The organism is Nonomuraea sp. C10 (genome assembly GCF_008017515.1).
Taxonomy (GTDB): Bacteria; Actinomycetota; Actinomycetes; order Streptosporangiales; family Streptosporangiaceae; genus Nonomuraea; species Nonomuraea ferruginea.
In genome coordinates this window covers 6,009,626-6,066,503 of the sequence record NZ_VPFF01000001.1, presented here as the reverse complement: position 1 = coordinate 6,066,503, position 56,878 = coordinate 6,009,626, and the positions used below count along the sequence as shown (strand labels likewise).

The following is a 56,878-nucleotide window of genomic DNA, read 5'->3' as shown; positions in this document are numbered from 1 at the left end:
ACTCCTCGATCGACATGGGGTTCCTTCCTTCAGAGGTGAGACCATCCAAGCGTGAAAGTCACCATGCCCGGCATCACGGTCGCCGACCACGTGTTCACCGTCCCCCTCGACCACGCCGACCCCGGCGGCCGGACCATCCAGGTGTTCGCCCGGGAGATCCGCGACCCGGCCGTCACCGGCGACCTGCCGTGGGCGCTGTTCCTCCAGGGCGGCCCCGGCGGCAGCTCGCCCAGGCCCACCGGCCCCGGTCACTGGCGGCCGCTGCTGCGCACCCACCGCGTGCTCCTGCTCGACCAGCGCGGCACCGGCCGCAGCACCCCGGTCTCGCCCGTCGGCACGGACGAGGAACTGGCGGCTTACCTGCGGCACTTCCGCGCCGACGCGATCGTGGACGACTGCGAGCACATCAGGAAGGCGCTCGGCGTCGAGAAGTGGGAGACGTGGGGGCAGAGCTACGGCGGCTTCATCACCCTCACCTACCTGTCCAGGGCGCCGGAAGGGCTCAGGGCGTGCCACGTCACCGGCGGGCTGCCCGGCCTCGACGCCACCGCCGACGACGTCTACGCCCGCACCTACGAGCGGGTCCGCGCCAAGGTCCGCCGCCACCACCTCCGCTATCCCGGGGACGAGGCCGCGGCCCGGCGCGTCGCCGAGCACCTGGCCGGGGAGGAGGTGCTGCTGCCCGACGGCGACCGGCTGACCGTGGAGCGCTTCCGTACCCTCGGCATGAAGCTCGGCATGGGCGACGGCTCGGAGCGCCTCCACTGGCAGCTCGCGGAGGCCTGGGACGGCGACCGGCTCGCCGACCCGTTCCTGTACGAGGTCATGACGGAGACCGGGTTCGTCGGCAACCCGCTCTACGCCGTGCTGCAGGAGATCATCTACGCCCAGGGCGCCGCCACCCGCTGGGCGGCCGAGCGGTTGTTCCCCGCCGACTTCGGCACGTTCGGCATGTTCACCGGTGAGATGGTCTATCCCTGGATGTTCGACGCGATCCGGTCCCTGCGGCCGTTCAAGGGCGCCGCCGAGCTGCTCGCCGCCGCCGGCGACTGGCCGCCGCTCTACGACCTGGACCGGCTGGCCGCCAACGAGGTGCCGGTCGCCGCCGTCGTCTACCACGACGACATGTTCGTGGACGCCGGGCTGTCGCTGGAGACCGCCGGGAGGGTCGGCAACCTGCGCGTGTGGGTGACCAACGAGTTCGAGCACGACGGGTTCCGCGTCGCCGCGGATCAGATCGTGCCCCGGCTCATGCGGATGGTGATCGACCCCCGTTAGCCTCACGCAGCGGCAGCCGCACCTCGAACCAGGTCTCGCCCGGCACCGAACGCACCTTGATCTCGCCGCCGTGCCGCCCCGCCACGATCCGGTACGAGATGTCGAGCCCCAGCCCGGTGCCCTGGCCGACGGACTTGGTGGTGAAGAACGGCTCGAAGATCCGATCCTTGATCTCCTCCGGCACGCCGTGGCCGGTGTCGCCGATCTCCACGATCGCCTCGTCCTCGTCGTACGCGGTGCGGATGGTCAGCGTGCCCTCGTCGTCCATGGCGTCGAGGGCGTTGTGGATCAGGTTGGTCCACACCTGGTTGAGCTCGCCGCCGTAGCAGGGCACCGGCGGCAGCGTCCGGTCGTAGTCGGTGACCACGGTGATGCCCGGCGGCAGCTTGCCGCGGAAGATCGCGATCGTGCTGTCGAGCAGGTCGTGCAGGTCGAGCACCTGGAACGGGGCCCGGTCCATCTGGGAGTACTCCTTGGCCGAGCGGATCAGCGTGGTGATCCGCTCGGTGGCCTCGGTGACCTCGTTGAGCATCTGCGAGATCTCCACCGCCTCCGACAGCCAGCGCAGCGCCGCCGGCGCGTGCTCCGCGCCGGCCTCGCGCCGCACCTTGTCGAGGTGTTCGGTGCCGAACCCGGCGCTGACCAGGGCGGGAGCCAGGTCCCACGCGTCCTCGACGCCGAGCTCGTCCAGCGCGTCGCCCAGCTCGTCCTCGGCGTCGGAGATCTCCAGCGGGCTGCGGGAGGGCAGCTTGCCGACCGCCTCCATGCACGCCTCCTGCATCTCGATGAGCGCGCGCAGCCGCTCGGGCGGGATGCCGTTCTCGGCGAGCTGGGCCAGCTCCACCCGCGACGACCTGACCAGTGACCGCAGCTCGCTCACCGCGCGGACCGCGGCCGCCGCAGGGTTGTTCAGCTCGTGGGTGAGCCCGGCCGTGATGGTGCCGAGCGCGGTGAGCCGCTGCCGCCTGTCGATCATCTCGCGCTGCATGCGCCCGCCGGACTGCAGCCCGTCGAGCAGGTGCATCGCCATCGGGAACCACTCGGTCACGATGTAGGCGAACTTCTTGGCCGGGAGCACGAACAGCCGCGACGGCGCGGTGGCCCGCAGGGTGTGCTGGTAGGTCTGCGGCGCCCGGTCGCCCAGGTAGGCGGAGGTGGCGCCGCCGTAGACGCCGGGCTGCGAGGTGCGGGGCATGGCGACGGTGCCGGCGCTGACGGTCTCGGAGATCATCTGCACCTCGCCCTCCATCAGCACCACGAAGCAGTCGGCCGGCTCGCCCTGGCACACGACGTCCTCGTCCTGCTCGGCGGTCGTCATCCGGCCGCTGGTGGCGAGCTTGGTGAGCTGCTCGTCGGTCAGCCGCTCGAACAGGAAGAGCTTGCGCAGTTCGTCGATGTCGACTGTGTCTGTCACTGCTTCTCCAAATAGCGGTGTACGAGCGCGACGGCCATCGCGCCCTCCCCGACGGCGGAGGCCACCCTCTTGATCGACTCGGCGCGCACGTCACCGGCCGCGAGCACCCCCGGCACGTTCGTCTCCAGGAAGTAGGGCTGGCGGCGCAGCGTCCAGTTGCGCGGCCGCTGCCCGCCCTGCACCAGGTCGGGCCCGGTGAGCACGAACCCCTTCTCGTCACGCTCGACCGTGTCGTCCAGCCACGAGGTGTACGGCTGCGCGCCGATGAACACGAACAGCCACTGCGCGTCGACGACGCGCTCCTGGCCCCCGCTCGACAGGGTCAGGTGCTGCAGGTGCCCGTCGCCCTTGCCGCCGGTCACCCGCGTCTCCAGGTGGACCTCGATGTTGGGGACCGCCTGGATCTGCTCGATGAGGTAGTGGGACATGGACTTCTCCAGACCGTCACCTCTCACCAACAGATGCACGGTCCTGGCGAATCCCGACAGGTAGACGGCCGCCTGGCCGGCCGAGTTGGCGGCGCCCACGATGTAGACGTCCTGACCGCGGCACGACGGCGCCTCCGTCAGCGCCGCCCCGTAGAAGACGCCCCGGCCGACGAAGTCGTCCAGGCCGGGCGCGTCGAGGCGGCGGTAGGCGACGCCGGTGGCCAGGATGACCGCGTGCGCGGCGATCTCGCCGCCGTCCTCGAAGCCGACCACCCGCGCCTGCCCGCGCGGCTCCAGGCGGGTCACCCTGCGCGTGGTCAGCAGTTCGGCGCCGAACCGCAGCGCCTGCCTGCGGGCCCGGTCGGCGAGTTGCTGCCCGGACACCCCGTCGGGGAAGCCCAGGTAGTTCTCGATGCGCGAGCTCTGGCCCGCCTGCCCGCCCGAGGCGTGCGCCTCCACCAGCACCGTGCGCAGCCCTTCGGAGGCGCCGTAGACGGCCGCGCCCAGCCCGGCCGGGCCGCCGCCTACCACGATCAGGTCGTAGAAGTCGGTGGCCGGCGTGGTCGACAGGCCGACCGTCGAGGCCAGTGTGGACTGGTCGGGCGCCTGCAGCATCGACCCGTCGGCGGTGACCACCAGCGGCAGGTGGCAGTCGTCGCCGGCCGCCGCGACGAGCTGCGCGCCCTCCGGGTCCTCGGCCAGCATCCACTGGTAGGGCACGTGGTTGCGGGCCAGGAACTCACGCACCTTGTAGGACGGCCGGGACCAGCGGTCGCCCACCACCCGCAGCTCCGCCACCTCCACCCGGTCGGTGCGCTGCCAGGCGTCGAGCTGGCCGTCGATCACCGGGTAGAACTTCTCCTCGGGCGGGTCCCACGGCTTGAGCAGGTAGTGATCCAGGTCGACCACGTTGATGGCCTGGATCGCCGCGTCGGTGTCGGCGTAGGCCGTCAGCAGCACCCGCCGGGCGTACGGGTACATGTCCATCGCCGCTTCGAGGAACTCCACCCCGTTCATCTGTGGCATGCGGTAGTCGGCGAGGATGGCGCAGACCTCGTCACCCCGCAGCCGCATCTCACGGACCGCTTCCAGCCCCTGCACGGCCGTCTCGGCGCGGACGATCCTGTAGTGCTGCCCGTAACGGCGCCGGAGGTCGCGAGCGACGGCCCTCGACACCCCCGGGTCGTCGTCGACCGTCACGATGACCGGCTTGTCCATGCCCCTGCCTTCCATTTGTCCCCTATGTGCAGGATGCCTTCTTTCCCGCCCGTCGGGTCAAGCGATGACGCGGCTTTCGCCGCCGTCCACCAGCAGCGAGATCCCGTTGACGAACGAGGCGCGCTCGCTGGCGAGGAACGCCACCACGTCGCCGACCTCCTCGGCCCGGCCGACGCGCCCCAGCGGCACGTTCGCCCCCCGCTCCGCCAGCCCTTCCACGCCGCCGGACAGGTCACGCAGCCGGTCGGTGTCGATGGGCCCCGGCATCACGTTGTTGACCAGCACGCCGTCGCCGCCCACCTCGCGGGCGAGGGTGCGCACCATGCCGGCCACGGCCGAGCGGGTGGCGTTCGACAGGGCCAGCCCGTCGATGGCCTCCCTGGCCGACCTGCTGGTCACGGTGACGATCCGGCCCCAGCCGCGGGCGCGCATCTCCGGCAGCGCGGCCCGCATCAGCCGTACGGTGCCGAGCAGGTTGCGCTGCACCGCCACGTCCCATTCGGCCGCGGTCACGTCCACGAACCGGCCCGGGGGCGGCCCGCCCGCGTTGGCGACCAGGATGTCGATCGGCCCGAGGACGTCGCGCGTCTCGCGTACCAGCCGCTCGGCCGACTGCGGGTCCTCCACGTCGGCGAGCACGGCGTGCACCACCTTGCCGTACTCCTGCAGCTCCACCACCGCGTCGGCGAGGCGTTCCGGGTTGCGCGCGGCGACGCACACGTCACAGCCCTCCCGCGCGAGGCTCTTGGCGGCGGCGAGCCCGATGCCCGCGCTGCCGCCCGTGACGAGTGCGACCTTGCCTGAGATACCGAGATCCATGACTGGACTATAGAGCCGGACGGACTCTCACATCGGCGGGCGCACGCGGGTGAGTTTGTCCGGATTGAGCACTCCGTACATCGTGCGGACCCGGCCGTCGCGCACGTCCACCGCGAGCAGCTGCATGTGGTCGCCCAGCAGGCTCCAGAGCACGGGCTGGCCGTTGGCCGAGCCGATCGCGGCCCTGCCGTACGGGTAGCGCGTCCACAGCCCGGCCAGGAAGCGCACCACCTTGTCGCGGCCGACCACCGGGCGCAGCGCGGAGCGGACCTTGCCGCCGCCGTCGCCGTAGAACACCACGTCGTCGTGGAGCAGCTCCGCGAGCGCTTCCAGCTCGCCTTCCGCGGCCGCCGCGATGAACCGGTTGAACAGCTCGGCGTGCTCCTCCGGCGACGGCCGGAACCGGTCGCGCCCCTCGGCCAGCCGGCGGGTGGCGCGGTGGTGCAGCTGGCGCGCGTTCGCGACGGACACGCCGATGATCTCGCGGATCTGGTCGTACGGCAGCTCGAACGCCTCCCGCAGCACGAACACCGCGCGCTCGGGCGGCGACAGGCGCTCCATCATGTGCAGGGTCGCGAATGACACCGTGTCGCGCAGCTCGGCCGTGTCCATCGGCCCGGCGTCGCCGTCCGCGACCGGCTCGGGGAGCCACGGGCCGGTGTAGGCCTCCCGCTTCACCCGGGCCGAGCGCAACTGGTCGAGCGCCAGCCGCGACACCACGGTGATCAGGAACGCCCGCGGCTCACGCACGTCCTCCCGGTCCGTCGCCGACCAGCGCAACCACGCGTCCTGGACCACGTCCTCGGCGTCCCACATGCTGCCCAGCAGGCGGTAGGCCAGCCCGATCAGCATGGGACGGTAGGCCTCGAAGTCGTCCACCGTCATGCCGCGCAGCGTACCCGTCATGGACCGCCGCTCCTCCGCCGGGCGCATCCGCTTCGCCGGCGAGCGGAGCCGGATGTGGCGGGGCACCGGGTGGAAAACCCGGGGCGGGCGTGATGAGCTTGGCGGGTGGCACGCAATCTGATCCTGTCAGGAGGCCCGTTCCACGACTTCGACGCGACCTCGGCGGCGCTCGCCGAGGTGCTCGCGGAGGTGGGGGTCGAGTCGGAGGTCACCGAAGACATCGCCGGCGCGCTGAGCGAGCCGCCGGAGGTCCAGCTCATCACCGTCAACGCGCTGCGCTGGCAGATGGACCTCGACCGGTTCGCCGATCTGCGCGACCGGTGGCGCTTCACGCTCCCCGCCCAGGCCCGCACCACCCTGCTCGACCACCTGGAGCAGGGCGGCGGCCTGCTGTGCATGCACGCCGCGGCCATCTGCTTCGACGACTGGCAGGGCTGGCCGCGCGTCCTGGGAGGCTGCTGGGCCTGGCCCAAGTCCCACCACCCGCCGCTCGGCTGGACCGGCGTGCGCGTCCACGGCGGCCACCCGGTCGTGGAGGGCCTGCGCGACTTCGACGTCGTGGACGAGGTCTACAGCGACCTCGACCTGCTGCCCGACGTGCGGCCGCTGGCCTCGTCCAACGGCCAGCCGCTCATGTGGGCCCGCCCGGTCCGGCGCGGCCGGGTCTTCTACGACGCGCTGGGCCACGACACCCGCGCCTACGACAACGAGGTCCATCGGACACTGCTGCAACGTGCCGCGCTCTGGCTGCTGAAACGGCCGGTCACGGTCCGAGAGTCATGAACCCCATGGCTGAGCCAGGGGCTTGCAGCTCCTCGCCTCCGCTGGGTGCGGAAGATCAGGCCGCGTCCGGCTGCATGACGGCAGCCCAGCCAACGACGCCGCGCGAGGCGATGTTGCGGGCCGCGTTGACGTCGGCGTGCTCAGCGAAGCCGCACGACGTACAGGCGAAGGTTTCCTGGCTGGGCCGGTTGCGCCTGTCCACGCGCCCGCACGCCGAGCACCCTTGAGAGGTGTAGGCAGGGTTCACGTGAAGCAGGGCGACCCCGGCACGGGCCGCCTTGTAGGCGATGAAGCTCCCGAGTTGGTGGAAGCTCCACGAGTGCAGCGTGACCCGCTGGGGCTTGCGGAGCCGTACCCGGCCGCGGATCCCACTCAGGTCTTCGAGTGCGATTCCTCGCCCGGTGCGTGCAGCCTCGGTCACGATGCTTTTGGAGATGACGTGGTTGATGTCCCGCGCGAAGCGGGCTTCCGTGCGGAGGCGGCGCTTGAGCAGCCGCTTGGCGGATTTCGTTTGTTTGGCTTGGAGGCGACGGCGCAGGTCCCGGTTGCGGCGTCGGACTGCGTTCAGTGCCTTGCCGGAGTGGCGGACCGCGTCGGATGTGGTGGCGATGTTGGCGATCCCGAGGTCCACGCCGATGAACCCGTCCGGTTCGGTCAGGTCGGTGTCGGGGATGTCGCAGGTGGCGACGAGCAGCCATATGCCGTCCCGGCGGACCAGGTCGGACTCGCCCTTCCGGTAGGCGGCGAGCAGTCGCGCCTGTTCGTCGGAGCAGCCGAACCGGATGCCCTTCATCCGGCCATGGCTGGTCCAGATGGACACCGTCCGGCCCGCGATCTGCCACGACAGGCAGCGGTCGTCGAACGGCTGTGCCGCGTCCGGCCGAAATCCGATCGGCTTGGTGAGTGACTTACGCAGCTTCGCCTTCACCTGGGCGCACATCGTGGTGTAGGCGTCGGCGACCTTCTTGATGACGTGCTGGGCTGGTTGTGCCGACAGGCCCATGTCCTTCAGGTCGCCGTAGGTGTGCTTACGCAAATCGTAGTTCCGGAACATCTTGGTGTCCCACGCGAGGCGGGACACCTGGTTCGCGGCCTGGTTGCACAGGGCGAGCGTGCCCGCCAGCGCCGCCTCCTGGGCGGGTGTGGGGAATAGGCGCACCTGCACAACGAACTTCACGTCGTGAACTTTACCTTCGGAGATCGATGATCACTGCCCGAACGCCATTCCTCCCCAGGGCTGAAGCCCGGGGCTCCTGGCGAGAGTCTGCTGAAAACGTCACACCCGCCTGCGATCGTGGGCGGGTGAACCAACTCGTGGAACGCGTCGACGAACAGGACGATGTGCTCGGCGTGGCCGACCGCGCGGAGGCCGCCAGGCGGGGCTGGCTGCACCGCGTCGCCACCTCGATCTGCCGTGACGAGGAGGGCCGGATCCTCGTCTTCCGGCGCTCCGACCGTGCCGACCGCTTCCCCGGCTACTACGACGTGACGGTGGGCGGGGCCGTCACCCCAGGGGAGTCCTACGAGCAGGCGGCGGCCCGCGGGCTGGCCGAGCAGCTGGGCGCGCGGGTGCCGGTGCGGCCCGTGGTCAGGTTCCTGTGCCGGGGCGTGTCCGGCTCCTACTGGCTGGGGGTGCACGAGGCCGTCCTGGCGGGGGAGCCGCGGCCCGACCCCGAGCGGGTGCCGTGGCACGGGTGGATGAGCGAGGGCGAGCTGCGGCTGGCCGTCTGGCGCTGGCCGTTCACCCCCGACGGCCAGGACGCCTTCACCCGCTATCTCGCCCTAGCCCGCCGCTGACTCCTTCAGGAAGCCCGCGAGGGCCGCCGCCAGCTCGGCGGGCGCGTCCTCGGCCAGGTGGTGCCCGCCCTCCACGGCGTGGCCCCGCACGTCGTCCGCCCACGAGCGCCACACCCCGACCGGGTCGCCGTACAACTCCTCCATGTCGTCGCGGGTCGCCCAGAGCACCAGCACCGGGCAGCCGATCCTGCGGCCCGCCGCCCGGTCGGCGTCGTCGGCGGCGCGGTCCGGGCCGAGCCCGGCCCGGTAGTCCTCACACATCGCGTGCACGGTCGCGGGGTCGTGGATGGCGCGGCGATAGTCCTCGTACGCCTCCTCGCCCATCTGCTCGGGACCGGAGCCGTACCACGCGTCCGGGTCGGCGTTGATCACCCGCTCGGCGGGCTTGGCCGTCTGACCGAGGAAGAACCAGTGCCACCAGCGCGCCGCGAACTCCGCGTCGTAGCGGGCCAGCGCCTCGCCGATGGGGACCGCGTCCATGATCACCAGGTGCGTCACCGCGTCCGGGTGGTCGGCGGCCAGCCGGTGCGCCACGTAGGCGCCCCGGTCGTGGCCGGCCACGGCGAACCGGTCGTGGCCCAGCGCGCGCATGAGGGCGACCAGGTCCCGTGCCATGGCGCGCTTGGAGTAGGGCTCGTGGCCGGGGGTGGTCTGCGGCTTGGACGAGCGCCCGTACCCCCGCAGATCAGGACAGACCACCGTGTGGCGGGCGGCGAGCAGGGGAGCCGTCCGGTGCCAGGTGGCGTGCGTCCTGGGGTGGCCGTGCAGGAGCAGCAGCGGCGGCCCGTCGCCGCCGTGCCTGACGTACAGCTCCGCCTCGCCGGTGTCCACGCGGCTCTCCGCGAATCCGTCGAACATCCGGCCCGCTCTACCCGGCGGCGGGCCCGGGATGCGTCAGGGACAGCCCTGCCCACCCGGCACGTGGCCGGACGCGTCCTCCAGCCGGGTCAGCACGATGCGCTGGAGCGCGTCGACGAACCGCTCGCGCTCGCCGGGTTCGAGGTCGGAGAGCAGGTCGTCCTCGACCGCCCTGATCTCGGCGGAGGCGGCCTCGCAGGCCTCGCGGCCGGCGTCGGTCGGGTCGACCAGCCGCGCCCGCCGGTCGCGCGGGTCGGGGCGGCGGCGCACCAGGCCCGACGACTCCAGCTCGTCCAGGATGGCCACCAGCTTCGTCTTGTCCACCGGCACGGCGGCGGCCAGCGCGAGCTGGGTGCGCGCCGGGCCGCTCACGACCTCGACCAGGACCGTGTAGCCCCACAGGCTCATGCCGTGGCGGGCGGCGATCCGCTCCTCGATGCCGTGCAGGCCGATCTTGAGCCGGGCGGCCAGCCAGTGCAGGTCTCGCCGGAGCGGGCTGCCCATCTGACCACACATACCGCAAAGCGTATCAGCGGCAAATAATTTGCCTTTGAGACGATTTATGATTGCATCTATCTCGTACGCCAACGAATCGGTCCGAACGAGAGGAGCAGGCATGGACACCGGCCTGCGAGAGCGCGTCGTCCTGGTGACCGGAGGGTCGTCCGGCATCGGCGCCGCCACCGCCGTGGCCTTCGCCCGTGAAGGCGCGAAGGTCGCGATCACGTACCGGAAGGGGGAAGAGGCGGCCCGCGCGGTCGCGGCGGCGATCACGGAGGCGGGCGGCGAGCCGTTCGTCACCCCGATGGACCTGGAGGACCTGCCGTCGGCGCGGCGCGCCGTGGACGCCGTGCTGGCGCGCTGGGGGCGGGTGGACGTGCTCGTGGCCAACGCCGTCCGCTGGGGCGGCGACGCGCCCGACCCGACGGTCCGGTTCGAGGACGTGCCGGTCGAGGAGTGGCTGGCCATGGTCGGCGCCAACCTGGTGGGCGCCGCGGCCGCCGTGCGGGGCGTGCTGCCCGGCATGCGCGCCCGCGGCTGGGGGCGGATCGTGCTGATCTCCTCGGGTGTCGCGGAGGAGGGCCTGCCCGGTCCCGGTCCGTACGGGACCGCCAAGGCGGGGCTGCACGGGATGGCCCGCGCGCTGGCGTGGGAGGGCGGGCGCGACGGCATCCTGGTCAACGTGGTCGCGCCCGGCTTCACGCTGACCGAGAAGGCTTCCGGATTCCCCCGGAAGATCATCGACGAGCTGGCGGCCGGCGTGCCGACGCGGCGGCTGTCGGATCCGGAGGACGTGGCCAGGCTCGTGGTCTTCCTCGGCTCGGCGGCCAACGGCAACCTGACGGGCGAGCTGGTCCGCGAGGGGTCGTCGGCCGCCCGCGCGCCTCACGTGGGCTGATCGGGCCCCTCGGGCGTGAAGCGGCGGGCCGACTCCGACTCCTGTGCGAGGCGGCGCAGCGCCTCCAGTGCCCGCCCGTACAGGACCGTGCCGAGCACCAGCGCCTCGACGGCGGTGTCACGGTCGTCGCTCGCCGGGATGGCGTCGAGCTCCACCTCCCGCACCAGCCGCTCCGCCATCTCGGCGTACCTGCGGATGTCGTCGCCCATGCCGAGCCGGCGCATCCTGGCCATGGTCTGGGTCAGTTCGTTCCTGCCCGGGGCCTCGGCGTTCACCTGCCAGCCGAGGTCGGCGATGAGCGCGTCCACCTCGGCCTTCGCGGCCTCCCACTCGGGCGTCGGCTCCGGCTCGACCTGAGGGCTCAGCGCGTAGTGGGCGGTGCCCAGCATGTGGTGGAAGGGCAGCGACTCGTCCTCGATCGCGGCCACCACCTTCTTGACGGCCGCGATCGGCAGCCTGCCGACCTCCACCATGGCCCTGATCAGGCGGAGCCTGCGCAGGTGGGACTCGTCGTATTCGGCGCGGGTGGCGGCCACCTGCTCGCCCTGGTGGAGCAGCCCCTCGCGCAGGTAGTACTTGATCGTGGGTATGGCGACGCCGGACCTGGCGCTCAGCTCGGACATCCGCATCTGTTGGATAGTAGCACTATCCATGCCGTGCCAGATGCCGGGCCGCTCCCAGTAGATCGTGCACCTCGGCCTGCCGGTTCCACAACAGCACGATCTCGATCGGCGGTACATCCTCCGCGATCGGCACGAACGCCAGCGACTCCGGCACCGGCGTCCCTTCCCGCACACACAACGTGTATCCGGCGCCGTCGGCCACCATGGCGATCACCAGCTCGTGCGTCGAACCCGAAGCTCCCAGCCGGGGATGCAGCCGGTGCCGCACGAACGCCTCCAGGAACCGCCGCGCCCCCGCCACCGCCTCCGACTCCGGCATCACCAGCGGCTCCGCCGCCAGCGCGGCCAGCGGCAGCCGCCCACGCGACGCGAGCCGATGGTCGCGGGGAAGCAGGGCGCGCACGGGGGAGCGATGCACGAGCATGCGCGCCACCCCACGCGGCAGCGAGCCCGGCGCGTACCCGAGCCCCGCCTGAAGCGTTCCATCCATCAGCGAGACGAGCTGCTCCGCCGTGCCCATCGGCGCGACCCGCAGCGGCGCGTCCGGCAGCGGCGACAGCAGCCGCGCCACCACGTCGCCCAGCCCGTCCGCCACCCCCAGCCGGGTGCACTGATCCGTGCGCCGCGCGGCCGCCACCGCCCGCTCGAACGCCGCCACCGCCACCGTCGCCTGCGCCAGGAACGCCTCCCCGGCCGCGGTGAGCCGGACCCCGCTGGAGGACCGGGTGAACAGCTCCACCCCGATCTCCTTCTCCAGCGCCCTGAGCTGCTCCGACAGCGTGGGCTGGGCGATGTGCAGGACGGCCGCGGCCCGGCGCAGACTCCCGGCGCGGGCGATCGTGATCGCGTACCTGATGTGCCGCAGATCCATCGGACACCTCGCCAGTCAGATGATCGCACCTCTGTCTTACAGAACCCGGCAGCGGGTGTGAAGACCCGGAGTCGATTGCGGAAGGGTGAAATGGTGCCTCGCTCGCCGACATGTAGGGGATGTCCTGACAATTCCTGGAGATGAGGGGGCCGACCATGGGGACCGCCCGTGGATGACGACCGGAGGCGCCGGTTCGAGGCCGTGTACCAGCAGACCTACGAGCAGATACTCGGCTACGCCGTACGGCGCTGCGCCACTCCCGAGGACGCCGCCGACGTGGTGGCCGAGACGTTCGCCACCGCCTGGCGGCGCGTCGACTCCCTGCCGCGCGGCGACGAGGCCAGGTTGTGGCTGTACGGGGTCGCCAGGAACGTGCTCGCCAACCACCGCCGGGGCCAGGCGCACCGGCAGTCGCGACTGGCGACGCTGACCGCCGACATCGCCGACGTCTACACCCGCTCACCGGAGGGCGCCGCCGAACGGGACGTGATCGCGCGGGCGTTCGCCGGCCTGCCCGACGCCGACCGTGAACTGCTGGCGCTGGTCGCCTGGGAAGGGCTGGACCACGGCCAGATCGCCACCGTCCTGGACATCTCCCGCAACGCCGTCCGGATCCGCCTGCACCGGGCACGCAAGCGCCTTTCCCAAGCGCTGGAAGACGACGGAATCACCGCCAACCGATTCGCCGTGGAGCCGACATGAACGAACTGCAAGGGCTCGCCCGCGTCCGTGACGAGGACCTGGCGGGCCGATCCACCGGGCCGGCGGCCCGAGCCCTCTTCGACGCGATCCTCACCGCCGAGTCTCCGTCCCCGGCGAGGACGCGCCGGCCGAGGCGCCGCCTGGTCCTCGGGCTCGCGGTCGCCGCCGCGTTCACGTCGGCCCTCGTGGTCGGCCCCACCCTGGTGGCCGGCCCGCACGGCGCGACCTCGTACGCCAACGCGGCGATGCACATCGAGCTGCGGGACGGCCTCTGGGTGGCCAGGGTGAAGGACCCGCACGCCGATTGGGCCCTGTACGAGGAGGCGTTCCGCGCGGTGGGGGTCGACGTGACGCTGGAGATCGTGCCGGCCGCACCCGACCACGTGGGCCATCACCTCGGTGGGGGAAGGTCCGGAATGACGTCGGGAGGTCCCAACACCCTGGTCACCGGCATCGAGCCGGACGGCTGCCTGATCGGCGAGGAAGGCTGCCATCTGGTCATCAAGGTGGACGAGAACCTGAGCGGCCGCGCCTACATCAGGCTCGGCCGGGCGGCCAAGCCCGGTGAGGTGTACAAGTCGCACGGCACCGCCACCAAGGCGGGCGGGATGCTGAGCGGCTTCCGGGTGGACGAGCGGCCTGTGAGCGTGGTGCGGAAGGAGGCGGAGCGGCGCGGTCTCCAGGTGGTCTACCAGATCATCGAGCCGAACCTGGACGGCCAGGGATTCGGCCTCGATCCTGACGACCAGTCGCTTCCCGTCGGCGACGACTGGATCGTCTGGGACGCCGAACCGCACGCCGACGGCGTGGTCCGGCTCATCGTGTCCGAGGAACGCGTGCCCCTCAACCCCCTCTACGGCGGCCCCAAGCCCCGCGAACTGACGAGCGGCTAGCGCCGCGGTTGTCCAAGATCGGTTGCCCGGGCTATTGTCTCCGATCGCGTACTGCGTCTTCCTCATGGGAGGTGGGCGGGCATCACAAGGAAAGAGATCCTCGCCCCTCTCGGATGGTTCCTGTCGCTCATCGCTCTGCTGCTCTGGCTGCACGTCAAACCGTCGTTCGGAATCGTGTCGAATCTCGGATACACGTGGGGGACCGCGCTTCAGGTGGCGTATCCGGAGCATCAGATCTACCACCGCGGCGACGCCGACATGGCGGTGGGCTATTTCTCGGCGACCACGACCGTGGAAGTGGAGTCGCACGCCGACGCGGCGGTAGGGGTTTCCCGGCGTCGCATACTGAAGCTCTCGCAGAACATCTTCGGCGACGTCACCTTTCCTGACATCGGGCCGACGACCATGACTCCCTACGTGGAGAACTTCCAGGGTGGGACCCATTCTCGTCCCGGGGAGAAACAGAGAGCGATAGAACAGGCCAAGACCGTCCACCCGGATCGGCTGGTCATCGTCCTGGTCGAGCTCACTTACCCGATGCGTGAGGGGGTCGTGCCGGGCGGCTTCGACAATGGTCAGGAGAAAAGGTTCTTCCTCTCCGGAGGGCCGGATCCCGTTTACTGGTGGCCCGGGTGGGGTGGGTGCAGCACCATGGTGATCCCGGGCAACAACTGTGGTCTCCGGTCCGTGGTGAACGACTATCGGACGTGGGTGAGCCAGTTCACCGAAGGGGACGCGGACGATCTGCTCGAGATCGGGCTGGACCTGCGACGGCTCAGGGAGGTGGCCGCGGAGGGGAAGGTGTACGGGTACATCGACACCTTGCGCGGCCGGGACGAGTTGCTCGACCTGCTGGAACTGCCTGTCATCCGTATCGCACACGTTCTTGAGCGGGTGCCGGAGATTGGTGATTAGGCCGTTTTGCTTTAGGGCCGTGAAACTTTCATCATCGCATCGCAAGTTTCGACCAGAAGCTTCGCCTCTCTTCCCAGGTGACCATGAAGAGAGCGCCCCTGACGTGACATTTAGCGGCTGACCGGATCGGCCGCATCGACGCGCCGTGCTGGACCGGCCTGCGACGCCCTCCTAATCTCCGGGCACCTGGCACTTCCGAAACGGAGAGGTGTGAATTGACCGTACGCTCGAAAGGACGTCGCCTGGCGGCGTCGATCGCCGCCGCCCTCGCGGCCCTGGCCGTCGCACTCCTGCCGATCAGCCCCGCACACGCGGCATACGGCCCGGACCAGCCCGTCTACGTGCAGCTCAACGCGACCGGCGGCTACGGGGCGCTGGCCCTGCTGGACGGCACGGTGGCGTTCGACGACGGGAACACGAAGTACCGCTACGCGCTGCGCCTGTGCTGGCAGAGCGCCTACCCCGCGCCCTACTTCCAGATCATCGTCAACGGCGCGAACTCGACATGGCCCGTGGAGTCCGGCACCACGACCGCTCCCGGGTGCCAGCGGGTCTTCCTGTACAACGCCGAGGTGCAGTTCGGCGGCACCGTGAGCAACGTCCGCTTCGACGTGACCGGAGGCTGGTTCAGCAGCAGCGGATACATGATGCGCACCAGGAGCAGCATCACGTACGACAACCCCTTCAACTGACCACCGCGTCCCCGGGACTGGGGCGTCCCTGCTCATCGCGGGGACGCCCTCGATCTTGACGAACGCCGTTTCGAGGGTCTATCGGGCCAGACGGCCATCGGCGGGGCGGTCAGCGCACGCGAAGCCCTCATCGAACCAGGGATCGGCGCATGATCTCCCCACTCAGCGCAAGGAGAGATGACACTATGTGACTATGCGCCCACCCCGAACAAGATCCTTCAATACCGCGGGCCCATGTGACCCCCAGCTCCACTACATGCTGCCGCCCACTCCGCGGCTTCCCGAGGCGCGAGCGCTGATCGAGATGGACCGGTACTTCGTGGTCCACGCGCCCCGGCAGACCGGTAAGACGACCGCGCTGGAAGCTCTGGCGTCCGAACTGACCGCCGAGGGCGACATCGCCGCCCTGATGTTCTCCTGCGAGCGTGCCAAGTCGGCCGGTGACGACTACGCGGCTGCGGAGGAGATCCTGCTGAAGTCCCTTCGCCAGGCCGCCGAGTGGTCGGGATGGCCGGAGGAGCTGCTGCCGCCGGATTCTTGCCCGCAGGCTCCGGCGGGCACCAGGTTCGATTCGGCGCTGACCGAGTGGTGCCGCCGCAGCCCGCGCCGGGTGGTGCTGCTCATGGACGAGATCGACGGCCTGCAGGGCAACAGCATGGTCAGCATTCTCAGTCAGCTCCGTGACGGCCACAACTCGCGGCCGAAAGGGCGTCCGTTCCCCGCGTCCGTGGTGCTGTGCGGGCTGCGCGACGTGCGTGACTACAAGGTCGCCTGCGGCGGCGACGCCGACCGGTCGAACCCGATCAGCCCGTTCAACATCGTCACCAAGTCCCTGCGCCTGGGCGACTTCACCGCCGGCCAGATCGGCGAGCTGTACGGTCAGCACACGGAGGCGACCGGGCAGGAGTTCACCGAGGACGCCGTGGGCAGGGTCTTCGAGCTGACGCAAGGACAGCCATGGCTGGTCAACGCCCTCGCCCACGAGATCATCATCGAGATGGGGGTGACCGGCGCCGTCACCGCCGGGCAGGTGGACGAGGCCAAGGAGCGGTTGATAAGGGCGCGCGCCACCCATCTCGACGCGCTGGTGGCCCGGCTGCACGAGCCCCGGGTCAAGCGGGTGATGGAGCCCGTGGTGGCCGGATCGTTCCCCGAGGTCGACCCCACCTTCTCCGACGCGCTGTCGTACGTCCGCGACCTGGGCCTGGTCAAGCAGAAGCCCCCGCTGGAGGTGGCGAACCCGATCTACCGGGAGGTCGTCCTGCGGGTGCTGGGCGACCCGGCGGAACAGTACGTGATGGCCGATCCGCGCAGTTTCGTCATGCGAGACGGCCGTTTCGACCTGGAGCGCCTCCTGCGAGAGTTCGTCGTGTTCTGGCGCGAGCACGGCGAGGTGCTCATCCAGCAGGAGAACTACCACGAAGCCGCCTGTCAGATCATCCTCATGGCGTATCTGCACCGGCTGGTCAACGGCGGCGGCCAGCTCGACCGGGAGTACGCCGCGGGCACCAAACGTCTGGACGTGCTGGTCCGCTGGCCTTACGCCGGGCCGGATGGGGAGCGGCTGGTTCAGCGGGAGGCCCTGGAGCTGAAGGTCTGGAGGGCCGGCAAGGAAGACCCGCTGGCCGAAGGGCTCGCCCAGCTCGACGGCTACCTGGACCGCCTCAGCCTCACCACCGGCGTACTGGTGATCTTCGACCGGCGGCCCGAGGCCCCGCCGTGGAACCGACGAGGCGCGTTCGACCTCGCGACCACGCCATCCGGCCGCCAGGTCACGGTTCTCCGCGCATAGCGAAGTACGTGGCTCAGGCGGGCCCGGCTCTCTCCACAGACAACCGATGCGGTGTCTGGGTGGATTTATTCACCACTGATCGCGGCTGTATGACTACACGCTGAGGGCAATCTGGATAAGGAAATCCGAATTACCGATTACTCAGAAAATCTTGCCCGTTGGGTTTCGTTCGAGACCCCAAGAGGGTTACAGGTTTTATATCAATATTATTTGTGATCCATGTCATATTGATCATGGTATTGTTCCGTCTGATGATCACGGTCGACAAGCCAAACTCACTCCCGATTGAGGTTGTTTGTGAACGAGTTAGGCAACAGACCCCGCATCATCAGCAAACCCAAACGAAGGCTCGCGGCCGCAACGGTGCTCACGGTGGCAGCATCGTTGCTGGTCGCAGGCCCGATCAGACAGGCCGTGGCCGACCCCGAGCCACAGAGCGCGAAGGCAACAGGCCCCGCGGTCACCACGTTCCCGCGTCCCGAGGACCCGGACGCGGCCCTGCGCGCCGCGGTGGAGCAGGCGCGCAAGGACAACAAGTCCGTCGCCGTCGAGGATGCCTTCACCGAGACCTCCCGGACGTGGGCGTACCCAGACGGTCACCTGACCACCGAGTCCTACTCCGGCCCCACCCAACTCAGGCAGGGCGACGGCTCGTGGGCCTGGATCGACCCGTCCCTGGTCGAGCAGAACGGCGTGCTCAGGCCCAAGCTGGCCAAGGCCAGAGTGCGCCTGTCCACGGGCGGGTCCGGCCCGTTCGCGACCATGATCCTCAGCAGGGACCGCTCGTTCGGTCTGTCCTGGCCCACGTCACTGCCCAAGCCGACCATCAAGGGCAACGTCGCGACCTATCCGGGCGTCGCAGGCCCGTCGGGGGACCTGGTCGTGACGGCGCTCCCGACCGGATTCCGGCACGACATCGTGCTCCGTGAGCGCCCCGCCGACGCGGTGGAGTTCCGCATCCCGGTGCAGGCCAAGGGACTCGAGCTCTCGCTGACCAAGGCCGGCGGGCTCAAGCTGAAGGGCGACAACGGAAAGAAGGCGGCCTCGGCCCCGGCGCCGTTGATGTGGGACGCCGCCGCTGACGAGCCCACTGCGGCCAAGCCGGGCCGGCAGAAGAAGATCGAGACCAGCGTGGAGTCCAAGGACGGCACCACCACGCTGGTGCTGAAGCCGGACGCGGCCTGGCTGGCCGACCCCGCGACGCAGTATCCGGTCACCGTCGATCCCACCACCACACTGGGGATCACCCAAGAGACCGGCATCGTGTCCCCGAACGGGCAGCGGTCGCCGGGCTCGGTGGGCCGGTCCAATTACGCCACTGGCTGCTCCGGCGGTACGTGCACCTACACCGAGGAGGCCACCCGCACCCTGATGGCGTTCGACACCGCCCCGATCGCCGGGAAGCAGGTGACCAACGCCACCATGCAGCTGCAGCTGCGTGAGGACGTGTACAACTGCAGCGAGTTCCAGGGCATCGCGGCCCAGCGGATCACCAGGTCCTGGGTGGCCGACGACACTTACTGGAGTAACCAGCCCACCAGTACAGAAGAAGGCCGCGCCTCGATCGACCCCTGCGCGCTGCCCGGCACCAGCGGCGCGATCTGGAGCTGGAACGTGACCGCGATGACGCGGTTGTGGGCCACCGGCACGCCCAACCACGGTCTGCTGCTCAAACTGACCCAGGAGGGCTCGACCCCGCCCAACTACAGCGAGGACTTCCTGTTCTGGCCGCAGTTCTTCAATCAGGGCGTGCTGCCGAAGCTGAGCGTGGACTGGGTGCTGCCGCCGGCGATCCCCACCGTGACCGCCGAGTCGATCGACTCGATGGACGGCAACGACGCGATCGCCCGCAGCACCAACGTCAAGGTGACCTACAAGTCCAGCGTGCCCGAGGCGACGCCGCTGAACTACACGGTGACGGTCAACGACTCCACCATGGCCCCGCCGGCCGCCGAACTGCCCGCGGGTGAGGCCGCGTACTGGAAACTCGACGAGGCTTCCGGCACGGCCTTGACCGACTCCTCCGGCAACAACCGCAACGCCACCCTCAGCGGCGCGCACACGCGCACGCCGGGGCAGCTCGGACAGGCGGTGACGTTCACCGGAGGCCACGCCGCGACCAGCGGCCCGGTCATCAACACCAACCAGAGCTTCACGGCGAGCGCCTGGGTGCGCCTGGACAACAGCACGCAAGAGCAGAACGTGCTGTCCCAGATGGGCACCCATTTGCCCGGGTTCACGCTTTCCTACCAGACGTCCACGGCTCCGGAGTACGATCAGCGCTGGGTGCTGTCCATGATCAACCAGGACATCCCGGACAGCATCCACGAGACCGTCATCCAGTCGGAGCACCTTGCCAAGATCGGCGAGTGGACGCACGTGGCCGCCCAGTACGACAAGGACGCAGGCAAGATCCGCCTGTACGTGGACGGCGTGCTGGCCGGCGAGCGGGACCACACCGTCAGCTGGAACGCCCGGGGCGCCTTCGAGATCGGCCGCTCACGTCTTCTCGGCGGAAGCCTCAAGGGGTCGCTGGACGACATCCACGTCTACCAGCGGGCGCTCAGCGCGAACGAGCTCCGCGCCCTGGTCGGCGTGCCCGGCACCACCTCGCACAACAACATCCCGTCCGGGCAGGCGCTGGACAAGGTCTTCACGCTGGACAACCCGGCCAGCTTCAAGTTCGTGGTCAAGGCCTGCCGGGCCGGCATCAACCCGCCCTCGTGCAACGAGAGCCCCGCGTACCGGATCACCAGTGACGCTCCTGTGCTCCCGTCGGACACTGAGACCGGCATGGCAGACCCGACCCAGCCGATCCTCTCGGGCATGGTCAACAGGCCCTCCGGTGGCCCCGTTACGGCAAAGTACTACCTGTACGACAGCACCGGCGCTCCCGTCGGCTCCTCGCCCCTGGGCAGTCGTACGGTCAACGGCGGCGAACGTGCCTCTTTCCAAGTTCCGGCCAATACGGTGCAGCCGGGCAGCACCTACAAGTGGCAGATGACCGCCTGCGTCACCGCCCCCCAAACCGAGGACCCGGGACCCGATCCAGACCCCGACCCGACACCTACTCCGGATCCCACGCCTACTCCGGATCCGACGCCCACTCCCGATCCCACGCCGACACCGACTCCGACGCCCACACCGTCGGGTCTGGTCGCCGCCTACGGAATGAATGAAGGCAGCGGCGCCACCGTCAACGACGTGACGGGCACCAACCACGGCACCGCCACCGACACCTCGTGGGTCACCGGCAAGTACGGCAAGGGCCTGTCCTTCGACGGTCTCTTCGGCCTCGTCACCGTCGACCACAACGCGTCGCTCCGGCTCGGCTCCAACATGACGCTCTCGGCCTGGGTTAAGCCGTCCAGCGTGGACGACTGGTACGCCGTCATGGGCAAGGATTACGAGACACTCGACGACCTCTCCTACGCCCTGTACGCCTCCGACGGCGCAACTCCTCTCGGCTGGTTGACAACCCAGGGCCAGTCCAAGGAGGTGGCTGGCACCAGCCCGCTCCGCGTGAACACCTGGAGCCACCTCGCCGTCACCTACAACGGCAGCAGAGCACGCCTCTACCTCAACGGCAATCAAATCGGTGACCAACCCGTCTCCGGAACCATTCAGGACGACGGCGGCAACTTCCACATCGGCGGGAACACCATCTACGGCGAGTTCTTCGACGGCGTCATCGACGAAGTCCGCGTCTACAACCGCGCGCAGACGGCTGCCGAAATCACCACCGATATGAACACGCCGTTAGGCGGGGAGGCCACCCTGGCCAGTACGCAAGAAACGACCGCCGGTGCGGTGGCTGTCACGACTGATGAAACAGGAGGAGAGGTCTGCACGTCGAAGACCGCTGCCGCTGAGTTCACCACGCCTGGCACGCCACCGGACGATCCGGTAGCAGATCCTCACCGCGTCACGGTGGGTAAAGAAAGCCTGGTGATCAAAACCGTCAAGGTGGATCCTGCCGCGTGCAACGGGTCGGCGTGCACGGTTCAGGACTCCACTTCACTGCAGATCGGCGGTATAGGGGCTCTTCGAACTTGATCGGGGTTGAGGTCTGCCTGCCGCCCCCGGTCGCGTGGCTGGGGTGAGATCGCCTCTTGAGGGAGCTCGCGGCTCTCGTCGATCATTTCTGTTGTCTACGCAGAAGATCACAACAGAAGAGCCGCGAGCATGGTCAACGATACGACGCGGTTGCTGGGCCTGGATGGCCTGGCCGTCGTCGAGGTCATCGCAAGAGATGAACACGCTGGTGAGGGGCCGATCGTCTGGTTGGCGACGATGGACGAGCGGGCGCGGGTGTGCCCCGGCTGCGGGGTGATGGCCACCCGGATGAAGGAGTGGGTGACCACCCAGCCGCGCGATCTGCCGATCGCCGGCCGCCACTGCCAGCTGCTGTGGCGCAAGAGGCGCTGGATCTGTTCGGCTGACTGTCCGCGCAAGACGTTCACCGAGCAGGTGCCGCAGATCCCGGCACGGGCGAGGCTGACCCAGCGGTTACGCCGGTCCAGTGGTGCGGCGGTGGCCGACGGCGGTCGCACGATCGTGCAGTCGGCACGGGATCACAGGGTGTCCTGGCCGGTGGCCTCGGCGGCGTTCACCGTCCATGCCGGGCGGGTGCTGCCGGCCGAGCCGGAGCCGGTCGCCGTGCTGGGGATCGATGAGACGCGCCGTGGCCGTCCCCGCTGGGTCTATGACGAGGCGGCGCAGGCGTGGAAGGCGGTGGTGGACCGCTGGCATGTCGGGTTCGTGGACCTGTCCCACGGTCAGGGCCTGCTCGGCCAGGTCGAGGGCCGCACCACGCAGGCGGTCGTCGACTGGCTGGAGGCACGTGGCCAGGAGTGGAAGGAGCAGGTGGCGCACGTCGCGATCGACATGTGCACGATCTTCAAGGCGGCCGTGCGGGCCGCGCTGCCGCACGCGGTCCTGGTCGTCGATCACTTCCATGTGGTGCAGTTGGCCAACGCCGCTGTCACCGAGGTCCGGCGGCGCCTGACCGTGCAGGTGCGCGGGCGGCGTGGCCGTAAGGGCAACCGGGAGTGGGAGCTACGCAACCGGCTGACGCGCTCGGCCGCCCGGATGCACGGCTCGCAGCTCGACCCGATGCTGGACGATCTGATGGCCCTGCCCAGACGGCTCGGAGCGCCGATTCTGGCTGCGTGGAATGCCAAGGAAGATCTGCTGGATGTGCTCGCGCTGGCGCGCGCCCACCCCGACCGGACCGTGATCGCCGACCGGCTGTTCCGTTTCTACGATCGGTGCGCAGCCTCCGGCCTGCCCGAACTCGAACGGCTGGCGAGCACCATTGAGACCTGGTGGCCACAGATCCTCGCCTTCATCCGGACCGGCATCACCAACGCGGGCTCCGAGGGGACCAACCGCGTGATCAAGACCGTCGCCCGTGACGCCTACGGTTTCCGCAACCCCGAATCACAACGACTGCGCACTCGCTGCGCCACCACACGAAAAAGCCGCGGCTGCCTCAACCCCGCTTAACTTCGAAGAGCCGGTATAGGGACCGACAAGACCGCCACGGTCGTCAAGGTCAAACTTGATGAGCTACCGGACGGCACCGCGATCACGGAAGGTGTCCTCAAGCTCGGGACGCCAATCTGCGCGCCCGGTGCCTGCCCGCAGGATGCGACGATCAGCATCTCTCCGCTGAAAAGCCCGGTCACTAGCGAGACACGCAGTTCTGACCTGACCGCTGACACCGACCCTACTCATGCTGGCCACTCCATGCAGGTCGCCGACCCGCAAGCTGATGTGGCGGCGAGCGTCTACCAATGGATGCTGCTGACGACGCCATCCGAGACGATGATCACTTTCGCTGCGGACAGTTCTGCTGAACAACCGTCCATCGCGCTGACCTATCGGCTCCCCCAGGCGCCGAGCAAAGTTCTCAACCTGACGGCCAAGGCGGGAGACGCATCTGCCATCGCCAGCTGGGGTCTGCCCGAGGACAACGGCAGCATGGCGACGATCGACGGCTACGACGTCGCGATTGTCGACGGCAGCGGCGCGGCGAGCGGAGACGTCAAGGTCACTGACCCCTATGTAACCATCGAAGGCCTGACCAATGGAGAAACATACACAGTGAAGGTCCGTGCCCGGACAGCGTTCGGCTCCGGAGAGTGGGAAGAGACCGTGGTCACGCCCAAGGCCGCGCCGCCTCCTCCGTCCTCTGAACAGGAATGCATTCCGTTCCTGGACACACCGCCCGCTGGCGCGCGTGCCGTCGCCGATGAGGTCAGCGGCAGGCAACAGTTCGTCGAGCGGGTGAAGGCATACTACGAAGCGCAAGACGCGGTACTGCAAGGAGAGGCGGCCACCATCTGGCAGGCGCCCGGAGTAACGGCGCGTACTCCCAGCACGGCCAAGCTGTCCCTGTTGAATACTGCCTTGGTGCAGGAACGAGACGCACTCCAGGAGGCGGGCCTAGTTCGCAGGGATTCGACCGTTCACCTTACGGATACGGTGGTGCGCGCACTGCCCAGTGGGGCGACAGAGGTAACGACCAAGGTAACGCGTAGCTGGAGGGAAGCGCCCATCGCAGGAATGAGAGGGGCGGCGGCTTCCACCTCGCCGGGTCAGGTCGAGCCGAGCGAACCCACAATCAACGTGCACGTTTTTGACCGATGCGGGAATATGACCGTCATTCAGGTGGCGCTGGAGGTCGAGGAAGACTCGAGCGACTTCTTCGTCACTGACGGAGAAGCCTACCTCGCCAGCAAAATCCCGACTGACGGCCTCATGCCCGGATCCAACGCTCGCGTCGCCCTGGCCCCGGAGTGCACTATTGTGCAGAGTGTCGATTCAACCAGCGACTCCAAGAAGCTGCGCCTGGCGAAACATCTTCTAGTGGAGGTGGTAGGGCGATCCGCATGGCGCGTTTGCATTCCCAAGGACTCCACCACCTGGAAGATCGATAAGTTCGGCGCAGTGATCTCTGTGTACACGGACGAAACCTTCAGAAAGCGTGCCGCCAAAAAGGGCTCGACCGAGAAGTACACCCTGGACAACTCCAGCGCTGACGCCATAAGCACACCCTGTTTCCTCGTCAACGTCACCAGCTACCAGCTCGCCATCCAAGGGTCGATAGCCGGGCCCATCCCAGAAGGAGAGGTTGGCGGAGGTGTGACGTTCGGCCAAGGAAAGTCGGAGAACTGTCCCACGCAACCTGGGATCACAGGTGTCGTCGGGGGCGCCAACAAGAACGTCGCCTTCAGGTCGGCCATGTGGTGGGGCGAAGATGCCCTTGAGGCGCGGTGCTGGCAGAGCGCAGGCAACACCTGCAGCATCCAGAAATACCTGCAGAAGACCGTAGGTACTTTCAATTGGGCCGCAAGCAAGGGATACAAGTCCAGCAAGAATATTACTGCGTCTAGCGCCTGGCGCGGTAAGCGTTAGAGTCAGGTAACCCGCTACGGGCCGGAGCGGACGCGTCTCGCTCCGGCCCGTACTCTCGCCCGGCGCCAGGCGTAGCCAGCTAGGCATGCTTGACAGGGCACGTTGCCGAGACAGGAGAACAAGAGATTCGCATGTATACGAAGCTACGCGTCCTGTTGAGTGCGCTGCTCGTGTTCGGTGTCGCAGCGTGCGATGTGAGCACACCGTCAGAGCGCAGCACTGTGGCCTCTGCCCCACCGGTGTCGTTCGAGCACCTAGAATCCGTGGTTCGCCTAGCTGCGGCCGCGGCAAGTCCGGGACAGCATCCCAGTCCGGGTGCCGGAACGCTCACTCAGCTTCCTGACGGTACCTATCAGTTCACGCCGCCACCGCATGCCGCGCAATCGGCACGACTGCAGGCGTCTTCTTCTCCTCGTCTCATCACCTTGGATGAGCGCGGTCGTGTGACCCGTATCAGGCGCGACCCCGATGACAAAACCATCAGAGCATTGGAAAGCTTCGGTAAAGGATGGGCCGGCGATTTCGACTCCATCCTCCCGAAAGAATCCATGCCGGAGATGAAAATTGCCGCACTGGTCGAATTCAAACGACCAGTGAAGGAGCAAAGGTTAGGTCGACTCAATTTCGCTGAAAATGCCCTGCCGGTATTCATTTCCGGAGCACGGCCCTCCGGGCTTCCCATCTACTGGTCTGGAGAAGAAGGATGCCCCGAGGTGGCGGGCCAGGGTACTTGTCGAGAGTATTCAACGGTCCAACAGTTCAGGGCGTGGGCCGCACGACTCACCCCAGCCGACGACGTGACACTCGAGGGATTCGGCCTTTCCGTAGCTGACATTCGTACGGCTGCGGACGAGGGGCTCATTTATGGCACTTTGATCGAAAACGCTTCCCCGGACTTCCTCCGCGACCTTAGGGAACATCCGAATGTGGGTGGAGTGTGGATCACGGATATGCAGCCCTGCCGGGAACAAAGAACATGCCCGTGAGGTGGGAACTCCGGCTCGCGCATCATCGACCTCGATGACTCACGGGGTGGCCGTCCCTCCTGATCGATTTCGGCTGATGAGGTTTCCACCTGATCGTCCTGTTCGCTTCGGGCGACCGGAACGGCCGCCCGCCCGAAGCGCTCGGGCGGGCGGCGGTTCCACGGGCCGCGATGAGACCGGACTTCTCCTTCCAGGAATGGCGGGATACGTTCGCGATGGTCAGGTGGGTGCCGGCAGGGCGCAGAGCCGCTGCCAACAGACCAGGAACGCCCCTCTCCACGGCCAGGTCGCGCTGATCTTTAAGACCCGGCGACGAGCGTGACAGACGAGCCGGGCGGGCAGATGCCACAGGCAGTACCGCCGAGTCTGCGGCTCGGCCCGGACCAGCTCGGCGTCGTCATGCAGACCGAGCAGCCGCGTCCAGGCATCGAGGTCGGCGGCGAGGTTGGCGGCTAGGACCCAGCCGACGTTCACATTCCAGGTCTTGGACGGCAGGTTGCGCAGCCCCATCGCCTTGTTGCAGAGGATGCGGTCCTCGACCTCGGCGTGGTCGCGGTGGACGGCGTCGATGAAGGCGAGCTGGTGGCTGCCGGGCACGCCGGATAGCCCGCGCCGTCCGAGGTTGGTGGCAATGATCGCGTACTTGAAGCCGGCGTTCTTCTCCAGGTCGGTGAGCCGGCGGGCGTCTCGGGCCGAGGGTCGCACCCTGCGCACCAGCAACCGCACTACTCACTGCCGGGCGCGCTCGTCCAGGCCGGTCAGTTCGGCGACCTCGGCGTGCTCGTGTGCCTGGCCGTCTTGGCGCACAGCCGTCTGCCAGGCATCGCCGGGTAACTTGGCGATGGCCGTCTCATCGACGTCGTTGATCTTCCAGCCGATGGTGAAGCGGACGGTGCGCCGGGTGGTGTTCAGCCCTTGCATGAACGCCACCAGGTCGTGGGTGGCGCCCGCGCCATCGATGCGGATCCAGAGCTTGGCCCGGAAGGCATCGGGGATCTGAGCGACGGCCTCGGTGAGCACCCGCACGTGATCGGCCACCGTGTTGGACCCGGCCGAGCCGGTGCCCAGCAGCATCGCCAGTGACTCGCTGGTGTTGACGCACCAGGCGGCTAGCGGGTGGAAGCCCTTCTTGAACGTGGCCGAAGCGCCTTCCTTGTCGGAGTGGGCGGTGATCAGGGTTGCGTCCAGGTCGATGACGATCCATCCGGTCAGCAGCTTGCCCGCGACAGGCAGCCAGCAGAATCCCGACTCGGTGGCGGCGATCAGGTCCCACACGCGCCGCCGCACGCGCGCTCTGGCTCGGACGATCCGAAGGCGTACCTGGTCAGATGCCCCGACGGGCTGCAGTGCCCGCCGGATGGTGGAGTGCGACGGCGGCGTGCCGAACACCTGCTCCTGGTGGGTCAGCAGGGTGACCTGCCGCATGCTGGTGGCTCCGAGTGTGATCGGCACCGCGAGCTGGACGAGGACTACGCCCCGATCCCAGACCGGTGATCCGCCCAGCCGGGTGAACACTGCGCCCAGCGCTCCGGTTAACCCTGTCTGATCAGCGCATTTGCGCAGGAGGATGGCTCCTGCGTGTCCGATGAGTCCTTTGCCGTCCCCTTGGACGGACAAGCGGTGGTGCCATGCCGTAGCGTTCACCTGGAAGGTGCGTCCGTTCCGTGAGATCTTCAGATCTCAGCAGTCCGATCATCGCAGGTCCGGGGGCACCTTCTTCGGTCATCGATCTTCAGGATGAATCCCGGCTGAGTAGCCGAGGTCAAGGCCATGTATATCGTGGGGACCGCCGACCATCGTGACCATGATGCACCGGACGAGCGCTCATGCGGCGCGCTGGGGGAAGTTGTTCCGGCCATCGAGCCGGGCGTTCCTCGAAGCCGGCGGATGGTTGGCGCGTGCGCGGTTGGCCCGCTTCTGGGACGCGGGCTGCTCGGGCCCTTGTGCGGGAGACCGGCGCAGACGCCCACTTCAGGTTGGCGACGTGTTGTCGGGTCCGGTGACGAAGAGGCCGCGCCCGGGGGCGGTGATGAGCAGGCCCTCGCTCTTGAGCACGTCAAGAGCCTTCTTCACCGTGTTCCGGGATAGCCCGGACTCCTCCTCCAACTGCGTCTGTGACGGGACTTTCCGTCCAGGTGGAAACTCGCCCGTCTCGATGCGGGCGCGCAGCGTGTCCGCGAGTTGAAGGTAGGGCGCTCGTATTCCGTCTGGGTCGATGTCCACGGCAAGCAGACTAGGCGGCCAGGACGAGCCCAAGATAGGCAGGCCCAGTCCTGGCCACGGCCTAGTTGTGTACCGTGCTTCTATGCCTGAGAATCCCCCTGCGGCGGACCCGGCTCTGCGGGTGTTGTCGTGACCGGCCGGCGCTCACTGATGGACTTCATACCACGGGCCGCACGTGGTCGGTCTCCTGCCGGAGGCCGACGTGGTGGAGTGGAAGGCGAGCCTTCCCCGCGTGCATCGGGTACGAGTTTGTGGGCACACGTGCAGCTGCCGGTTCCCGATTTTCGAACTGTGCAGCGGTGGCGGCTTGTGGTTCGTCCGCCGTCTCGCTGAGGAAGGCTCGGCGTGCGGCGTCGAGAGCCCGTGGATGGGTTGTCGGGCCGCGCAGGAGTTGTGGCTGCGGATTCCGCGGGGAAGGGCCGGATAGGGACACCGGCCCAGCGAGGAGCCCCGCCGGGCCGGAAGTCGTGCAGCCGGGACTACCGGGTAAGCGGACACTCCGGACGGTCCAACCAGATCCGCTGCCCGTCCGGCCCGACCGTCATGCCGAACCGGTCGTAGCCGGGCTCACCCCAGCTCACCCACCGGAAGTAGGCGTCGGTGACCTCCTCCCAGACGGGCCGGTCGCCGACCTGGAACACCTGGTACTCCTCCGAGTCCGGACGCCAGATCGCCACCGCCCAGGACTCGGGGTCGCGCGGGTCGCTGACCCAGATGCGGTGGCACTCGCCGTCCTCGTCAGGATTGTCGCTGTCGTGGGCGGTGAGCCCGGTCATGGCGCCGATGGCGAGGTCGGCGCCGGCGGGGGCGCAGACGATCGTGCGGGGGTCGACGCGGGTGGTGAGATGGTGCTTGTTCTCGGTCTCGTGGAGTTGCCGGGCGGGCACGGATCGCTGGGAGCGCATCATCATGTACGAGGCGAAGTCGGGGAAGCGGCCGTGTGCCACGCCGGATGGGGTGACGACGAGGCGGAGCTGGAAGTCGGTCTGGAAACGCGGCGAGTATGGAGCGACCAGCACGGCTCCCGGCCGGGCCTGCGTGATCCAGGTGTACGGGACCGTACGGATGCCGCAGGTGACGTGGACGCGGTCGAACGGTCCCCGTGCGGCGCAGCCTTCCGCGCCGTCGCCGACGATCAGGTGGGGCTGGAACGCGGCCTCGCTCAGGTTCTTGGCGGCCTGTTCGGCGACGACGGGGTCCACCTCGATGGAGGTCACATTGGTCTCGCCGACCATGTGGCAGAGGAGGGCGGCGGTCCAGCCGGTGCCCGTCCCGATCTCCAGCACCCGGGTTCCCGGTTCGGGGTCGAGCAGTTCCAGGAACATGGCGACGATGCCGGGAGCGGAGCACGACGACGTGTAGTCGCCGGAGCCGGTTCTGATGTCTGTCGCGCCGTCGTCCAGTTGCGTGACGATGGAGTTGTCGGAATAGACCGCGTCCCACCAGCCTTCGGGATCGGCTTCACGGTCGATGATCCGTACGGGCTCGTCAGGCGGGCACGTCAGGGCAACGGACGGGATGAACAGATGCCGCGGCACCGCCCGCATCGCGTCAGCGATCCGCTTGTCAAGCGGGCCGATCTCCTGGAGCAGCGCCTCGGCCGGGTCGACTGCACTGATCACTTTTTCTTCCCGTCCTGCTCGTCGCGCCTGGCGTGTCTGCCGGTGGCGGCTTTGTGGGAATCCGGGTTGGGCTTCTCCGAGTTGTTTGAGTCGTCCTTCTTTGGCTTGCCTGCGTGCTTCCCGCCCATGGCGTGATCTCCTCCCGTGGTCTTGGTGACTCCAGGTGATCGCAAGGTTACGACAGGGTGCAGAAACGTGCATTGGTCAAGAATTATTATTTGCACCGCTTGACCGGGGGCCTGTCTGAGCATAATTTTCACCGCATGGAGCTCCTTGGCCGGATCAGGACCGAGCGGCATGAGATGCCCGACGCGCTGCGCAAGGTGGCCGACGCCATCTTGGAGAACCCCGCCGCGGCCGCCCGCCTGACCATCGTCGATCTCGCCGAGCGCAGCGGCACCTCCACCGCCACGATCACCCGGTTCTGCCGCGCCCTCGGCTTCGGCGGGTACGCGGAGCTGCGGGTCGCCGTGGCCACCGAGATGGGACGGGTCAACCAGCAGACCTGGCAGACCGACATCGGCCAGGAGATCCTGCCCGGCGACACCCTGGAGAAGGTGCTGGGCGTGGTGTCGGGCAACGACATCCGGCTCATCCAGGAGACGGGCGACCAGCTCGACCTGGCCGTGGTGGAGAAGGTGGCGCAGGCCGTCGCGCGGGCGGGGCGGGTGCTGCTGTTCGGGGTGTCGAGCAGCGCGGCCGTGGCCAGCGAGATGGAGTACCGGCTGCAGCGCATCCGCATCCCCACCTGGAGCAGGTCCGACGCGCACAGCGCGCTCACCGACGCGGCGCTGCTCGGGCAGGGCGACGTGGCGATCGGCATCTCCCACAGCGGCCGGACGCGCGAGGCGATCGAGGTGCTGGCCGAGGCCGGCAGCCACGGCGCGATCACCGTGGCCGTGACGTCGAACCCGCGCTCGCCGCTGGCCGAGGTGGCCGAGCTGGTGCTGACCACCGCCAGCAGGGAGACGACGTTCCGGTCCGACGGGTTCGCCGCGATCCACTCGCAGCTGCTCGTGCTGGACGTGGTCTACGTGTCGGTCGCGCAGCGTACGTACGAGCGGACCAAGCAGGCCTTCGACGTGACGGTCAGGGCCGTGGCGGGGCACCGCCTCTCGGAAGGTGATTCATGACGATAAATCCGGAAAAATTCGCCGACCATATCGCCGACCTCGTCGCACAGATCCCCGCCGACCCCGCCATCCAGAAAGCCGCCGACCTCTTCGTCAAGGCGTTGACCAGCGGCGGCGTCATCCACGCCTTCGGCTCCGGCCACTCCGAGGCCGTCGCCATGGAGATCGCCGGCCGGGCCGGCGGCCTCGTCCCCACCAACCGCCTCGCGCTCAGGGACATCGTCCTGTACGGGAACGCCCCCCGGGAGACGCTCGACCGCTACGACCTCGAACGCGACCCGGCCGTCGCCCGCACCATCCTCGACCTGGCCCCGGTCGAACAAGAGGACCTGTTCGTCGTCATCTCGAACTCCGGCGTCAACGGCGTCGTGGTCGAGCTGGCGACGCTGGTCAAGGAGCGCGGCCACGACCTGGTCGCCATCACCTCGCAGGCCCACAGCGGAGCGGTCGCCTCCCGTCACCCCTCGGGCCGCAAGCTCACCGACCTCGCCGACGTCGTGCTCGACAACCGGGCGCCGTACGGGGACGCGGTGCTGCCGCTGCCCGGCGGCGGCGCCACCGGCGCGGTCTCCACCATCACCTCCGCGCTCATCGCCCAGCTCGTCGTGGCGCGGACCGTACGCGACCTGCTGGAGGCGGGGCAGGCGCCGCCCGTCTACCTGTCCGCCAACGTGCCCGGGGGCGACGAGCACAACCTCAAGCTCGAAGCGCTGTACGAGGGCCGCCTGCGCCGCGGCACCTGACGCGCTGCCGAAACCCGCACGATCTCGGGGGACCGTTCGACATCGGGGGACCGCACACCAAGGAGAACCCCACCCATGTCACGAAATGTCGGAAAAATCCTGCTGTCCTTAACCCTCCCCCTCGCCCTCCTCATCACCACCCTCGTGGCCTCCCCGGCGGGCGCCGCCCAGTCGGTACGCCTCCAGTACCGCACCAGCGCCCCCGGCGCGACCACCGCCCAGGCCGAGCCCTGGCTCCAGCTCATCAACGACGGCACCACCACGATCCCGCTGAACCAGGTCAAGATCCGCTACTACCTCACCGGCACCGAGACCTATCGCTTCGCCTGCTCCTGGGCCGTGGTCGGATGCTCGACCGTGACGGGACACTTCGTCGACCAGGAGGGCCCGGCCCAGTACCTGGAGGTGGGCTTCACCTCGGGCACCCTGGCCCCCGGCGCGAGCACCCGCGACCTGCAGCTCCGCTTCTACCGCGCCGACTGGCAGACGTTCACCCAGAGCGACGACTACTCCTACGGCCCCCAGACCTCCTATACCGACTGGGACAAGGTCACCGTGTACGTCGGCGGCACCCTGGCCTGGGGCACCCCCTCGGGCAGCGACCCCGGCCCGACGCCCACGCCGACGGACCCGCCGCCCGGCCCCGGCGGCGTGCTGTTCGACGACTTCTCGTACACGAACTCGTCCGACCCGCGCCTGGCCCAGCGCGGCTGGACCGTGCGCTCCAGCTCCGGCGGGCCGGGCGTGCCCGGGGCCACCTGGTCGCCGTCGGCGATCACGTTCCCCGGCGGGCTGCTGACGCTCGACTCGCGCACCGACGGCACCGTCGGCGGCACCGTGCACACCGAGCTGTCGACGGCCGGCCGGAAGTTCTTCGAGGGCACGTACGCGGCCAGGGTGCGCTTCAGCGACGCCCCGACCAGCGGCCCGGACGGCGAGCACGTCGTGCAGACGTTCTTCACCATCACCCCGCTCCGCTTCAACCTCGACCCCGACTACGGCGAGCTGGACTTCGAGTATCTGCCGAACGGCGGCTGGGGCGAGCCCTCGAACATCCTCTACGCCACCAGCTGGGAGACCTACCAGGGTGAGCCGTGGCAGGCGGTGAACACCCACACCGAGGAGCGCGCGAGCTTCGCCGGCTGGCACGACCTGGTGATCCAGGTGTCGGGCGGGCGGATCAAGTACTACGTGGACGGCCGCCTGTTCGCCGACCACGGCGGGATCCACTACCCCGAGACACCCATGTGGATCATGTTCAACCAGTGGTTCATCGACCTCCAGGCCGCCACCGGCACCCGCACCTACCGCCAGCAGGTCGACTGGGTCTACCACGCCAGGAACGAGGTCGTCTCGCCCGCCGGCGTGCTGAGCCGGGTCGGCGACCTGCGTGCCGAGGGCACCTCGTTCCGCGACACCGTCCCCAACTCCTGAGAGAGCGCGATGAAGCACCGACTCACCGCCGCGGTGGCGGCCCTGGCCCTGGCCGCGGCGGCGTGCGGCTCGGACGCCGGGACCGGCGCGGCGCCCGAGAGCAGCGGCCCCGCCGGGCTGACCGTCTGGATCATGGACGGCAGCGTCACGCAGGACCTGCTCAAGACGTTCGAGACCGGCTACGAGGCCGCCCATCCGGAGGTGGACCTGGACATCCAGATCCAGGCCTGGGACGGCATCGGCGAGCGGGTGACGGCCGCGCTGGCCAGCACCGACGCGCCGGACGTGATCGAGGTCGGCAACACCCAGGTCGCCCAGTACGCGGCCAGCGGCGGCGTCACCGACCTCACCGGCAAGGTCGCCGACCTCAAGGGCGAGGACTGGCTGCCCGGCCTGGCCCAGCCGGGGAACACCGACGGCAAGCAGTACGGGATCCCCTGGTACGCGGCGAACCGGGTGGTGGTGTACCACAAGGACCTGTTCGCGAAGGCCGACGTCCAGCCACCGAAAACCCGTGATGAATGGCTGGAAATCACGAAAAAGCTGAATCAAGGGGGTAATCAGGGCATCTACCTGACCGGGCAGACCTGGTACGCGCTGGCCGGCTTCATCTGGGACGAGGGCGGCGACCTCGCCGTCCAGGAGGGCGGCCGGTGGAAGGGCGCGCTCGACACCCCGCAGGCCCTCGCCGGCATGGACTTCTACCAGCGCCTCCAGGCTCTCGGCAAGGGCCCCAAGGACGCCGACGAGGCCAACCCGCCGCAGCACGAGGTGTTCGCCCAGGGCAAGGTCGCGCAGATCATCGCGGTGCCCGGCATCGCCGCCCGCGTCCTGGAGGTCGAGCCGGACCTCAAGGACAAGATCGGATATTTCCCAATCCCAGGGAAGACGCCCGACAAGCCCGGCTCGGTGTTCACCGGCGGCTCCGACCTGATCGTCCCGGTCGCCTCCCAGCACCAGGAGGAGGCGTACGAGGTCGTCAAGGCGCTGGCCGGGGAGGAGTTCCAGACCGACCTGGCCAAGGCCATGAGCTTCGTGCCGAACCGCACCTCGCTCGCCGGCGTGCTCTCCGGCGACGAGGGCACCGCCGCCATGGCCACCGGCGCCGCCAACGGCCGGGCCACCCCCAACACCCCCAACTGGGCCGCCGTCGAGGCCACCTCGGTCATCAAGCAGTACATGACCGCGGTGCTCACCGGTGGCGACCCCGCGACGGAGGCGAGGAAGACGTCGGAGTCCATCACGGCCACCCTCAACAGCGGGTCCTGAGTGCGCGGCCGTCCCTTCTGGCCCTACCTGCTCATCGCGCCCACGGTGGCCGGTGGGGCCTTCCTCCTGCTCTACCCGGTCGCCAAGGCGGCGGTGATCTCCCTCCAGCACTTCCGCATGGGCGAGCTGATCAAGGGCGGGGCCGCCTTCATCGGCTTCGGCAACTACGCGGAGCTGCTGTCCGGGGACGAGTTCTGGGCGGTGCTGCTGCGCACCGTCTGGTGGACCGCGGCGAACGTGGTGCTCATCGTGGTCCTGTCCACCGCCGTCGCGCTGCTGCTCGTACGGCTGCGGCGCGGCATGCGGCTGGCCCTGATGAGCGCGCTGGCGCTGGCCTGGGCCACCCCGATCATCGCGGCCACCACCGTCTTCCAGTGGCTGTTCCAGTCGGAGCTGGGCGTGGTCAACTGGCTGCTGGTCACGCTCGGCCTCGACTCCTTCCGCGGTTACACCTGGTTCGCCGACGGCGACGCCACCTTCGCGGTGCTCGTCCTGCTGGTGGTCTGGCAGTCGGTGCCGTTCGCGGCGCTCACCCTCTACGCCGGGCTCACCACCATTCCCGCCGAGCTGTACGAGTCGGCGCGGATCGACGGCGGCACCGGGTGGCAGATCTTCTGGCAGGTCACGCTGCCGATGCTGCGCACCCTCTTCGCCCTGATCGTCTCGCTGGAGGTGATCTGGGTGGCCAAGTGCTTCCCGCAGATCTGGGTGCTCAGCCAGGGCGGGCCGGGCGACGCCACGACCACCCTGCCGGTGTACGCGTTCAAGATCGCCAGGGTGCTGCACCGGTACGACCTCGGCTCGGCGGTCGCCATGCTCACCGTGCTGATCCTGGCCGTGGCCCTGATCAGCAACCTGCGACGGATGGTCAGATCATGAGAAGGCTCGCCCTGAACGCCGTCGCGCTGGCCGTGCTGGTGGTGACGATCTTCCCGGTCTACTGGATGTACCTGACGGCGTTCAAGCCGACCCGGGACATCCAGGCGGCCACCCCCACCTTCTGGCCCTCCTCGCCGACGCTCGACCACTTCGTCACGGCCGTGAACGCGCCGGGGTTCTGGACCTTCTGGCGCAACAGCCTGCTGGTGACGGTGGCGGCCGTGCTGCTGGCGCTGGTGGTGGCGATGGCGGCGGCGTTCGCGGCGACGCGGATGCGGTGGCGGGGCCGCGGCGCGTTCGTGGTCATGGTGTTCGCCGCGCAGATGGCGCCGTGGGAGGCGCTGCTGGTGCCGGTGTTCATCATCGCCAGGGACACCGGCCTGCTGGACTCGCTGGCCATGCTGACGGGGGTGTACTTCATGATCACCCTGCCGTTCACCATCGTCACGCTCCGCGGCTTCCTCGCCGCGATCCCGCCGGAGCTGGAGGAGGCGGCGCAGGTGGACGGGTGCTCGCGGCTGGTGGCGTTCCGGCGGGTGACGTTCCCGCTGCTGGCGCCGGGGCTGATGGCGACGTCGCTGTTCGGGTTCATCACGGCGTGGAACGAGTTCGCGTTCGTGAACGTGCTCATCATCAAGGACCAGGACAAACACACGCTGCCGGTCTGGCTGTCGTCCTTCCGCGACGTCTTCGGCACGGACTGGGGAGCGACGATGGCGGCGGCGGGCCTCTTCGCCCTGCCGGTCCTGCTGCTCTTCCTCTTCCTGCAACGCCGTGTCGGCACGGGAATGACCGCGGGCGCGGTCAAAGGCTGACGCGCCGCGGGCTCAGGCGGGGGAGGTGAACGCGGCGTGGGCCTCCTTCGCGCGGTCCTCCGGCAAGTGGTCGCGGGCCGCCAGCCAGGCCGCCGCGCCCGCCGCGTCGCCCGCCGTGCGGACCTGCTCGCCGGCCAGCAGGTCGAGGACGTGTTCGCGTACGGGGCCGTCGTTGGTGAGGACGCTCCCGGCGAGCACCACGGGGCCCGAGACGTGGATTCTCCGTACGGTGGCGGCCAGGTGTTCGGCGGCCCGCCGGGTGATCGCCAGCGCGGCCGGGTCCCCGTCGGCGGCGGCGCGGCTCACGAGCGGGGCGAGCTCGGCCAGGCGCATGTGATCGCCCTGGATCAGGCGGACGAACCGGTCGTCGGTCTCGCGCGCCGTGGCGCCTCGCCAGTCGCCGAGGAAGTGGGTCACCACCAGGTCGGCCAGCCCGCCAGAGGCGGGGGTGGAGGGAACGTCGAAGGCGGCGGCGGTGTGCTGGGCGGCGGCGCGGCCGATCCAGAAGCCGGAGCCCTTGTCGCCCAGCAGCCAGCCGAGCCCGTCGGCGATCCGGTGCAGGCGGTAGGACCTGATGGCCGACGCCACCGCTCCGGTGCCCGAGAGCAGGAGCGAGCCGTCGGGCTCCGGGGACCCGGCGGTGTAGGCGATCTCGACGTCGCCCGTGAGCCGGGGCCCGGACGGGATGCCCAGGTCGGCCCAGGCCTTGGCCAGGCCGGGCGCCATCTGCTCGACGTGCCCGGCCACCCCGGCGAGCGAGGCCACCACCCGGGAGCCGTCGTGACCGGAGAGGGCCTCGCGCAGCGCGCCGGTGATGGCGGCCACCGCCTTGCCCAGCCCGTGCGCGGTCGGGTTGCCCGCGCCCGCTCGCGCGTACCCGACCCGGACGCCGTCGAGGGTGTGGACCGCCACCCGGGTGGCGGTGGCACCGGCGTCGATCCCGACCACGAGCGAAATAGTCACGATCAGATTGTGGGTCTTGACGTGACCGGTAAGCAAGAATAATTTTCGCCGAAAGGCCGGATGTTCGGAAGGAATGTTCGTGACTCCAGGTGCCCTGGGCCGCATCGAGACCGAGCTCCCCGCTCTGCCCGAGGCGTTGCGCAGGGTCGGCGAGGCGATTCTCGAGGACCCGGCCGAGGCCGCGCGCTCGACCATCATCGCGCTGGCCGAGCGGGCCGGCAGCTCGCCCGCGACCGTGACGCGCTTCTGCCGGGCGTTCGGCTTCTCCGGCTACGCCGAGCTGCGGGTGGCGCTGGCCACCGAGACCGGCAGGGCCGCGCAGGCCGGCTGGGGCGCGGGCGTGGGCCACGAGATCGGCCCGGACGACCCGATCGACGCCGCCATCGAGGTGATGGCCGCCGCCGACACCCGGCTCATCCAGGACACCGCCGCCCAGCTCGATCTCGAGGTGGTCTCGAAGGTCGCCGACGCCGTGGTGGCCGCCCGCCGGGTGCTCCTGGTCGGGGTCTCCACCAGCGGCAACGTGGCGACCATGCTGGAGGGCCGGCTGCGCCGCATCGGCATCCCCTGCTGGAGCGCGTACGACGCGCACGTCGCCCTGTCCGAGGCGGCGCTGCTGCGCGGCGGCGACGTGGCCATCGGCATCAGCCACCGAGGCCGCACCCGCGAGGTGATGGAGTCGCTGGCCGAGGCCGGGAGCCACGGCGCGCTGACCGTGGCCGTCACCTCGTTCGCCCGCTCGCCGCTCGCGGAGCTGGCCGACCTGGTGCTGACCACCGCCAGCAGGGAGACGACGTTCCGGCTCGGCGGGCTGGCCGCCGTGCACTCCCAGCTGTTCGTGCTGGACGCGGTGTACGTGGCGGTCGCGCAGCGGACGTACGAGCGCACCAACGAGGCGTTCGAGCTGACGATCACTGCTGTCGAGAGTCACCGGGTGGAGAGAGGCTGAATGACGTACGCAACCGTGGCACTGGAGCTGGCCCGTCAGGTCGCGGAGAGCCAGGCGGAGCCGGTCGGGCGGGCCGCCGAGGCGCTGGTCGCCGGGCTTCGCGCGGGCGGTGTGGTAAACGCTTTCGGTTCCGGCCACTCCGAGGCCATCGCCATGGAGATCGCCGGGCGCGCGGGCGGGCTGGTGCCGAGCAACCGGCTCTCGCCCAGGGACCTCGTCCTGTACGGGGGAGAGCCGCCCGGCGTGCTCACCTCCGAGCTGGAGCGCGACCCGGCGATCGCGCACCGGATCTACGAGCTGGCGCCCGTGGACCCGCGCGACGTGTTCGTGCTGATCTCCAGCTCCGGCGTGAACGGCGCGGTGGTCGAGCTCGCCACGATCGTCAAGGAGCGCGGACACCCGCTCATCGCGATCACCTCGGTCAGGCACAGCGTCCAGATGACCTCACGGCACCCGTCGGGCGGCAAGCTGCTCGACCTGGCCGACGTGGTCCTCGACAACGGCGCCCCGTACGGTGACGCGGTGCTGGAGCTGCCGGGCGGGGGAACCTACGGCGCGGTCTCCACGATCACCTCGGCGCTGCTCGCGCAGCTGATGGTCACCCAGACGGTCGAGCGGCTGGTGGCGCTCGGCGAGACGCCGCCCGTCTACCTGTCGGCCAACGTGGCCGGCGGCGACGAGCACAACAGAGCCCTGGAGAGCCGGTACGCAGGGCGCATCCGACGTTGAGCCAGACAAGTCAGGAGTAGTACCTATGGCGAACACCCCCCACATCACCCGGCGCGGCCTTCTCCGCGCCGCGGCGCTGGTCCCCGTGGCCGGCGCGCTCGCCGCCTGCGCCACCCCGCAGACCCAGGCGCCGGCCTCGTCGGCGGCCCCGGCGGCCACCAGCGCGGCCAACCCTCTCGGCGTCGACGCCAAGAAGCCGCTGGAGGTGTGGATCTTCGACGGCGGCTTCGGCAACGCCTACGCCACCGACATCCACCAGCCGCTGTTCAAGACCAAGTACCCCGACGCCGAGATCAAGCACAACGTCACCAAGGAGATCACCAAGGTCCTGCAGCCGCGGTTCGCCGGCGGCAACCCGCCCGACGTGATCGACAACTCCGGCGCGAACGCCATGGACATGGGCGCGCTCGCCCAGGACGGCCAGCTCCAGGACCTCGCCCCGCTGCTGGACGCGCCGAGCTGGGACGACCCGAACGTCAAGGTCAAGGACACCTTGGACCCGGCCGTCGTCGAGTTCGGCACCTACGACGGCAAGTTCCACGTGCTCGGCTACGTCAACTACATCCACGGCATCTGGTACTCGCAGAAGACCTTCAGGGACAACGGCTGGACCGTGCCGAAGACCTGGGACGAGTTCATCGCCCTCTGCGAGACGATCAAGAAGGCCGGCAAGATGGCGCCGTTCACGTACGCGGGCAAGCACCCGCAGTACCTGTACGAGCCGCTCCTCACCATGGCCGCGAAGATCGGCGGCAACGAGGTGCTGGTCAACATCGACAACCTGGAGGACGGCGCCTGGTCCGCCGAGCCGGTGCGGCAGGCGGCCGAAGCCTGGGCCGAGGTCGGCGCCAAGTACCTGATGCAGGGCACGGCCGGCCTCGACCACGTGCAGACCCAGACGGCGCAGAACAAGAACGAGGTCGCCATGCTGCCGTGCGGCTCGTGGCTGGAGAACGAGCAGAAGACCACCACGCCCGAGGGCTTCGAGTACGGCATGTTCCCCATCCCCGACTTCACCGCCTCCGACAAGATGCCGTACGGCACCCTGCACACCCAGCCGGGCGAGTCGTTCATCGTGCCGTCGCGGGGCGCCAACCCGCAGGGCGGCATGGAGTACCTGCGGGCGATGCTGTCGAAGAAGGCGGCCGGCGACTTCAGCGAGCTCGTCAGCACCGTCTCCGTGGTGAAGGGCGCGGGCGAGGGCCGCGACCTGTCGCCGGGCGCCAAGAGCGCGACCGAGGCGCTCGCCGCCGCCGGCGCCAACACCGTCTACTACCGCTGGCGCAGCTGGTACGGCCAGCTGCACGACGAGGCCGTGGCCGCCACCGGCCAGCTCATGACCGGCGGCGTCACGCCCCAGAAGTACGTGGAGCGGCTGCAGAAGAAGGCGGACGAGCTGAAGGCCGACTCCTCGATCAAGAAGTACAAGCGCTGATGTTCAACACGTACCGCCGGGGCCTGTTCATCCTGTCCTTCCTGGCGGCGCCCGTCACGCTCTACCTGGTCTACGTGATCTCGCCGTACATGCAGGCGTTCTACATCGCGATGACCGACTGGCGGGGGGTGACCGCCACACCGAACTTCATCGGGTTCGACAACTTCATCCGGTTGTTCTCCGACGGCATCTTCTGGAAGGCGGTCACCCACAACGCGGCGCTGCTCGTGCTGCTGCCGCTGCTGACGATCGTCATCGCCCTGTTCTTCGCGTTCCTGCTCAACGTGGGACGCGAGGGGCAGGGCGTGGCGGGCGTGGCCGGGTCCAGGTTCTACCGGGTGGTGTTCTTCTTCCCGCAGGTGCTCGCCGTGACGGTGGTCGCGGTGCTGTTCCAGCAGGTGTTCAGGCCCGACGACAGCGGCATGCTGAACGCGCCGCTGATGGCCATCGGGATGGGCCCCGTCGGCTTCCTGTCGGATCCGGACATCGCGTTCTGGTCCGTCCTGGGCGTCATGGTGTGGCAGGCGGTCGGCTTCTACGTGGTGCTGTTCTCGGCCGGGCTGGCGTCGATCCCGCGCGACATGTTCGAGGCGGCCCAGATCGACGGGGCCGGCCGGTTCAGCCTGTTCTTCCGCGTCACGCTGCCGCTGCTCTGGGACACCGTGCAGGTCGCCTGGGTCTACCTGGGCATCCTGGCGCTGGACGTGTTCGCGATCGTGTGGGTGATGACCGACCAGCACGGCGGGCCCGACTTCTCCACCACCGTGATGGCCACCGAGATCTACCGCAACGCGTTCCAGTACTTCCGCTTCGGCTACGCCTCGGCGCTGGGCGTCGTGATGTTCTTCTTCACCATCGGCTTCGCGATCCTGTCGCTGCGCCTGTCCCGCCGCGAACGAATCGAGTACTGACGACAATGACCACGACATCATGGACGGTCGCGAACTCGCGCAGTCTCGCCCGCCGCGAACGCCGCAGGCGGCTCGGGCCGCTGTCGATCCTCACCCACATCGCCCTGCTGGTGTGGACGGTGCTGACCGTGGTGCCGATCCTGTGGACGTTCCTCGCCTCGGTGAAGAGCGAGGAGGAGATCTTCGGCGACGCCTGGTCGCTCCCCGCCGCCCTGCAGTGGGACAACTTCGCCCGCGCCTGGGAACAGGCACAGATCGGGCAGTACATGCTCAACAGCGTCGTCGTCGTGTCGTTCAGCACGTTCGGCACCATGCTGGTCGGGTCGATGGCCGCCTACGTGCTGGCCCGCTACCCGTTCCGCGGCAACCGGGCCGTCTACCTGCTGTTCGTGTCGGGGCTGGCCTTCCCGGTCTACCTGGCGCTGACGCCGCTGTTCTTCGTGGTGCAGAACATGGGGAACGTCCCGCTGGTCGGCCCGTTCATCGGGCTGAACACGCATGCCGGGCTGGTGCTGGTGTACATCGCGTACTCGATGCCCTTCACCGTGTTCTTCCTGTCGGCGTTCTTCCGTACGCTGCCCACCGCGGTCGCGGAGGCGGCCAGGGTCGACGGGGCCTCGCACACCCGCGTGTTCTTCCAGATCATGCTGCCGATGGCCAAGCCGGGGCTGGTGAGCATCACCATCTTCAACGTGCTCGGCCAGTGGAACCAGTACCAGCTCCCGCTGGTGCTGCTGCAGGAGCGCGACAAGTGGGTGCTCACCCAGGGCATCGCCGACATCTCGACCGCGGCGGGCTACGACCAGGACTGGGCGGCCCTGTTCGCCGCGCTGACTCTGGCCATCCTGCCGATGCTGGTGGTCTACACGGTCTTCCAGCGCCAGATCCAGGCCGGGCTCACGGCGGGGGCACTCAAATAACCAATCATGAATATGGCTCGCGTGCACGAGGTGGTGGCCCTACGCTTCAGGATGTGATCGGCGACATCCGCGCGTTGCTGGCCCGCCACCTCCCCGGCTACGAGGTGCACACCGCCGTGCCCAGCGGTGACGGCCTGGACAACACCGTGCATCTGGTCAACGGCGAGCTCATCGTCCGCACCCGCGTCTCGGACCCGGGCTCCGTCCGGCGCGAGGTCGCCCTGCTGGCCGTGGTCAAGGACCTGGTCGCGGTGCGGGTGCCGGAGGTGCTGTTCGCCGACGAGCGGGCGGGCGTCATCGCCTACCACGCGCTGCCGGGGCTGCCCCTCGACCAGCACCCCGTGCCCGACCCGAAGCGGCTGGCCGAGCCGCTCGGCGGCCTGCTCAGCGCGCTGCACGCCGCCCCGGTCGAGCGGATGCGCGAGCTGGCGCCGCCCGACCTCTACCCGGCGCCGACCCTGCTGCACGACGCCCAGCTCGACTACCGCGACGTCGAGCGGCACGTCCCGGCCGGGCAGCGGCCCCTGGTGGAGCGGTTCCTCGCCGCCGAGCCGCCGCCGGAGCCGAGCACGCTCCGCTTCTGCCACAACGACCTCGGCGCCGAGCACCTCCTGGCCGACGCCGCGACCAGCACGCTGACCGGCGTCATCGACTGGACCGACGCCGCCGTCACCGACCCGGCCCACGACTTCGCCAAGATCTTGCGTGACCTCGGGCCGGAGGTGCTCGACCTGGTCCTGGCCTCGTACGACGGGCCCTTCGACGGCGAGGACCGGCGGCGGGCGCTGTTCTACGCCCGCTGCGCCCTCATCGAGGACCTCGCCTACGGCCTCAGCACCGGCCCGGCCCGCTACGCCGAGGCCGCCCTGGCCCACCTGGAGTGGACCTTCACCGGCTGAGCTCGGCGCGCAGCCCCGCCGCCGCCGCGACCACGTTCGCCAGCGACGCCTCCACCTCCTCGTAGGTACGGGTCTTCAGCCCGCAGTCCGGGTTCACCCAGACCCGCCCGGCCGGCAGCACCGCCAGCGTCCGCCGCAGCAGGCCCTCGACCTCGGCCGCGTCCGGCACCCGCGGCGAGTGGATGTCGTACACGCCCGGCCCCAGCCCGCGCCCGAACGACCCGACCGCGTCCAGGATCCGCGCCCCCGACCGGGCCGACTCGATCGTGGTCACGTCCGCGTCCAGCCCGTCGATCGCGGCCAGGATCTGGTCGGCGTTCGAGTAGCACAGGTGGGTGTGGATCTGCGTGCGGTCGCCCGCGCCGGAGGTCGCCCTGCGGTACGCGGCCACCGCCCACTCCAAGTAGCCGGCCTGCGCCGACCGGCGCAGCGGCAGCAGCTCGCGCAGCGCCGGCTCGTCCACCTGGATGATCGGCACGCCGGCCGCCTCCAGGTCGCGCACCTCCTCCCGCACCGCGTCCGCCACCTGGCGCACCACGTCACGCAGCGGCAGGTCGTCCCGGACGAACGACCAGGCCACGATCGTCACCGGGCCGGTGAGCATCCCCTTGACCGGCCGGTCCGTGAGCGACCCCGCGTACGCGGCCCACCGCACGGTGATCGGCTCGGGCCGCGACACGTCGCCGTGCAGGATGGGCGGCCTGGTGCAGCGCGACCCGTACGACTGGACCCAGCCGTTCGCGGTGACCGCGAAGCCTTCGAGGTGCTCGGCGAAGTACTGCACCATGTCGTTGCGCTCGGGCTCGCCGTGCACCAGCACGTCCAGGCCGAGGCGCTCCTGCAGCCGGATCACCCGCTCGACCTCGGCCCGCACCCGGCTCTCGTACTCCTCCGCGTCGAGCGTCCCCGCCGCCACGCCCGCCCGCGCCGCCCGCAGCTCACCCGTCTGCGGGAACGACCCGATGGTGGTCACCGGCAGCAGCGGCAGCTTGAGCCGCTCCGCCTGCGCCCGCGCCCGCACCTCGTACGCACTCCGCCCCGCGCCCACGCTCACATCCGCCGCGCCCGCCCGGTGTGCCCGCGCGTCCTCACCGCCGTCCTGCACCGGCGGCGCCGTACGGGAGAGGGCCACGACCTCGGAGACCTTCTGTTCGGCGAAGGCGAGGCGGCCCCGGAGCGCCGGGTCGAGGCCGGGCTCGGCGGTGACGTCGTACGGGACGTGCAGCAGGGAGCACGACGTGCTGACCGTCACCTGGTCCGCGTGCTCGCGCACCGCAGCCAGGGCGCGCGCCGCCCGCGACGGCGACGTCCGCCACACGTCCCGCCCCGACACCACGCCGGCCACCACCGTCTTGCCCGCCAGCGCGGCCAGCCCGTCGGCGCCGCCGCGCACCAGGTCCACCCCGACGGCCTCCACCGGGGTCGCCGCCAGCACCGGCAGCGCCTCCCCGAGATGCCCGAAGTACGAGGCCACGAAGAGCCCCGGCCGAGCCGCCACGTTCCCCAGCCGCTCGTAGGCGGTCCGCACCGCCGCCAGCTCGGCCGGCGTCCGGTCCGCCACCAGCGCCGGCTCGTCGAGCTGCACCCATGCCACGCCCTCGGCCGCCAGCGCCCCGAGCAGCTCCTCGTAGCAGGCGAGCACGTCGTCCAGCCGCGCCAGCGCCGCCTCGGGGTCCGCCGACAGCAGCAGGAACGTCACCGGCCCGACCACCACCGGCCGCGTCTCGTACCCTAGCGCCCGCGCCTCCCGCACCTCGCCCAGCGGCTTGGCCGCGTCCAGCTTGAAGGCCGTCTCCGGGCCGATCTCCGGCACGATGTAGTGGTAGTTCGTGTCGAACCACTTCGTCATCCGCAGCGGCGCCAGCCCGTCGGCGCCGCGCGCCATCGCGAAGTACGGGTCCGCCGCCTCCCGGTAGCGCTCCGGCACCGCGCCCAGCAGCACGGCCGTGTCGAGCACCTGGTCGTAGAGGGAGAACGTGTTCGACGGCAGCCCCTCCAGGCCCAGCTCGGCCAGCCTGCGCCAGGTCGACGCCCGGATCGCGGCGCCCGCCGCCTCCAGCTCGTCACGGGTGGCGCGGCCGTCCCAGTACGACTCCAGGGCGCGCTTCAGCTCCCTGCGCGGGCCGATCCGCGGGTATCCGAGCACGGTGGACTGGGGGAAAGCGGGCATCGAAGCTCCTCAAGACGATCGTGGACGTCCGGGCATCGTGCACGGCTCCGGCCGCCTCGTGCATCATCTATTCGTGACGCTTATGGCCAGGGAGATACAGTGCTTCGCCCGGGTGGCGGCGCGGCTGAGCTTCTCCCGTGCCGCCGCCGACCTGGGCATGTCCCAGCCGGCCGTCAGCCAGGCCGTGGCCCGGCTCGAACGCGCCACCGGCGTCCGCCTCTTCGAGCGCAGCGCCCGTACGGTGCGGCTCACGGCGGCCGGGGCGGCGCTGCTGCCGTACGCCGAGCAGGTCCTGGAGTCGGCGGCGGCCTTCACGGCGGAGGCGTCCCGGCTGGCCCGGCCGGTCATTCACCTGGCTTATCCACCGCTCGCCGGCCCGCTGGCCGCCCGCATCGCCCGGCGCATGGCCGGCCGCACTCCACCGGTGGCGGTCGAACTGCACGCGGCGGGCCGCGCCGCCGCCGCGGCCGCCCTGGACGCGGGCGAGGTGTCGGCCGCCATCCTGGCCACCCCGGCCCCGGCCCGCTTCACCACCGCCGCCCGCTTCCACGTGACCGTCGACCACCTCGCCGTCCCGCCCACCCACCCCCTGGCGGCCCGCGCCCCCGAGCCCCACCTCACAAGACCGTCCCGCACACCCCGTACGACGACGCCGGACACCCTCCGTCCAGCGGAGGCCCGCCCGACGGTTTCCGGAGGGGGAGAGGTACCTCCGGCGTCGCCCGGACCGGGGAATGTGCGACCGGTCGCGCGCCCGGAGTCCGGAAGGGGCGAGGTGCGGCCGGCGGAGCTTGCCGGGCTGGTGGTGCTGACGCCCGGTGGACGGCGGTGGGCGGGGCTGCCGGGGCATCCGCGCATGGTGCGCGACGACGACTTCGGGGCCGCGCTCGACCTGGTGGCCGCCGGGGCGGGGGTGCTGCCGATCCCGCACCTGCTGGTGCGGAGCGTGCGGCGCGACGACGTCGTGTTCGTGCCGCTGGAGGGCGCCGACCTCCAGATCACGTACGCGCTGGCCTGGTCCAGGGAGCGGGTCACGAACGAGCTGCTGGCGCTCGTCCAGGCGATGCAGGACGCGCTGTGGACCAGATGAGCTACGTGATGTTCTTCAGTGCCTCCCGGCGGCTCAGCCCCGAGATGCCCTTGGCCCGTACGTAACGCACCACCTCGTCCGGGTTCGTCTTGGCGTACTCGCGCAGCGCCCACCCGATCGCCTTGCGTGCGAAGAAGTCGTTGTCGGACAGGCTCGGCTCGATGCACGCGTACAGCAGGGCGGTGTCCGTGCGGGCCTTGAACCGGTTCTGGCACAGGATCGCCGTGCGCCGCTTCCACAGGTCGCCGGCGTGCGCCCACTCCAGCATGAGCGGCCGCATCGTCTCGGGGAAGGCGGTCAGCAACCCGCCGACGCGGTGCGTGGCCAGCTCGTCCACCAGATCCCACCAGGCGCCGGTGACGATCATCTCCTCGTACATCGGGACCGTGTAGAGGGTCTGGAAGTCGCGGTAGAGGCGGAAGCCGGTCAGCTCGATCGCGGCGTAGCGCTCCTCGCGGAACTCGGCCTCGCGCCACAGCCGCAGCACCGCCCGCCGCCACTCTGGCGCCGTCTCCAGGGGGTGGTCGGCGAACACCTGTCTGAGCGCGGCCCGCCGCGGCCCGGCCTGGACGCCGAGGAACGGCATCGCCGACTTCATGTAGGCCCGCATGGCGGCAGCCTTGCCGGGCTCCGCCGCCTTGCGCAAGGCCAGCCGCACCTCGTCGGTCAGGCTCATGCCCGCTGCGAGGTCCGCTCGCCGGTGGCCAGGCCGTCGAACAGGACGGTGACGAAGTGTTCGGCCAGCGCGGCCGTGTCGAGCCTGCCGTCGGGGCGGAACCAGCGCACCGCCACCCAGATCGTGTCGCGGATCATCCGGTAGGTCAGCTTCGGGTCGACGTCGTCGCGGAGCTGCCCGGCCGCCTGGCCGGCCCTGATCTGCGTCACCCAGATCTGCTCGACCTCCTCCTCGGCCTTGACCAGGTAGTTGAAGCGCTCGAACTGACGCAGGTAGTTCCAGTCGTTCTGCATCACGGTGATCGCGGCGCGGTGCGGCTCCAGCGTGCCGAACCCGATGCGGACCATCTCCGTCAGCACCGCGAGCGGGTCGTCGCCGCCCGCGACGGCGGCGCGGTAGCGGGCGGTGACGTCGTCGAGGAAGGTGGACAGCACCTCGTCGACGATCGCCTCTTTCGAGTCGAAGTGGTGGTAGAGGCTGCCCGAGAGGATGCCCGCCTCCTGGGCGATCTGCCGGACGGTCGTGGCCTGGAATCCCTTGGCGGCGAAGAGCTCCGCGGCGAGTCTGACGAGATGTTCGCGGCGCTCGGACGCCGCCCCGGAGGAGGCGGCGCCGGCACGCTTCGCCTGGGTGGCGGTGTCGCCGGAGTTCTTTCGCGTTGTCACGGACACCATTATGCGCCCTCGACCAAGCGCTTGGTGAACAGTTGATTCCACCGCTCCCAGCCATTATCCAGCGCTTCCGGGCCACCATGAACACACGGCAAACCCGTTCACTATCGGCGTCGCGTCGGGGTTCGCTGCCCGACGGCGTGATCCTCCGGACCGGACCACCCCACCAGCGCGGCCCCTCCGGCGGCGGGCGCGGTTCGTTTCCGGCCCTGGCGGCGACCAAGAGATGCGGGGCGGCGGCGGGACTTCTAGGTGGAAGGGCGCTCGCGGGGTGACGGTGGCCAACTTCGTCATCACGGGGGACGGGGTGACGTTCGGGAACGCCTCTAGCAAATAAGAAACTTTCCTATTAGATTGCGGTTCATGCCTCCGAGCCGCGATCTCCTCCGCATGACCGACGCCGTCCTCCTGCCGGGTTTCGCGGGGCACACGCCGCCCGAGTGGCTGCGCCGCAGACTCTCCGACGGACTGGCCGGGGTGGTGCTGTTCTCCCGCAACATCGCCGATCCCGAGCAGGTGGCCCGCCTCACGGCGGCCCTGCGCGCCGAGAACCCGCACGTGCTGGTCGGCACCGACGAGGAGACCGGCGAGGTGACCAGGCTGGAGGTCGCCACGGGCAGCAGCCGCCCCGGCGGTTACGCGCTCGGCGTCGTGGACGACCCCGCCCTGACCGAGGAACTCGCCCGCGACCTGGGGCTGGATCTCGCGGCCGTCGGGATCGGCATCGACTTCGCGCCCTCCGCCGACGTGAACTCCAACCCCCGCAACCCCGTCATCGGGCTGCGTGCCTTCGGCGCCGATCCCGAGCTGGTCGCCCGGCACACCCGGGCGTTCATCCGCGGCCTGCAGTCCGCCGGCGTCGCGGCCTGCGCCAAGCACTTCCCCGGGCACGGGGACGCCTCGGTCGACTCCCACCACGGCGTGCCGGTCGTCGCGGACGGCGGCATCGAGCAGGCCCTGCGGCCGTTCCGCGCGGCCATCGCCGAGGGCGTGCGGGCCGTCATGACCGGGCACCTGCTCGTGCCCTCGTACGACCCGCACCTGCCCGCCACGCTCAGCCCCAAGGTCCTCACCGGGCTGCTGCGCGAGGAGCTCGGCTTCGACGGGGTGATCGTCACCGACGGGATCGAGATGACCTCCGTCTCCGGTCCGTACGGCATCGGCGGTGCCGCCGCCCGCGCCCTCGCCGCCGGCGCGGACGCCATCTGCGTCGGCGGCGAGAGCTACGACGAGGCCACCATCGACGCGATGCGCGACGCCATCCTCACCGCGGTGACCGAAGGGCTGCTGCCCGAGGAGAGACTGGCCGACGCCGCCCGCAGGGTCCGCGAGCTGGCACTCTGGACCACCTCCCCGGGCAGCACAGACGGCGGGAGCAGCGCAGGTGGCGCGGAGGGCTTGAGGCGCGCGGAGGACGCGGAGCCCCCTAGCCGCACGGGCGGCGCTGGCGGTATGGGCGGCACCGGGTGGGGCGGGGGTGGGATCGGGATGGTGGCGGCGCGGCGGGCGCTGCGCGTCACGCGCCGGGCCAGCCCGCCGGTGCTGCCGCTGACCGACGCCCCGCACGTCGTGGAGCTCGCCCCCGAGACGCACATGGCCATCGACAAGGCCACTCCATGGGGCGTGGCCGCGCCGCTCGCCGAGCTGCTGCCGGGCACCACCGCGACCCGGTTCGCCGCCGGCGGGGCAACCGGGGTCGCGATCGAGGACCTGCTCGCCCGAATCACCGGCCGCGGGCTCGTGCTCGTGGTCCGCGACGCACACCGGCACCCGTGGCAGGCCGAGGCGCTGCGTCACCTGCTCAGCGCCCGCCCGGACGCGGTGGTGGTGGAGATGGGCCTGCCGCACCGCGCCGACCTCGGCGCCGTCCACATCGCCACCTACGGCGCCGCCCGCGTCTGCGGCCAGGCCGCCGCAGAAGTAATCGCCGGCACGCCCATCACCTGAGGGCTGAGCGGGCGGCGGGGGAGAGGCGGAGGCGCTGCGGGGGTGCTGTCAGGTAAGCGTCGAGGGTGGGGAGGGGAAGTTCGTCGGCCGCCCGCTCGAAACGGGTCAGCCAGATGAACACGTTCTCGCCCTCCCGTACGGGAAGCGCCGGGAAGGTGTTGGCCGCGGGCTCGGTCTCGAAGCAGGCGAGAGGCGGCGCCCCGGCTGACACCAGGGCGGGCGCCACCTGGGAGGCGAAGTACGCCGCGAACCCGTCCTCGACGTGGCAGATCGTGGCCACGTACAGGGAAGAGGGGAGAGCGGTGGCGCCCACCGGCGGGCGCGGGCCGGTGGGGGCGAGGGGGCGCGGCCAGGACCAGGCGGGGGTGTCGGGCGCGGAGACGGGGCGGAGCAGGAGGACGTCGTCGGAGTCCAGCATGGTGGCGTTGGCCGCGTCGCGGTTCGCCTTCCAGGCGGGCCCCGAGTAAAAGGCGGTCAGCGCTGCCTTGCGTGCCTCCATGTCAGGAAATGAGCGGATCCAGGGGTACTGGTCGGGGTCGTCGGGATTGCGGAAGTGGCCGACGATCCGCATCCCCGCCTCTTCCTGCGTCTCGACGAACTCCCGCTCGAACAGGTCGATGAGCACGTCACGGGCGCCGGGCACCATGGTGTAGCGGCGAAGCTCGTAGATCATGCGGTGACGCTAGGCCCGGGACACTGACGTCTTCCGTCAGGGATAGCGCAGAACAATCTTCTGATCACCATATGCTGTTGATTGGCTACCCAGGGTTATACGATCGCTTTGGCTTTGACCCCCCCGGGTCAAGGCAGGTCAATGAGGGCGTTCGCCTGCCCTCACACGACGAAGGAGCTGAAGTGATCAAGAAGCTGTGCGCCACGGGCTTCGTGGTGGCGACAGCGGTCGGCGTCACGGTGCTGGCCGCACCGGCGCACGCCGACAGCTGGACCGACAACTGGAGCACCAACACCTCGTCGTCACAGTCGGGCAACACGTTCTCCCGCGTCGGCTCGGCCAACCACGGCTGGGGCCGGTCGGTCAACGTCAACAACCTCAACGGCTACGCCATTACGGCGGCCAACGGCAGCACCGCCATCACCTACATCTTCTTCTGATCCGAAGGGACCACCAAGAAATGATCAAGAAGCTCGCGCTCATCGGGTTCACCGCCGCCGGCCTCGCCCTCATGGCCGTCCCCGCTCACGCCGACACCCGGATCGACAACGACAGCCGCAACAGCGAGTCGTCGCAGACGGGCAACAACTTCAGCAACATCGGCACGAGCAACCGCGGCGGCTCGGCCGCGACCAACGTGACCAACATCAACGGCAACGCGGTCGTGGCGACCAACCGCAGCTGGGCCCGCGTGGCCGTCGACGTCGACTAGCAGGTGGAGGCGCCCGCGCTGCCCGGGGGCGCGGGCGCTACCATCTCCGGATGGTTCTGTGTGCTTACGTCACCTTCGACGACCCGGATGGCCACGATGACGAGCGCGACCTCGTCCTGGCCGCCTGGCGCGAGGCCGGCCTCGAAGGCCGGACCGAGCGCTGGGACGACCCGGAGGCCGACTGGAGCGCCTACGACGCCGTCGTCGTCCGATCCGTCTGGGACTACTGCGACCGCAGAGCCGAGTTCCTGGCCTGGACCCGGCGCGTGGAGCGCGTCGCCCGGCTGCTCAACCCGGCCGCCGTCCTGGAGTCCAACACCGACAAGACCTACCTGCGCGACCTCGGCCTGCCGATCGTGCCCACCCACTGGTCCTCCCGCGACCTGCCGGACCACCGGGAGTACGTCGTCAAGCCCACGGTCTCGGCGAGCGCCCGCGACACGATCAGGACCTCCGACCGCGCCGAGGCGACGGCCTTCGCCGCCGCGCTCGAGGCCGCCGGCCGCACCCCCATGGTCCAGCCCTACCTCGACATGGTCGAGGCGGAGGGCGAGACCTCGCTGCTCTACTTCAACCGTCGCTTCAGCCACGCCGTCCGCCGCTCGCCCATGCTGGCCCCCGGCATGACGGGCGTCGACAACATCCGGGCGCAGCCGCGCACACCGGCCCCGGACCAGGTCGAACTCGCCGAGAAGGTGCTCGCCGCCATCCCACAGCCCCTTCTGTACGCCAGGATCGACCTGGTCCGGCTACCCGGCGGCGCCCCTGCCCTGATCGAGCTGGAGCTGACCGAGCCGTACCTCTACCTGCGCCAGGTCCCCGGCTCCGCCGCCGCGTTCGCCGCGGCGCTGCGCGAGCTGCTCTAGGCCGTGATGCCGCCGTCCACCGGGATGACGGTCCCGGTCAGGTAGGCGCCGGCGCGCGAGGCGAGGAAGATCGCCGCCCCCGCCATGTCGTCGGGCCGCCCGATGCGGCCGAGCGGCACGTTCGAGGCGATGGAGGCCCGGGTCGACGGATCGTCGAGCGCGAAGGCCATCATCTTGGAGTCGAACGGGCCGGGGGCGATCGCGTTCACGGTGATGTGCTCCGGGGCCAGTTGCCTGGCCAGGTGCCGGGTCAGCATGTGCACGGCCGCCTTGGTGGAGGAGTAGGCGTACGTCTCCATCACCGGCACCCTGATGCCGTCGACCGAGCCGACGTTGATCACCCGTGCCGGGTCGTCCTCGCCCGCCGCCTCGCGCAGCCGCGGCAGCAGGCGCTGGACGAGCGTGAAGGCGCCCTTGACGTTGATGTTCCAGAGCTTGTCGAAGGCGTGCCCGGGATACTCCTCCAGCGGCGCGCCCCAGGTCGCGCCCGCGTTGTTGATGAGCACGTGCAACGGCCCGGTGACGGCCGACACCAGCGCGTCCACCCCCTCGGGCGTGGACAGGTCGGCGACCACGGGCGTGCAGCCGAGTTCGGCGGCGGTCCGCTCCACCTCGGCGGCCTTGCGCGCGGAGATGACGACCTTCGCGCCGGCCGCCGTGAACCCGGCCGCGATCATGCGTCCGATGCCCCGGGAGCCGCCGGTGACGACGACTGTCTTGCCTTCCACCGAGAACAGAGTCATGGTCCGGAAGCATGCCATACCGACCGGTTGGTCGCCATCCCCTCGTCAGACGCCCGGGAGGCGGCCGTTCCTGAACAGGTCCACGAACCGCTGGTGGTCCTCCCTGGCCTGGGCCCCGTACCGGTGCGCGAACTCCACCAGCATCCCGATGAATCCGGCGCGATCGTCGCCCGCCACGCCCACGATCGCCTCCTCCGTGGAGAAGGTGACCAGGTCGTGGGCGGACTCGTCGTCGGCCACCGCGTGCATGCGCGCCACCGCCCGGCCCAGGTCGAGCATGATCGCGTGCAGCTCCTCCGGCTCGTTCACGTCGTCCCAGTCCAGATCGGCCGAGTACGGTGACACCTCGGCGACGAGCTGTCCGGCGCCGCCCAGGGTGGTGTAGCCGAGCCACGGGTCCGCGTACGCCTGCAGCGCGCGCTGCGACTCCGCCGTCCGGTGCCCCTGGTGGCGGAAGTAGCGGGTCACCTTCTCGTCGGTGATGTGCCGCGCCACCGCCGGCACCTGGGCCTGCTTCATGTAGAGGATCACGTCGTTCTCCAGCGCCTGCGAGCGCCCCTCCAGCAGCAGGTTGTACGAGGGCAGCCCGGCCGAGCCGATGCCCACGCCGGTGCGCAGCGCGATGTCCTTGATCACGTGCTCCACCGGGTTCGACGGGGTGGGCAGCGTGGTCAGGTAGTCCTCGAACGCCGACCGGACCGCCTGCCGGGTCGTGTCCGCGACCGGCTCGCGGCCTTCCATGAACGCGAAGCGCCGCTCGTAGTCGTCGATGACCGTCTCGATCTCCAGCATCGCCACCCGGGTGCGCAGCCGGGCCGTCTGCAGCACCCGGTGCAGCACTCCCGAGGTGGTGTCCAGGGTGAGCGAGCCGACGGCGTCGTCGCCGCCCCGCGCGATCGCGGCCAGCTCGGTGAGGTAGGCGCCGCCGAAGTCGCCGACGAGCCGGCCGATGGCCTCGTCCGACAGCGCCTTGGCGTACCCCAGGAGCGCCACGCTGGCCGCGAACCGCTTGAGGTCCCAGGTGTACGGGCCGACGTACGCCTCGTCGAAGTCGTTGACGTTGAACACCAGGACGCCCGAGGCGTTCATGTACGTGCCGAAGTTCTCCGCGTGCAGATCGCCGTGGATCCACACGCGGCTGGTCGCCCGGTCGAGGTACGCCTCGTCCGCGTACCCGGAGGTGAGGTCCGCGTAGAACAGGCAGGCGCTGCCCCGGTAGAACGCGAACGGGGAGGCCGCCATCTTCCGGAACTTCCGCCGGAACGCGGCCGGGTCGCGCTTGATCGATGCGCCGAACTCCGCCATCAGGACATCGAGCAGGAAGGTGGAGCGTGAACTCATACCCCGGACGGTAGATCGCCCGGCCCTTCCCGCCTAGACAGGCTCGGGTAGCGCGCGCCTTCCCGTGATGGTGAGACCGGTCGCGAGGACGGCCAGGAGCACCACCTGGACGCTGCCGGTGACTAGAAATTCGCCGTACATATCCGCCATGTCCAGGAGCCGCACTGCCATCAGCAGCGCCGCGACCATGCCCAGGGCGAGCCGCCAGGGCGCCGCCGGCCGGCGGATCGCGCCGGCCACCACGCCCGCCACCAAGGCGAGCACGCCCAGCCCGATCGGGTCCGTCCAGGGGTACGACCACGACCACGTGGGATCCCGGGGCAGCAGGGCGAGGGAGGCCGCGAACACCGCCACGGTGAGCGGCAGCACCGCCTGCCACCACGGCCGCGTCACCGGAAGGACGTCGCGGTGGTAGGCGAGCAGCAGCGCGATCACCGGGACCACGGTGAGGACGAGCCACGAGGCTGTCTGCGACGCGGGCTGCGCGGAGTCCGAGGCCTGGAAGGCGGCGGTTCCGGTGACCGGCAGCAGGGCGAGGACCGCGGCGCCCTTGGCCGTCGGCAGGTGCCCGCGTACGAGCGCGAGGAACGCCACGACCCAGCAGCAGGCCTCCGCCGCGGCCAGGAAGAAGAGAGGCTCCGCCACCCCGCCGGCCGCGGTGACGACGGACAGCGCGGCCTGGAACCCCAGGCCGAGCAGTGCCACCAGCCGTACGGCCTCGCCCCGGGCGAACGCCCGCTGCGCCGAGTCCTGGCCTCCGAGCCGCAGCCGCAGGGCGAGCGCGAGCACGCTGCCCACTTCGCCCCACCCGGGGCGCGGGTTGTCCGCGCTGGAGACGTCGCCGGCCGCCTCCAGAAACGCGGCCACCATCTCGCTCTCACGCTCGCGCCGGTAGTCCTCCGGCAGCAGGCGCAGCACGGATCGGTAGCGCCGCTCCAGCAGCTCGCTCACCCGGCACCTCCCAGGTGAGGCGTGCCGGCGATCCGGATGGCGAGGCCGCCGGCCGGGCGGGCTCGCAGGCGGGAGTTCGCGGCCTCGGCGTTGGCGGCCAGGCGGGCGGCCTCCTCACGGAGGACGGTGGCGCCCTCGTCGGTCAGCCGGTAGTAGCGCCGCAGCCGGCCCTGCCGGACCTCCTCGCGGTCGAGCGCGATCAGGCCCTGCGCCGCGAGCCGGTCGAGCACCCCGTACAGGCTCCCGATCTTGAGCTGGACGCGGCCGCCGGAGATGCGCTCGACCTCCTGAACGATGCCGTAGCCGTGCAGCGGCCCGTCCACCAGCGCCGTGAGCGCGAGGAACATGGGCTCCGTGACGTTCATGCCCCCAACATATATTGCCCGTCAAGATATGGGGTCGAAGCCGCCATAGGAGCGGTTGTAGAACACCAGCGGGCCGCCGTCGGCGTGGGTGTCGAGCTGCAGCACACGGGCCACCACGATGACGTGGTCCCCTGCGGGATGCTCGGCGTCTATCCGGCAGTCGATCCAGGCCAGCGCGCCATCGAGCACCGGGTTCCCGCCGGGCGACTCCCTCCAGGTCAGGCCCGCGAACTTGTCTCCGCCGCGGGTGGCCATCTGGGCACAGACGGCCCGCTGGTGTTCGGCCAGGATGTTCAGGGTGATCACCTTGGCCGCCCGTAACCGGGGCCAGCTCGTGCTGCTGTACGCCACGCAGAACGCCACGAGCGGCGGGTCGAGCGACACCGAGGTGAACGAGTTGGCCGCGAGGCCGTGGGGCCGACCCTCGCGGTCGAGCGCCGTGATGGCGACCACGCCGGTGGCGAACCGGCCGAGGACCCCGCGGAACGTCTCGGGGTCCACGGGGTCGCTCGCGGCCGGGCGCGGCCTGCACAGCAGGGAGGCGAGCCGCCGCTCCTGGGTGAGTAGCTCACGGGTCTGCGCCATGGCCGCCTCCCTGACTCTTACCAAGCGCTTGCTTGGTAAGCTAGGCGTCCAGCTCCCGCTCGTCAAGGGGGTGTCGAGGTCCTTATTACGGTCAGCGCCGAATCCCCCGGACGGTCAGTCCTCGGATAGGGAAACCTGGCCGCGTGGGCAGGCGAGAAAAGCATCACCCGCCCCGCGCCGAACCGTCACCGTGCCGCGGGGACACAAAGCCGGGACGCGGCGCCTGCGGGCTGGACGGCGGGAAGGGGAAGGCCTCCGAAGGAGGAACGCGCGCCCTGGCGGGCGTGGGGGACCCGCCAGGACGCGCTTCCTGCCCCGTGAGCGGCGGTGCCAGGACTCCGGCGAGGGATGGAGTCCTGAACCGCGTGGTCGCACACGGAGTTGGTGGGGGAGTGACCCTCTCGCGAGGACTCCGGGTGTTGGTCTAGCTGCGGCGATGCCACTTTCCCTGTCGGGCCGCACTGCTCCGGGACGCAGGCGGGGGCGCTTCCCTCGCGTGGGCGAGGGGCCCGTCTTCGCACCGGACGTTCGGCTCGGCTGACAGGGAAGGCGCGGAACTGCCGGGCTGGACGCACTGGCTGATGTGGAGGAACCCGTGGCGAGGCAACTCGTAACGCAGTAAACGTGTTGCTTCGCAAGGGTCCCGCCAGGGCACGTACGGCATACCCGCGCGGTCCGGCATCACCGGCCCTCACCCCCTCACCGGCCTTTCGATGGATTTGTACCAACGAATGGATGATGCGGCTGCGGATGCCGTCCGGTCAAGGGGGAGATGGTCTGCTAGAACCAGATCGTCTAAATTGTTGGAACAAAAGGGGTGAAAGTGGCAAGGTCGGTGCTGTATCAGCAGGTGGCTTCGGAGCTGAGAAGGGCCATCTACTCCGGCGTACTCGGCCCCGGAGCACAGCTGCCGACAGAGGCGCAACTCATGGAAGACCATGGGGTGAGCCGCAACACCGTCCGATTGGCCCTCGGGGAACTCGTGAATGAAGGGCTCGTAACGCGTACGCCACGGCGCGGCACGGTGGTCAGGGATCGCAGGCCGCTGCTCATCTACCCGCAGCGCGAGTTGGAGCCGCAGCCTTCTGGAGAGCTGCGCGAGGCCTTCGCCTTCGCCGTCACGCAGGAAGGCCGCGAGCCCAGCCAGTACATAGAGGTTCTGACCGTATCTCCGGTGGAGGAGATCGCCAGCAGGCTGGAACTGTCCGACGGGGAGCTCGCCGTGGTACGGCGGCGCCTGCGGTTCGTGGACGGCCAGCCCTACAACACCAACGACTCCTACTTCCCGCGGAAGCTGGTGGCCGACTCGGCGATCGCCCGGCCGGGCGACATCGAGCGAGGCGCCAACCGCGTGCTGGAGGAACTGGG

The 56,878-nt window shown here is 69.8% G+C and carries 53 protein-coding genes and 2 pseudogenes (2 of these 55 cut by a window edge); 32 read left to right on the top strand and 23 right to left on the bottom strand.

Features of this window, described 5'->3' with window-relative positions; translation table 11 throughout:
• Positions 1-16, bottom strand: partial view of a M20 family metallopeptidase gene (locus tag FR742_RS27795; RefSeq protein WP_148033676.1) — the 5' end (the start) only. 1,118 nt of this gene lie to the left of the window's left edge; the window shows 16 of its 1,134 coding nt (coding positions 1-16); the start codon lies at positions 14-16; its stop codon lies beyond the left edge, outside the window.
• Between the two features lie 35 nt (positions 17-51).
• On the opposite strand from FR742_RS27795, the gene FR742_RS27790 reads away from it, so the two are divergent.
• Complete coding sequence (locus FR742_RS27790; RefSeq protein WP_261808773.1) at positions 52-1,278, top strand: alpha/beta hydrolase; 1,227 nt, start codon at positions 52-54, stop codon at positions 1,276-1,278.
• Here the strand turns inward: FR742_RS27790 and FR742_RS27785 are convergent.
• The 4 genes from FR742_RS27785 to FR742_RS27770 are packed head-to-tail and all read right to left on the bottom strand — an operon-like array spanning position 1,250 to position 6,063.
• Positions 1,250-2,692, bottom strand: coding sequence for an ATP-binding protein (locus tag FR742_RS27785; RefSeq protein WP_148033675.1), 1,443 nt, complete (start codon positions 2,690-2,692; stop codon positions 1,250-1,252). The genes FR742_RS27790 and FR742_RS27785 overlap by 29 nt on opposite strands.
• Positions 2,689-4,338, bottom strand: a complete 1,650-nt coding sequence (locus FR742_RS27780) for an FAD-dependent oxidoreductase (protein WP_148033674.1) — start codon at positions 4,336-4,338, stop codon at positions 2,689-2,691. The genes FR742_RS27785 and FR742_RS27780 overlap by 4 nt, the downstream gene beginning before the upstream one ends.
• A 57-nt stretch (positions 4,339-4,395) precedes the next feature.
• The gene (locus FR742_RS27775; protein ID WP_148033673.1) at positions 4,396-5,157 is read right to left on the bottom strand and encodes an SDR family NAD(P)-dependent oxidoreductase; all 762 of its coding nucleotides are present in this window, start codon (positions 5,155-5,157) and stop codon (positions 4,396-4,398) included.
• A gap of 27 nt (positions 5,158-5,184) precedes the next feature.
• Positions 5,185-6,063 (bottom strand): RNA polymerase sigma-70 factor, encoded by an 879-nt coding sequence (locus tag FR742_RS27770; protein ID WP_261808772.1) that lies wholly within the window; start codon positions 6,061-6,063, stop codon positions 5,185-5,187.
• Between the two features lie 105 nt (positions 6,064-6,168).
• Between FR742_RS27770 and FR742_RS27765 the strand changes: the two genes are divergently transcribed.
• The gene (locus FR742_RS27765) at positions 6,169-6,846 is read left to right on the top strand and encodes a ThuA domain-containing protein (RefSeq protein WP_148033672.1); all 678 of its coding nucleotides are present in this window, start codon (positions 6,169-6,171) and stop codon (positions 6,844-6,846) included.
• Between the two features lie 55 nt (positions 6,847-6,901).
• Here the strand turns inward: FR742_RS27765 and FR742_RS27760 are convergent, their stop codons facing one another.
• Positions 6,902-8,023: an RNA-guided endonuclease TnpB family protein gene (locus FR742_RS27760; RefSeq protein ID WP_148033671.1), complete on the bottom strand. Its 1,122-nt coding sequence runs from the start codon at positions 8,021-8,023 to the stop codon at positions 6,902-6,904.
• A gap of 125 nt (positions 8,024-8,148) precedes the next feature.
• Between FR742_RS27760 and FR742_RS27755 the strand changes: the two genes are divergently transcribed.
• Positions 8,149-8,643 carry an NUDIX hydrolase gene (locus FR742_RS27755; RefSeq protein ID WP_148033670.1) on the top strand — a complete coding sequence of 165 codons (495 nt, stop codon included), beginning with the start codon at positions 8,149-8,151 and terminating at the stop codon, positions 8,641-8,643.
• On the opposite strand, the gene FR742_RS27750 is transcribed toward FR742_RS27755, so the two are convergent.
• Both FR742_RS27750 and FR742_RS27745 read right to left on the bottom strand, forming a co-directional pair.
• Positions 8,629-9,501, bottom strand: a complete 873-nt coding sequence (locus FR742_RS27750) for an alpha/beta hydrolase (RefSeq protein WP_148033669.1) — start codon at positions 9,499-9,501, stop codon at positions 8,629-8,631. The genes FR742_RS27755 and FR742_RS27750 overlap by 15 nt on opposite strands.
• Positions 9,502-9,537: 36 nt before the next feature.
• Positions 9,538-10,017: a MarR family winged helix-turn-helix transcriptional regulator gene (locus tag FR742_RS27745; RefSeq protein WP_148033668.1), complete on the bottom strand. Its 480-nt coding sequence runs from the start codon at positions 10,015-10,017 to the stop codon at positions 9,538-9,540.
• 100 nt (positions 10,018-10,117) lie between these two features.
• Here FR742_RS27745 and FR742_RS27740 point away from each other — a divergent pair, with 100 nt between their 5' ends.
• Positions 10,118-10,900 carry an SDR family NAD(P)-dependent oxidoreductase gene (locus FR742_RS27740; RefSeq protein WP_148033667.1) on the top strand — a complete coding sequence of 261 codons (783 nt, stop codon included), beginning with the start codon at positions 10,118-10,120 and terminating at the stop codon, positions 10,898-10,900.
• On the opposite strand, the gene FR742_RS27735 is transcribed toward FR742_RS27740, so the two are convergent.
• Both FR742_RS27735 and FR742_RS27730 read right to left on the bottom strand, forming a co-directional pair.
• Positions 10,888-11,529 carry a MerR family transcriptional regulator gene (locus tag FR742_RS27735; protein ID WP_148033666.1) on the bottom strand — a complete coding sequence of 214 codons (642 nt, stop codon included), beginning with the start codon at positions 11,527-11,529 and terminating at the stop codon, positions 10,888-10,890. The two genes, FR742_RS27740 and FR742_RS27735, sit on opposite strands and share 13 nt — an antisense overlap.
• Before the next feature lie 16 nt (positions 11,530-11,545).
• A complete protein-coding gene (locus tag FR742_RS27730; RefSeq protein WP_148033665.1) occupies positions 11,546-12,394 on the bottom strand; it encodes a LysR family transcriptional regulator in 849 nt (282 codons plus the stop codon).
• Positions 12,395-12,562: 168 nt separating this feature from the next.
• Between FR742_RS27730 and FR742_RS27725 the strand changes: the two genes are divergently transcribed.
• The 9 genes from FR742_RS27725 (at position 12,563) to FR742_RS27685 (ending at position 25,796) form a co-directional block, all read left to right on the top strand.
• Entirely contained in the window at positions 12,563-13,096 is a 534-nt protein-coding gene (locus FR742_RS27725; protein WP_148033664.1) for an RNA polymerase sigma factor, read from the top strand.
• Complete coding sequence (locus FR742_RS27720) at positions 13,093-13,989, top strand: hypothetical protein (RefSeq protein WP_148033663.1); 897 nt, start codon at positions 13,093-13,095, stop codon at positions 13,987-13,989. Before FR742_RS27725 ends, FR742_RS27720 begins: the two co-directional genes overlap by 4 nt.
• Positions 13,990-14,163: 174 nt before the next feature.
• Entirely contained in the window at positions 14,164-14,904 is a 741-nt protein-coding gene (locus FR742_RS27715) for a hypothetical protein (RefSeq protein WP_148033662.1), read from the top strand.
• 215 nt (positions 14,905-15,119) lie between these two features.
• Positions 15,120-15,596, top strand: a complete 477-nt coding sequence (locus FR742_RS27710) for a hypothetical protein (protein ID WP_148033661.1) — start codon at positions 15,120-15,122, stop codon at positions 15,594-15,596.
• Between the two features lie 256 nt (positions 15,597-15,852).
• Positions 15,853-17,388 (top strand): AAA family ATPase, encoded by a 1,536-nt coding sequence (locus FR742_RS27705; RefSeq protein WP_148033660.1) that lies wholly within the window; start codon positions 15,853-15,855, stop codon positions 17,386-17,388.
• A 372-nt stretch (positions 17,389-17,760) separates the two neighbouring features.
• Positions 17,761-21,444, top strand: coding sequence for a LamG-like jellyroll fold domain-containing protein (locus FR742_RS27700; RefSeq protein ID WP_148033659.1), 3,684 nt, complete (start codon positions 17,761-17,763; stop codon positions 21,442-21,444).
• Between the two features lie 129 nt (positions 21,445-21,573).
• Entirely contained in the window at positions 21,574-22,896 is a 1,323-nt protein-coding gene (locus FR742_RS27695; protein ID WP_148033658.1) for an ISL3 family transposase, read from the top strand.
• 243 nt (positions 22,897-23,139) lie between these two features.
• Entirely contained in the window at positions 23,140-24,810 is a 1,671-nt protein-coding gene (locus tag FR742_RS27690; RefSeq protein WP_148033657.1) for a fibronectin type III domain-containing protein, read from the top strand.
• A gap of 131 nt (positions 24,811-24,941) precedes the next feature.
• The gene (locus tag FR742_RS27685) at positions 24,942-25,796 is read left to right on the top strand and encodes a hypothetical protein (RefSeq protein ID WP_148033656.1); all 855 of its coding nucleotides are present in this window, start codon (positions 24,942-24,944) and stop codon (positions 25,794-25,796) included.
• A gap of 219 nt (positions 25,797-26,015) precedes the next feature.
• Here FR742_RS27685 and FR742_RS27680 read toward each other — a convergent pair.
• The 3 genes and pseudogenes from FR742_RS27680 to FR742_RS27670 form a co-directional block, all read right to left on the bottom strand.
• Positions 26,016-27,440: pseudogene (locus tag FR742_RS27680) on the bottom strand (IS1380 family transposase).
• Between the two features lie 327 nt (positions 27,441-27,767).
• Complete coding sequence (locus FR742_RS27675) at positions 27,768-28,019, bottom strand: winged helix-turn-helix domain-containing protein (RefSeq protein ID WP_148033655.1); 252 nt, start codon at positions 28,017-28,019, stop codon at positions 27,768-27,770.
• A gap of 479 nt (positions 28,020-28,498) precedes the next feature.
• Positions 28,499-29,641: a methyltransferase domain-containing protein gene (locus FR742_RS27670; RefSeq protein ID WP_261808771.1), complete on the bottom strand. Its 1,143-nt coding sequence runs from the start codon at positions 29,639-29,641 to the stop codon at positions 28,499-28,501.
• Between the two features lie 263 nt (positions 29,642-29,904).
• On the opposite strand from FR742_RS27670, the gene FR742_RS27665 reads away from it, so the two are divergent.
• The 6 genes from FR742_RS27665 to FR742_RS27640 all read left to right on the top strand — a co-directional run bounded on the left by FR742_RS27665 (position 29,905) and on the right by FR742_RS27640 (position 35,914).
• On the top strand, positions 29,905-30,774 hold the full coding sequence (locus FR742_RS27665) for a MurR/RpiR family transcriptional regulator (RefSeq protein ID WP_148033654.1): 870 nt from the start codon (positions 29,905-29,907) through the stop codon (positions 30,772-30,774).
• A complete protein-coding gene (locus tag FR742_RS27660) occupies positions 30,771-31,517 on the top strand; it encodes a sugar isomerase domain-containing protein (protein WP_148033653.1) in 747 nt (248 codons plus the stop codon). The genes FR742_RS27665 and FR742_RS27660 overlap by 4 nt, the downstream gene beginning before the upstream one ends.
• Before the next feature lie 75 nt (positions 31,518-31,592).
• Positions 31,593-32,951, top strand: coding sequence for a cellulose binding domain-containing protein (locus FR742_RS27655; protein WP_148033652.1), 1,359 nt, complete (start codon positions 31,593-31,595; stop codon positions 32,949-32,951).
• A 9-nt stretch (positions 32,952-32,960) separates the two neighbouring features.
• Positions 32,961-34,220: an extracellular solute-binding protein gene (locus FR742_RS27650; protein WP_148033651.1), complete on the top strand. Its 1,260-nt coding sequence runs from the start codon at positions 32,961-32,963 to the stop codon at positions 34,218-34,220.
• Entirely contained in the window at positions 34,221-35,099 is an 879-nt protein-coding gene (locus FR742_RS27645; RefSeq protein ID WP_148033650.1) for a carbohydrate ABC transporter permease, read from the top strand.
• The gene (locus FR742_RS27640; RefSeq protein WP_148033649.1) at positions 35,096-35,914 is read left to right on the top strand and encodes a carbohydrate ABC transporter permease; all 819 of its coding nucleotides are present in this window, start codon (positions 35,096-35,098) and stop codon (positions 35,912-35,914) included. Before FR742_RS27645 ends, FR742_RS27640 begins: the two co-directional genes overlap by 4 nt.
• Before the next feature lie 12 nt (positions 35,915-35,926).
• Here the strand turns inward: FR742_RS27640 and FR742_RS27635 are convergent, their stop codons facing one another.
• Entirely contained in the window at positions 35,927-36,877 is a 951-nt protein-coding gene (locus FR742_RS27635) for an N-acetylglucosamine kinase (RefSeq protein WP_187281334.1), read from the bottom strand.
• A 73-nt stretch (positions 36,878-36,950) separates the two neighbouring features.
• Here FR742_RS27635 and FR742_RS27630 point away from each other — a divergent pair, with 73 nt between their 5' ends.
• From FR742_RS27630 to FR742_RS27605, 6 genes are read left to right on the top strand one after another with little or no spacing between them, the layout of a single operon-like run.
• Positions 36,951-37,826, top strand: a complete 876-nt coding sequence (locus FR742_RS27630) for a MurR/RpiR family transcriptional regulator (protein WP_148033647.1) — start codon at positions 36,951-36,953, stop codon at positions 37,824-37,826.
• A complete protein-coding gene (locus tag FR742_RS27625; protein ID WP_148033646.1) occupies positions 37,827-38,555 on the top strand; it encodes a sugar isomerase domain-containing protein in 729 nt (242 codons plus the stop codon).
• A gap of 25 nt (positions 38,556-38,580) precedes the next feature.
• Complete coding sequence (gene ngcE, locus FR742_RS27620) at positions 38,581-39,990, top strand: N-acetylglucosamine/diacetylchitobiose ABC transporter substrate-binding protein (protein ID WP_148033645.1); 1,410 nt, start codon at positions 38,581-38,583, stop codon at positions 39,988-39,990.
• Complete coding sequence (locus tag FR742_RS27615; protein ID WP_148033644.1) at positions 39,990-40,901, top strand: carbohydrate ABC transporter permease; 912 nt, start codon at positions 39,990-39,992, stop codon at positions 40,899-40,901. Before ngcE ends, FR742_RS27615 begins: the two co-directional genes overlap by 1 nt.
• A 5-nt stretch (positions 40,902-40,906) precedes the next feature.
• Positions 40,907-41,821, top strand: a complete 915-nt coding sequence (locus FR742_RS27610; protein WP_148033643.1) for a carbohydrate ABC transporter permease — start codon at positions 40,907-40,909, stop codon at positions 41,819-41,821.
• Positions 41,822-41,874: 53 nt separating this feature from the next.
• A complete protein-coding gene (locus tag FR742_RS27605; protein WP_187281333.1) occupies positions 41,875-42,720 on the top strand; it encodes a phosphotransferase family protein in 846 nt (281 codons plus the stop codon).
• On the opposite strand, the gene metE is transcribed toward FR742_RS27605, so the two are convergent.
• Positions 42,710-44,890 carry a 5-methyltetrahydropteroyltriglutamate--homocysteine S-methyltransferase gene (metE, locus tag FR742_RS27600; protein WP_148033641.1) on the bottom strand — a complete coding sequence of 727 codons (2,181 nt, stop codon included), beginning with the start codon at positions 44,888-44,890 and terminating at the stop codon, positions 42,710-42,712. The two genes, FR742_RS27605 and metE, sit on opposite strands and share 11 nt — an antisense overlap.
• Before the next feature lie 82 nt (positions 44,891-44,972).
• Between metE and FR742_RS27595 the strand changes: the two genes are divergently transcribed.
• On the top strand, positions 44,973-45,980 hold the full coding sequence (locus FR742_RS27595; protein WP_261808887.1) for a LysR family transcriptional regulator: 1,008 nt from the start codon (positions 44,973-44,975) through the stop codon (positions 45,978-45,980).
• A gap of 1 nt (position 45,981) precedes the next feature.
• Here FR742_RS27595 and FR742_RS27590 read toward each other — a convergent pair whose 3' ends face one another.
• Complete coding sequence (locus tag FR742_RS27590) at positions 45,982-46,656, bottom strand: DNA alkylation repair protein (RefSeq protein ID WP_148033639.1); 675 nt, start codon at positions 46,654-46,656, stop codon at positions 45,982-45,984.
• A complete protein-coding gene (locus FR742_RS27585; protein WP_148033638.1) occupies positions 46,653-47,330 on the bottom strand; it encodes a TetR/AcrR family transcriptional regulator in 678 nt (225 codons plus the stop codon). Before FR742_RS27585 ends, FR742_RS27590 begins: the two co-directional genes overlap by 4 nt.
• 360 nt (positions 47,331-47,690) lie before the next feature.
• On the opposite strand from FR742_RS27585, the gene FR742_RS27580 reads away from it, so the two are divergent.
• Positions 47,691-49,274 (top strand): glycoside hydrolase family 3 protein, encoded by a 1,584-nt coding sequence (locus tag FR742_RS27580; RefSeq protein ID WP_148033637.1) that lies wholly within the window; start codon positions 47,691-47,693, stop codon positions 49,272-49,274.
• On the opposite strand, the gene FR742_RS27575 is transcribed toward FR742_RS27580, so the two are convergent.
• Positions 49,267-49,947, bottom strand: coding sequence for an NIPSNAP family protein (locus FR742_RS27575; RefSeq protein ID WP_148033636.1), 681 nt, complete (start codon positions 49,945-49,947; stop codon positions 49,267-49,269). The genes FR742_RS27580 and FR742_RS27575 overlap by 8 nt on opposite strands.
• A gap of 182 nt (positions 49,948-50,129) precedes the next feature.
• On the opposite strand from FR742_RS27575, the gene FR742_RS27570 reads away from it, so the two are divergent.
• Genes FR742_RS27570 through FR742_RS27560 form a run of 3 tightly spaced genes read left to right on the top strand, consistent with a single transcriptional unit; the run spans position 50,130 to position 51,525 of the window.
• Positions 50,130-50,387, top strand: coding sequence for a hypothetical protein (locus tag FR742_RS27570; RefSeq protein WP_148033635.1), 258 nt, complete (start codon positions 50,130-50,132; stop codon positions 50,385-50,387).
• Positions 50,388-50,407: 20 nt separating this feature from the next.
• The gene (locus FR742_RS27565; protein WP_148033634.1) at positions 50,408-50,659 is read left to right on the top strand and encodes a hypothetical protein; all 252 of its coding nucleotides are present in this window, start codon (positions 50,408-50,410) and stop codon (positions 50,657-50,659) included.
• Positions 50,660-50,709: 50 nt separating this feature from the next.
• Positions 50,710-51,525 (top strand): RimK family alpha-L-glutamate ligase, encoded by an 816-nt coding sequence (locus FR742_RS27560; RefSeq protein WP_148033633.1) that lies wholly within the window; start codon positions 50,710-50,712, stop codon positions 51,523-51,525.
• Here FR742_RS27560 and FR742_RS27555 read toward each other — a convergent pair.
• Genes FR742_RS27555 through FR742_RS27535 form a run of 5 tightly spaced genes read right to left on the bottom strand, consistent with a single transcriptional unit; the run spans position 51,522 to position 55,510 of the window.
• A complete protein-coding gene (locus FR742_RS27555; RefSeq protein WP_148033632.1) occupies positions 51,522-52,268 on the bottom strand; it encodes an SDR family oxidoreductase in 747 nt (248 codons plus the stop codon). The two genes, FR742_RS27560 and FR742_RS27555, sit on opposite strands and share 4 nt — an antisense overlap.
• Before the next feature lie 45 nt (positions 52,269-52,313).
• Complete coding sequence (locus FR742_RS27550; RefSeq protein WP_148033631.1) at positions 52,314-53,609, bottom strand: DUF2252 domain-containing protein; 1,296 nt, start codon at positions 53,607-53,609, stop codon at positions 52,314-52,316.
• Between the two features lie 33 nt (positions 53,610-53,642).
• Entirely contained in the window at positions 53,643-54,560 is a 918-nt protein-coding gene (locus tag FR742_RS27545) for a hypothetical protein (protein WP_148033630.1), read from the bottom strand.
• Positions 54,557-54,925 (bottom strand): PadR family transcriptional regulator, encoded by a 369-nt coding sequence (locus FR742_RS27540; protein ID WP_148033629.1) that lies wholly within the window; start codon positions 54,923-54,925, stop codon positions 54,557-54,559. The genes FR742_RS27545 and FR742_RS27540 overlap by 4 nt, the downstream gene beginning before the upstream one ends.
• Positions 54,926-54,946: 21 nt before the next feature.
• Positions 54,947-55,510 (bottom strand): flavin reductase family protein, encoded by a 564-nt coding sequence (locus tag FR742_RS27535; RefSeq protein ID WP_148033628.1) that lies wholly within the window; start codon positions 55,508-55,510, stop codon positions 54,947-54,949.
• Positions 55,511-56,327: 817 nt separating this feature from the next.
• Between FR742_RS27535 and FR742_RS46030 the strand changes: the two are divergent.
• Together FR742_RS46030 and FR742_RS27530 are read left to right on the top strand one after the other, a co-directional pair.
• Positions 56,328-56,528, top strand: a pseudogene (locus FR742_RS46030) (GntR family transcriptional regulator); the annotation flags it as partial.
• A gap of 6 nt (positions 56,529-56,534) precedes the next feature.
• On the top strand, positions 56,535-56,878 hold the 5' portion of the coding sequence (locus tag FR742_RS27530) for a GntR family transcriptional regulator (protein ID WP_261808886.1). Its footprint extends 205 nt past the window's final position; only the first 344 of its 549 coding nucleotides appear in the window; the start codon lies at positions 56,535-56,537; its stop codon lies off the right edge, out of view.

Coding starts and splice junctions, on each gene's coding strand:
- FR742_RS27610 (WP_148033643.1), top strand. CDS start 40,907: ATGACCACGACATCATGGACGGTCGCGAACTCGCGCAGTCTCGCCCGC.
- FR742_RS27745 (WP_148033668.1), bottom strand. CDS start 10,017: ATGTGTGGTCAGATGGGCAGCCCGCTCCGGCGAGACCTGCACTGGCTG.
- FR742_RS27685 (WP_148033656.1), top strand. CDS start 24,942: ATGTATACGAAGCTACGCGTCCTGTTGAGTGCGCTGCTCGTGTTCGGT.
- FR742_RS27595 (WP_261808887.1), top strand. CDS start 44,973: ATGGCCAGGGAGATACAGTGCTTCGCCCGGGTGGCGGCGCGGCTGAGC.
- FR742_RS27615 (WP_148033644.1), top strand. CDS start 39,990: ATGTTCAACACGTACCGCCGGGGCCTGTTCATCCTGTCCTTCCTGGCG.
- FR742_RS27560 (WP_148033633.1), top strand. CDS start 50,710: ATGGTTCTGTGTGCTTACGTCACCTTCGACGACCCGGATGGCCACGAT.
- FR742_RS27650 (WP_148033651.1), top strand. CDS start 32,961: ATGAAGCACCGACTCACCGCCGCGGTGGCGGCCCTGGCCCTGGCCGCG.
- FR742_RS27740 (WP_148033667.1), top strand. CDS start 10,118: ATGGACACCGGCCTGCGAGAGCGCGTCGTCCTGGTGACCGGAGGGTCG.
- FR742_RS27770 (WP_261808772.1), bottom strand. CDS start 6,063: ATGACGGGTACGCTGCGCGGCATGACGGTGGACGACTTCGAGGCCTAC.
- FR742_RS27660 (WP_148033653.1), top strand. CDS start 30,771: ATGACGATAAATCCGGAAAAATTCGCCGACCATATCGCCGACCTCGTC.
- FR742_RS27630 (WP_148033647.1), top strand. CDS start 36,951: ATGTTCGTGACTCCAGGTGCCCTGGGCCGCATCGAGACCGAGCTCCCC.
- FR742_RS27665 (WP_148033654.1), top strand. CDS start 29,905: ATGGAGCTCCTTGGCCGGATCAGGACCGAGCGGCATGAGATGCCCGAC.
- FR742_RS27575 (WP_148033636.1), bottom strand. CDS start 49,947: ATGATCTACGAGCTTCGCCGCTACACCATGGTGCCCGGCGCCCGTGAC.
- FR742_RS27555 (WP_148033632.1), bottom strand. CDS start 52,268: ATGACTCTGTTCTCGGTGGAAGGCAAGACAGTCGTCGTCACCGGCGGC.
- FR742_RS27550 (WP_148033631.1), bottom strand. CDS start 53,609: ATGAGTTCACGCTCCACCTTCCTGCTCGATGTCCTGATGGCGGAGTTC.
- FR742_RS27585 (WP_148033638.1), bottom strand. CDS start 47,330: ATGGTGTCCGTGACAACGCGAAAGAACTCCGGCGACACCGCCACCCAG.
- FR742_RS27655 (WP_148033652.1), top strand. CDS start 31,593: ATGTCACGAAATGTCGGAAAAATCCTGCTGTCCTTAACCCTCCCCCTC.
- FR742_RS27540 (WP_148033629.1), bottom strand. CDS start 54,925: ATGAACGTCACGGAGCCCATGTTCCTCGCGCTCACGGCGCTGGTGGAC.
- FR742_RS27735 (WP_148033666.1), bottom strand. CDS start 11,529: ATGCGGATGTCCGAGCTGAGCGCCAGGTCCGGCGTCGCCATACCCACG.
- metE (WP_148033641.1), bottom strand. CDS start 44,890: ATGCCCGCTTTCCCCCAGTCCACCGTGCTCGGATACCCGCGGATCGGC.
- FR742_RS27695 (WP_148033658.1), top strand. CDS start 21,574: ATGGTCAACGATACGACGCGGTTGCTGGGCCTGGATGGCCTGGCCGTC.
- FR742_RS27720 (WP_148033663.1), top strand. CDS start 13,093: ATGAACGAACTGCAAGGGCTCGCCCGCGTCCGTGACGAGGACCTGGCG.
- ngcE (WP_148033645.1), top strand. CDS start 38,581: ATGGCGAACACCCCCCACATCACCCGGCGCGGCCTTCTCCGCGCCGCG.
- FR742_RS27730 (WP_148033665.1), bottom strand. CDS start 12,394: ATGGATCTGCGGCACATCAGGTACGCGATCACGATCGCCCGCGCCGGG.
- FR742_RS27750 (WP_148033669.1), bottom strand. CDS start 9,501: ATGTTCGACGGATTCGCGGAGAGCCGCGTGGACACCGGCGAGGCGGAG.
- FR742_RS27775 (WP_148033673.1), bottom strand. CDS start 5,157: ATGGATCTCGGTATCTCAGGCAAGGTCGCACTCGTCACGGGCGGCAGC.
- FR742_RS27690 (WP_148033657.1), top strand. CDS start 23,140: ATGCAGGTCGCCGACCCGCAAGCTGATGTGGCGGCGAGCGTCTACCAA.
- FR742_RS27640 (WP_148033649.1), top strand. CDS start 35,096: ATGAGAAGGCTCGCCCTGAACGCCGTCGCGCTGGCCGTGCTGGTGGTG.
- FR742_RS27625 (WP_148033646.1), top strand. CDS start 37,827: ATGACGTACGCAACCGTGGCACTGGAGCTGGCCCGTCAGGTCGCGGAG.
- FR742_RS27580 (WP_148033637.1), top strand. CDS start 47,691: ATGCCTCCGAGCCGCGATCTCCTCCGCATGACCGACGCCGTCCTCCTG.
- FR742_RS27535 (WP_148033628.1), bottom strand. CDS start 55,510: ATGGCGCAGACCCGTGAGCTACTCACCCAGGAGCGGCGGCTCGCCTCC.
- FR742_RS27590 (WP_148033639.1), bottom strand. CDS start 46,656: ATGAGCCTGACCGACGAGGTGCGGCTGGCCTTGCGCAAGGCGGCGGAG.
- FR742_RS27705 (WP_148033660.1), top strand. CDS start 15,853: ATGCTGCCGCCCACTCCGCGGCTTCCCGAGGCGCGAGCGCTGATCGAG.
- FR742_RS27780 (WP_148033674.1), bottom strand. CDS start 4,338: ATGGACAAGCCGGTCATCGTGACGGTCGACGACGACCCGGGGGTGTCG.
- FR742_RS27565 (WP_148033634.1), top strand. CDS start 50,408: ATGATCAAGAAGCTCGCGCTCATCGGGTTCACCGCCGCCGGCCTCGCC.